Below are 56,186 nucleotides of genomic sequence, written 5' to 3'. Positions count from 1 at the left end.
ACGTCGCCATCGAACGATCCTCTTCCGTCGGCTGCGGTCCTGACCCTATCGAGCCGGTCTCAGGTCAAGACACGGCCGCACTTGCGGGACAGCCCTTAGCGAATGCCTCTGACAAGCCAACTCCCGGTTCCGAGAAGCCCACAAGAGGGAGACGTCGTGGCGGACCCTTGTGGCTTCGGTCGGTGATGCCCGCCCCGATGGGGTGCCCCCTCGACAACGACACACCTCCCGCCGAGGAGGAGCTCGTCAAGGGCAGACTGCGCTCGTCGGCAGGCGCCTGGCGGGCGTGGCGAGCGGGCAGATCGGCACAGGTGGGCGCGACGGGCGGGTGGCAGGTCGTCGGCAGTACGCCTGCGGAGTCCAACCTGGGCATGTCACGCTCCACGTATTCACTGACACGACTACACACTTTATTGAGTAACATGCGCTTCCGGGTGCGGCACGCTGTTGCCGCGGGAGAAACGGTGGGCGCATGAGCAACGGTCAGTACCTGCGATACGTCGCGCTGGGTGACAGCCAGACAGAGGGGGTCGGGGACGGCGACGACGTCACCGGGCTGCGCGGCTTCGCGGACCGACTCGCCGAAAGGATCGCGGCGGTGAGCCCCGAGGTCCGGTACGCCAACCTGGCCGTCCGGGGCCGGCTCGCCAGTCAGGTCCGCGCGGAGCAGCTCGGCCCCGCACTCGCCCTCCGCCCCGACGTCGCCACCGTGATCGCCGGGGTCAACGATCTGCTGCGACCCCGGTTCGACCCGGACGAGACCGCCGCTCATGTGGAGGCGATGTTCGCCGCGCTCACCGGCGCAGGCGCACACGTCGCCACCGTCACGTTCCCCGACATCGCCCGTATCGCGCCCATCGCCCGCCCCGTCGCGCCCCGGATCGCCGCCCTCAACGACCGCATACGGCTGGCGGCGGCCCGGCACGGCGTCGCTCTCGCCGAGACCTCTCCGCACGCCGCCGCCACCGATGCGCGCCTCTGGGCCGCGGACCGACTGCACGCGAGCCCGCTGGGGCACGACCGGATCTCCGCCGCCCTCGCGCATGCGCTCGGCCTGCCGGGCAGCGACGACTCGTGGACCCGGGAACTGGGGCCCGACACGGCCGCGACCGTCGGCACGGTACGCACGGCAGCCGCCGAACTACGCTGGGCCGCCGGGTTCCTCGGCCCCTGGCTGCTCCGCCGCCTGCGCGGCCGATCCTCCGGCGACGGCCGCGCCGCCCGACGCCCCGAGCTGCTGCCGGTGGGGAGGCCGCAGGTCAGCTCCTGAACGACAACGACAAGACTGCCGCGCGGCCGTGCCGGGACAAACACGGTCGAGCCAGGGGCGTGTTCCCTCCCGGCAGGGTGGCGCATTGCTCTTGCCCGACCCGATACGGTTGCGATGCCGACGGGATTCGAACCCGCGAGACAGACAGGGGCAAGGCCGCCCCGTCTCCGTCACTCGCCGCGGAGGGGCCCTCCACCACGGCGATCGCATTAGACCGCTCTGCCACGGCACACAACCTGCAGGACCACGCGCAGTCCCACTGCCGCTCAGGATAGAGACGTGGTTCGTCGCAGGCGAGTCCATATCCGTGACCCGCCAGCCGGCCGGCCGTCCATCCATCGAACGGACCGTTGGTTCGGCGGTGGGGGACGGGAGGATTCCGACGCTGCGTCGGCGGCGATCGCGCCCATCCCGACGCCTGCGGCAGCGTCGCCACCGCCGGACGGCACGCCCCATCGGCAGCGGACCTTCGGTTATGGGCGGGCCTGGCAGCGCCCCTCTTCCGGATCGTGTGCCTCCACGACGCCCCTCGAACCAGGCGGCAGAGGTGGGCGCCCCGGTGCCCGCAGGGACCGGGGCGCCGGCCGGGTCAGACGTTGCGCCGGTACTGGCCGCCGACCTCGAAGAAGGCGTCCGTCACCTGCTGCAGTGAGCAGACCCGGGCCGCCTCCATGAGGACGGCGAAGACGTTACGGCCCTCCATGGCCGCGCTCTTCAAGGCCGCCAGGGCCTCGTGAGCGGCCTCCTGATGGGCCGCCTGGTAGCCGTGGACACGGTCGAGCTGGGAGTGCTTCTCCTCCTCGGTGGCGCGGGCCAGTTCGATGACGCCGGGCTCGGCGCTTTCGGCGTGCGGGTTGCGGAAGGTGTTGACGCCGATGAGCGGCAGGCTGCCGTCGTGCTTGCGCTGCTCGTACAGCATCGACTCGTCCTGGATGCGGCCGCGCTGGTAGCCGGTCTCCATGGCGCCGAGGACGCCGCCGCGCTCGCTGATGCGCTCGAACTCGGTCAGGACCGCCTGCTCGACCAGGTCGGTGAGCTCGTCGATGACGAAGGATCCCTGGAGGGGGTTCTCGTTCATCGCCAGCCCCCACTCACGGTTGATGATGAGCTGGATGGCCAGGGCCCGTCGGACCGACTCCTCCGTGGGCGTGGTGACGGCCTCGTCGTAGGCGTTGGTGTGCAGGCTGTTGCAGTTGTCGTAGATGGCGATGAGGGCCTGCAGGGTGGTGCGGATGTCGTTGAAGTCCATCTCCTGGGCGTGCAGGGAGCGGCCGGAGGTCTGGACGTGGTACTTCAGCTTCTGGGAGCGCTCGTTGGCCCCGTACTTCTCCTTCATGGCGACGGCCCACACGCGGCGGGCGACGCGGCCGAGGACCGAGTACTCGGGATCCATGCCGTTGGAGAAGAAGAAGGAGAGGTTCGGGGCGAAGTCGTCGATGTGCATGCCCCGCGCGAGGTAGGCCTCGACGTAGGTGAAGCCGTTGGCCAGGGTGAAGGCGAGCTGGCTGATGGGGTTCGCGCCGGCCTCGGCGATGTGGTAGCCGGAGATGGACACGGAGTAGAAGTTGCGGACCTGGTTCTGGATGAACCACTCCTGCACGTCGGCCATCATGCGCAGGGAGAACTCGGTGGAGAAGAGGCAGGTGTTCTGGCCCTGGTCCTCCTTGAGGATGTCCGCCTGCACGGTGCCGCGCACGCTGGCCAGGGCCCTGGCCCGCAGTTCGGCGGCCTCGTCGGCGGAGGGCTCCCGGCCGTGGGCGGTGCGGAAGCCGTCGAGCTGCTGGTCGATCGCCGTGTTGAGGAAGAACGCCAGGATGGTGGGGGCGGGCCCGTTGATGGTCATGGAGACCGAGGTGGTGGGCGCGACCAGGTCGAAGCCGTCGAAGAGCGCCTTCATGTCGTCGAGGGTGGCGACGGAGACGCCGGAGGTGCCGACCTTGCCGTAGATGTCGGGGCGCTCGTCGGGGTCGCGGCCGTAGAGCGTGACGGAGTCGAAAGCGGTGGACAGGCGGGTGGCGGGCTGGCCCTCGGAGAGGAGCCGGAAGCGGCGGTTGGTGCGGAACGGGTCGCCCTCGCCCGCGAACATGCGGGCCGGGTCCTCGCCGTCCCGCTTGAAGGGGAAGACGCCGGCGGTGAAGGGGAAGTGGCCGGGCAGGTTCTCGTTGCGCCAGAAGCGCACCAGCTCGCCGTGGTCGGTGTAGCGGGGCAGGGAGACGCGGGGGATCTTGTTCCCGGAGAGGGACTCGCGCACCAGGCGGGTGCGGATCTCCTTGTCGCGTACCTTCACGACCAGCTCGTCGCCGGTGTACGAGTCGACGACGGCGGGCCAGCCCTCGATCTGGGCGGTCACGTCGTGCGGCAGCTGCCTGCGGGCCTCGTCGAGGAGGGCGTGGACGCCGGAGCCGTCGTGGCCTGCGCCGGCGAGTTCGTCGGCGACGGTGGCCAGGCGCTGCACGCGGCGGGCGGCCTCGGCGAGGGCGAGGCTCTGGGAGTGGTAGGCGCGGACCGTCTCGGTGATCTCGGCGAGGTAGCGCACCCGGTCGGAGGGCACGACCTGGCGGATGCCCGAGGAGTGGCGGACGTCGGCGGCGGGCAGGGTGCCCTCGTCCAGCGGGAGGCCGTGCTCGGCGAGCAGGGTCTTGAGGTGCTGGTAGAGCGCGGTGACGCCGTCGTCGTTGAAGGTGGCGGCCGAAGTCCCGTAGACGGGCATCTCCTCGGGGCGCTTGCCGAACGCCTCGCGGTTGCGGATCAACTGGCGGGCGACGTCGCGCAGGGCGTCGAGGGCGCCGCGCCGCTCGAACTTGTTGATGGCGACGACATCCGCGAAGTCGAGCATGTCGATCTTCTCGAGTTGGGAGGCGGCGCCGAACTCGGGCGTCATCACGTAGAGCGAGGTGTCGACGAACGGCACGATGGCCGCGTCGCCCTGTCCGATACCGGGGGTCTCGACGACGACGAGGTCGAAGCCAGCCGCCTTGACGACGTCGATCACGTCGGCCAGGTGCTCGGGCAGCTCCCGGCTGCCGCGGGTGGCGAGGCTGCGGAAGAACACCTGGCCGCCGTCGAGCGTGTTCATGCGGATGCGGTCGCCGAGCAGGGCGCCGCCGCCCCGGCGGCGCGTCGGGTCGACGGCGATCACGGCGATCCGCAGCTTGTCCTGCTGGTCGACGCGGAAGCGGCGAACCAGCTCGTCGGTGAGCGAGGACTTGCCGGAGCCGCCGGTGCCGGTGATGCCGAAGACGGGGACCGTACGCGTCGCGGAGGCGGCCCGCAGCTCCTCAAGCAAGGCGGCGGGCAGCTTGCCCAGCTCGGCTCCGGTGACCGCGCGGGCGATGGCGAAGCGGTCTCCGGCCAGGACTGCCGCGGCCTCGGTGGGCTTGGTGTCCCACAGGTCGAAGTCGCAGTCGGCGACGACGGAGTTGACCATCCCCGCGAGGCCCATGCGCTGCCCGTCCTCCGGGGAGAAGATGGTGACGCCGCTCCCCCGCAGCCGGGAGATCTCCTCGGGGACGATCACTCCCCCGCCGCCGCCGACGACCCGCACGTGGTCGGCGCCCTGGGCCCGCAGCGACTCCACGAGGTACTCGAAGTACTCCACGTGCCCGCCCTGGTACGAGGAGACCGCCACTCCGTGCGCGTCCTCCTCAAGCGCCGCGTCGACGACCTCCTTCACCGAGCGGTTGTGCCCGAGGTGGATCACCTCGACGCCCTGCGCCTGGAAGATCCTCCGCATGATGTTGATCGACGCGTCATGGCCGTCGAACAGCGCCGAGGCGGTGACGAGGCGTACGGGGTTGGCGGGGCGGTGCAGTTCGCTCATGTGGCCCTCCGGAGCGCGCGCTGGAGCTCGTACTCCAGAGATAGTAGGACGTCCTAGTATTTCACGGGGGGTGAGGATCTGTGGCGCAGGGCACATCTCGGCGCGAAGGTCGCCGCGTGGCCGGGCGGAGCAGCCCCTTCGCGAGAGCGCGAGGCGCGTAGCGGCCGGGGCGGCGTCTGCGTATCGGTCGGGTGGCGGGAGGCGGTGCTGCATCCGGGGACGGTGCCGTCCGGGAAGTACCGAGGAGAAGGCGCCCGTCAGGTTGCCCAGGACCGGACGGTGCCTGGATGCGGCGGACACGACGGCGGCTCCCCCGCATGCGCGCGAGGACCCGTCCACGAATGGTTGAGCGTGCACCTCTGGGAGGAGGGTTGATGGCCTCGTCGGAAGTCGCCTCGTCGGCAGACCGGGGCATGCGGCCGCTCGGCGGCCTCGGGCTCGCCCGCACCGCGCTACGGGACCGGGTGTCACGTGACTGAGCGCCGGTCGGTCCCGTCACTCGGTCCCGGGGAAGGGGCGGTCCACGGCCTCACCACGGGCGCCGTGGCGCGACACCTCGGGGTCTCGCCCACCACGGTGCGTACGTGGGACCAGCGGTACGGCATCGGCCCCGCGTCCCGAAAGAGTGGACGGCACCGGCGTTGGACGCCGGGGGACGTCGCGCTGCTGGAGGAGATGCGTCGGCTCACGTCGACCGGGGTGCCTCCCTCCGAGGCCGCGCGGGCGGCCCGGATCGCCCATGGTCGTGCGGGGGCACCGGTCGCGGAAGTCCGGCCGGTCGCACCGTCGCCCCAGGACGTACCGAGCCCGCCGGCACCGGAGCCACCGCCGATGGAACATCGTTCGGACCGCAGCAGCGGGCTGGCACTCCCTGATGTGAGGCCGGAGTGCCGTGAACTGGCTCACGCGGCAGTGCGGCTCGACGGCCAGGCGATGCACCTGCTGCTGGAGCAGGTGATCGAAGAATACGGTCTCGTTGCCGCGTGGGAGGAGGTGATGGCTCCCGTTCTGCACGCCGTGGGTCGTCGATGGGCTGCCTCCGACGACCGTCACGTCGAAGTGGAGCACCTGTTGTCATGGCAGGTGTCGACCGCGCTGCGTCGCGCCGCCGTCAGTGCTCCCGCCTCGGCCGACGTGGAAACCCCGGTGGTACTGGCGTGCATGCCTGCCGAGACTCACACGCTCCCCTTGGAGGCCCTTGCCGCCGGTCTGGCGGAACGGGCATTGCCCACACGGATGTTCGGAGGTGCCGTTCCTGCCGAAGTTCTGCAATGGGCTGTCCGCCGCTCGGGCCCGGGCGTGGTGGTGCTCTGGTCCCAGGCACGCCCGACCGCCTCGTACGCGCTGGCCCAGCACCTGGCCGAAACGACTTTCGGCGTGAGAGGCGCCCGCATGACACCACTCGTCGTGCTCACGGGTCCGGGATGGGCCGGGCCGCGCCGCGGTGCCGCGTTCACGAGACCGCGCAGCCTGCGCGAGGCACTCGACGTCATCTGCCGGATGCACGCGGAGCGGCTGGGCGAGACCCTTCACTGAGCACGCCTGCGGTGTCGGACCTGGTCGCGCCAAGGGCTGGTCCAGCGTACGTGCCGCCGACCGCTGCACCTGCCCGATGCGGCGAACGGCCGGAGGTCTCGTGACCTCCGGCCGGCCTTGCGTCGTGTGGGGCGTGGCGGGTCACTTCGGCATCAGGACGGTGTCGATGACGTGGACGGTGGCATTGGAGGTCTGCACGTCGCCACAGACGATCTTGGCGGTGTCGTTGACGGTGTAGGAGTCACCGGAACCCTGGGTGGTCACCGTGCCGCCCTGCAGCGTCTCGAAGGACCCGTCGGCGAGGTCGGCCTTGTCGACGGGTTCCTCTACGACGTGATACGTGAGGATCTTCGTGAGGGCAGCCTTGTCCGCGAGCACCTTGTCGAGGTCTGCCTTCGGAATCTTCGCGAAGGCAGCGTTCGTCGGAGCGAACACGGTGATGTCATCGGCGTTGTTCAGCGTGTCGACCAGACCAGCGGCCTTCACCGCGGAAACCAGCGTGGACAGCTCTGGGTTGTTCGACGCCGCGGTTGCCACCGGGTCGTCCGCCATGCCGTCCACGCTGCCCTCCCCTTCCTTGGGGACGGACGCGCAGCCGGAGCCGAACGGCTGGTTCATGCCCTCGGCCGAGGCATGCGGAGCGAGAACGCCCAGCGAGACCGGCAGGACGACTGCGGCGACGGCCGCAGCCGCACGCCGAGGGATGTGCGAGGTGTTCATGCGACTTCCTCCTCCTGGGACCGGCCCCCGCGAAGGGCGCGGCAATCGGGTGGAAATGCTTGGCATGAGACATTCGACGCCACCCCCCGTTTCGGATGTGTCCGACGAGGTAAAGAATCGCGGGCGCGGACGCCCTGTTCAGCCCGGGCTTACGGCATGACCCTCCGTGTTTGCGTGACAGCCCCTGCCGGCCGGACGCAGCGACTGAGGAGGTGCTCCGATGCCCCGCGATCTGTGCGGCCCGGGGGACGTGAGAGGCCCTGCAGTCGATCCTGCCCGTCGTACTCACTCGGTGACCGCGGCGTCGCACGCCGTGCGCGGCGACTTCCGGTGGGTGCGGGCGCGCCGGGTGCGTGCGGGGGTGCGTGCGGGGGTGCGTGCGTGCGCCCAAGGAGCCGCCGTGGGTGTCTGCACGACCTCGGTGCCTGCGTTGTCGGTACGTCGTGTGAAGCTGCGTGCATGACGTGGAGCAGCGAAACCCCCTCATGGCAGACCGTGGTACAGGCGTTGCAGGATGCCGCCCGCGCAGAGGAGAGCGTTCGGCTGGGTGAAGGGGTGAGCGACGAGGAGATGGACGGCTGGGGTGTTCCGGTGCCCGAGCCGATCCGGAAGATCTGCCGCCACACCGGAGCGCTGCACGTCGGTGCCCACGGCGAGTTCGGGGCCTCGCGCCGCTCCGTGGCCGACAGCGCCGGTGCCGCAAGGCGGTGTGGCGAGCCCGGTTCGTTCCGCATCGTCCATTCCAACGCATCGGCGGAGACCTACTACGTGGACGTCGATCCCGCGACGGGCACGTGGGGTCCTGTGTTCACCTTCTGGGAGGCTCACGGCGCCGAGCTGGTCGCACCGTCGCTCCAGCACTGGCTGGTGACCGTGGCCGGACTGGTGAGGTATGCCGTGCGGGATGCTGAGCACTTCGACGGTTTCCCGACCGCTTTCGCCAACTGGTTCTCCGGAGACTTCGCCGATGCCGGCGCGGAGTTCCCCGAGGACTCGCCCGAGGCACTGGCGCGCGCGGCCGAACCCACGACCGCGACGGTCCTCAGCGTCGAGGAAGCACGTGCCTCGGGTGACCCGACGCTCGCGAGGCTCGGGTCCCGGCTGCCCGTGGGCGCGCTCCTGGCCGATCTGCGCGGGGCGGCTGGGCCTACGGGCGTGCCGTTCGGCCGCGATCCGAGGTGGCCCGGAGGCACGCCCGTCTACGGGCGCTTCCATGGCGGCACCCTCCTGACGGCGACCAGCACCTCCTGACGGCCGCCGGCAGGCATCCACGAACGCTCGGGTCGCCGCCCAGGTGTCACGGCCCCTGCCCGTGACCCGTCGGTGTGGCGCCGACCCGGCTTGCAGGTGACCGAGCCATGACACCAAGACCTCCGACTCGGTTGCCACCCGGGTACGCGGACGCGCCGCCGCGGGGACAAGGAATGTATGCAGACGTTTCTCCCGTATGAGGGCTTCACCGACTCCGCGGCTGTGCTGGACCCGAAGCGTCTGGGTAAGCAGCGCGTCGAGGCACTCCAGGTGTTCCTGCCGCCCTGGCTCGGCGATTCCGCGTTCCATCGCAGCCACCAGTCGGCGCTGCGGCGCAAGGATCCGGCGTACTACGGCCCCCACTTCCCCGACGTATCGGACGACCTTCCTTATCTCTGGCCGGCTTCCGACCGGGAGAGCGGTGAGGGAGGGTGACGGCCGCCACGCCGTAGGTCCGCTGCGCCGGCCGTGACCGAGAAGGCCACGCGCGGGGTCGTCGGGCAGCCCGGCGGCTGGAGCCCCTGGACCGGCCCGTACGCCTCGCAGGCCGTGCCCACCACTCCCGCGAGCCCCGGATCACCCCTTCCCTGTCAGCCCCGCACACCGGGGCCCGGCTGCCCCTCGCCTCCTCCACCACCCCAGCGCAGCAGGTCCCAGCACCGGGCTCACCGAGGCCTTGTCGTCAATGATCACCGCTGCAGTGTCGTGGGCTGGCGCCAGGTCTTGTCCGACGCTGACGAATCGGCCCGCACACCGCCCTCGCAGGTGTCGCTCCCGTCGCTGGTCCAGAACTTCCCGTCCTCGGAGATCCGCACCGTCCGGGGCGTATCGCCCCCGCGGGTCTCCTTCCACTCACCGACGACCGGGTCCAGGTCGCTGCCGCCCGGCTTCGCCGAGCTGTCCGAGGTCCCGCGCGACCCGGCTCATGTCGGCGCGTACCGGATCGTGTGCCGGCCGGCTATCGGGGGGGACGCGAACCGTCCGCGCCGCCCCCGGACGTCGGACGGCGAGCGAGGCCCGGATCCACGGGTTCCGGGCCTCATGTCACGTCAGTAGCGGCGAGAGGACATGAGCGTGCGACCTCTGGGTCATCAGCCCGGCGAGCCGCCGAGCTCTGCTCCACCCCACGTCGGTGGACACACCACTACGCCACCCACAGCGCCGACCAAGACCAGGCCGCTTCCACCAGACGCGCACCACACCGCCGATGCGGGCGGCCGCGGCATTCCTCCAGCCGATGAAGCCGTCAGTCACAGGATCGCATGGAGCCGCACAGTGAGACAGGAGCGCCGTGCCGGGCGTGTTCCCCGCTTCCGTCAGAGGCCGAACTCGATGTTCCGGACGTCGAGCATGTGTACGTCCTCCAGGCTCCCGGCGCGGGTGCCGAGCTGCTGGAAGTACACCTCCTTGAGCCCGTCGGCGGCGATCTGCTGAAGGGCCGCATCGGAGTCGCCGTGGTCACGGGCGTTGAACAGACGCTCGGCGTAGCGGGGTGGCAGAGCCACGGTCAGGTGACGCTCGCGGGCTTCGTCGGTGGTGCCGACCGGAGCGCTGTAACCGAGGCGCGCCTGGACGTCGATGACGATGCCGTTGCTGGTTCCGGCGGCTTTCTTGGCTTTCGCCTTCACCTGCGGCTGCCACCGCTTGTTCACTTCGCCGGCCATACGGTCCGCGAGGTCGGGGCGGGGCTTCTTGATCTGGTTCCTCACATACCGCTCGACGGTGCGCTGGGAGATCCCGAGCGCCTGAGCGACGGCCTTGGTGCCCTTCAGCTGCCTGACCAGGAAACGCATCCGCGCACCCGCGCTCTTGGGCGCCGGGCGCGTGACCGCCTGCTCCAGTGCCTTGTCGAGTCCTTCGCCGACCGACTTCGTCATCGCCTGCCCCTACTCTCCGGTGTCGGCGGCGGTCGTCTCGCCGGTCTTGATGTAGCGGGCCAGGTTGAGCTCGGGAGCCTGGGCCCGTTCGCGAAGCTCCTCGGCCCACAGCGTCGTCTGGGTGCCTTCGTGCTTGACCATTCCCGGGGAGACGCCGAGCCGGAAGGAGCCGGGCACGGTCTTGCCTGCCTCGTCGTAGGGCAGGACGTCGAGCGGGGAAGGCCCGTCGGCCGCGTAGACGGCGCAGTCGGACAGGACCGCGACCGGGTAGCGGCCGGTGGCGGCGGCGAGCGCCACCATCTTGCGGTGCATGTTGATCCGGGCCCGGGAGATGATGACGGCCCGGATGTCGGGGCGCCATGTCGGCCGGGCCAGGGCCGGCCAGGGCCGGCCAGGGCGCCAGCCACCGCCGCGTGCTTTCTCCTGGAACTTCCCGATGCCGTTCTTCACGGTCGACTTGACCGCGTCCAGGACGATCGCCATCGCGGCATCGCGCTGCTTGTAGCCGTCCATCGCCGCCAGGAACCCGGCCGGATCCAGCTTCTCCTCGACGCCCAGATCCGCCATGGTCCTCACGTACGCGTCGCGGAGCCGCTTGTACCAGTCGTCGAGGTAGCGGCCCGATTCCGGGCGCACCCATGCCTCGAGAGGGGCTACGTCGTAGCCCAGTTCGACGGCGTAGGCGACGGTCGGGGTGGCGTACCAGGCGGGGCCGGTCGGGGTCTGGCCGGTCGGGGTGAACGGGCTCGGCAGCAGGCCTCCCTGGAGCCGGGTCCACTGCTTGCCGACCTTCACGCGGGACAGGTCGACGTGGGAAAGGTCGGTCAGCCACGCTCCGGGGACTTTCGGGTCGAAGGCGGGGTTGGAGACGTGGACGGGTGGGGAGGCGAGGCCGACGACGGCGCCGTTGGCGCCGGCGGCGAAGGCCATGTTCACGTCGAGACCCACCAGATGGCGTCGCATGCACTCGTCATCCGTGAGCGGGCGTGCCCAGTCGTAGGCCTCTTCGAACAGCTTCTCACCGGGGCCGCGAACATAGAAGCGCGGCAGGTGGGCGAGGGCGGGATGGCCGTCGGTCGCCTCGCACGGGGCCGGGTCCATCGGCTCGGTGCCGAGCGAGCCGGGGTTGTGGACGCGGTGCCGGCGGCCGGCGGCATCGGGGGCGGAGGCGCGGGTCGGCGGGTGCAGGGCGGTCATCAGTTCCAGACCGGTGACGGCGGTGGAGCCGCGTGGGGTCAGCACCCGGGTGGCGTACGTCCCGAGAACCGAGGCGAGTTCGGCCGGCGGCAGGTCCGCGGCGTGGCCCCAGCTGCGGGGGTCGAGGGCGTTCCACGACGGGATGCACAGTTGCACGCAGGCACGGCGGGCGCCCTGGGCGGGGCGGTAGATCCGCGCCCAGGGGCCCAGGCCGCGCTTCGTCAGCTGCCACTCTGCCTGCGTGAGCCGGGCGATCACCTTGTGACTGTCGGGGAGGCGTCCGGCGAGGCGCTCTTCTTCGGTCAGCTCGGCGGGCAGGCCGAAGCGCTCCAGGGCGGTTTTCGTGAGGACGAGCAGCGGGTCGGCGTCCTTGCCCGACCCGTTCAGCCGCTCCGCCCCCAGCTTCGCCTCGGTCAGCGTCCACTCCACCAGAGACGGCAGTGTTCCCGCGGGCACGTCCAGGACCAGGCCGCCGACGCAGTACGCGAGGGCCTGGCCCTCGCCGGTGACGTCGATGACCGCGAGGGGGCCGTTGTCGAACCGGGGGTCGCCCGCGGCGGTGGGCGGGGTGCTCGTCCGAGCGGCATTCCGCGCGCCCGGACGCCGTGCTGCCGTCGGACGGGGGGAGGCCTCCGGGGTGGGTGCTGCTTCCGGAGTGGGTGCTGCCTCCGGGGCGGGTGCTGTCTCCGGCCGCGGGGGCTCCCCGGCCGCCGGGACAGCAGGCACCTGAGACGGAGCCGGAGCCGGGGAGGGGGATGAAGCCGGGGCAGGGGCCGGAGCCTGGGCAGGGGCCGGAGCCTGGGCCGTGAACGCCTCCGGCACAGGGGCGGGATACTTCTGCGCCCACCCCTCCAGCAGACGCTGATACGGCGCGCGGCGCGGGGGCCGCGGCTCGCTCCGGCCCGACTCCCAGTTCTTCACCGTCTGCGTACTCGTCTCCAGAACCTGCGCGAGCCGCGCCTGCGTGATCCCGGCCGCCTCACGCAACCGCGCCCGTTCCACAGGGGGCGGCATCTCCGGCTCCCCCGCCAGCAACGCATCCACGGCGTCGAACAGCTCATCCTGGTTCGGCATACCCCGGAACCTAACAGATTTACCTACAGATTTAACCTTTACCTTACCCCCGTACGGGGGATACCGGCAGGCTCGACACCCAGGACCGCATGGCCACGCCCACACCCCATGGAGTACACCGTGCGGCTCCGGATCCCCGAGGGACCTGCAACTCCCCCGGCTCCGCGCTCGCCGCCATGCAACGCATCCGGAGCCGCCCGACGTCGAGGACGCACCCCCGCCGCGTAGGGGCCGATGTGCGTGCCGGAGCAGCGTCCAGATGCTCGTACGGCAAGGACCCAGCCTGCGTGCACGGCGAGCACGCTGAACCGAGCTGACCGGAAATCCCGGCCGGGCCGGCACCCAACGGGCAGCGGCCCAGCCAGCTCTCGTGACCTGCCTCATTCTCCGAGTGGGAACGACGCTCGCTCCTGCCACTTCGTGCCGTCGTGAACGATGAGTTCAACCGACGAGACGTGAGAGGTGAACGGGAGCCTGACGGCGAGGTCGGCCTCGATCTCCTCCAGGACGGGGCCTTCCTGACCTTGCGCGATGGTCAGGTGCGGCACGATCTCGGCGAACCGGCCGCCATAGGGCGGAGCCTCGGGCCAACGATTCGCGATCGCCTCAGTGAGCTGCCGCAACCGCGTGTCCGGCTCCGGGACGAGATGGAGCACTCCCGGGAACCGTCTGCACCTCTCGAACCGCAGGTCGAAGGCCGGGTGGCGCCCCAGCACGTTCGCGAGTGCGGCGTGGACGAGCGCATCTATCCGGCTCTCATCGAGAAACGGGAAGAGCACGGTGACGTGGGCAGGGACCCCGGCCCGGGCTGAAGGGTCGAGCCGTTCGCGCCACCCGTGGACGGCCGGCTCCGCCTCCGGGATCCGGACGATGAGTCCCGTCTGACCCGCTTGAAACGCACTCGTGCTGCTGTCATCTGCCATGGCACCGCATGCTGTCAGTTCTGCCGCGGACCGTGCGGCTCGTTTCCAGCTGAACGATCACGTCGATCTCCGGAGCAGGTCGACGCGCGGGTTGGACGAGAGGGCGACGCTGCCACTGTCTCTCGTGGACATCCACAGCGCCGATGGTCACTGGACGCATCTTGAACCCACGGAGAAATGCCGTCGGTTGAAGAGCCGAAGCCAGCCGGATCACGGTCATCGGACGCCGCGGCCGGACCAGCCGCTTCGTCGCGCCCCCTGCCCATCTCCGTAGGCAGGCTGGATGTGAAGTGCTCCGCAGAATGTGCGGTTCCGGTATCCGCAGGGCCGCCAGTTCGGCGGATCATCCGCGGTCGAGCGTCGACAGCGACGCACAGAGGCGTACGGGCAACTCCGGGAGGAGTTTACGGACACCCGCGCAACCGCGGCGCCGTTCGCGATGACCGGCCGCCGGCCCAAGGTCTCAGCCCGAGGTCTCAGCCTGGTAGCACCAGCGCTGGGAGACACCCGAGGGAGAGCAGTCGTCGCCGGCGCCCCGCCCGGGCTTCACCGTCGCTTCGACCCCCGCTGCGTCCCGGTGCGGCCGGGGGCCGGTCCAGGGAACGGGTCTCGTGGCGGAACCCACACGTACACCGTGCCGTGCTCGACGGTATCGAGTTCACCGCGCAGGTTACGCACGAGGTCGCGTGCGCCTTCAGGTACTTCGGCCTCGACGACCAGAGACCGGCCGCCTTCGGATGGACGGACACCGTCGATGCGGATCGGAGCGGCGAGCGTCCGGGCTGTGCTCGTACCTGTCGTCTCCTCCGCCGCCGTCCCGACGGTCGGAGCCGCATCCGGCGAGGATCACCGGGGCCGCACCGAGCGCGACCATCCGTATGCCCAGCGGCCACATGGCCATGCCATGCGCCCATTCGCCGGAGATCGGCAGCCTGTCGTGCCCCTGGGCACCCCTCGCAGGGCTCCTCCCCCACACAGCTTGCGACGCCGGGTCCGGCGGCAGGGCCTCCAGGCCCCCGCGGGTCGGTGCGGGTCGGTGCGGGTCAGGATTCTCCTCCGATGTGCCGCACCTTTGCCGTGCCATGGGACGGACGTGGTGTCCGGGCTGCCGGCGTGGCAGGAGTCCGCAGGAGGTCTCGCCAGTCGGCAGGCCAGTTGACCAGCGCAAGAACGCCCATGATCACAAGGTGGGCCGGCGCGGCCCAGCTCTCCACCGCCGGATCGTGGTTGACGATGTGGGTGGTGGCCGCGCCGGTAAGCACGAACATCAGCGTCGTGGCACCCAGGAAACGCGCTCGCCGGTCGGGGATCACGAGCAGGACGGCGGCGATGCCTTCCAGGGCGCCGACCACGAAGCGCATCCAGGGCGGGTAGCCCCAGTCGGCGAACTTCATGGAGTATGCCGGGCTGAGAATCGTGTCGCCGGGCCAGTATTTGGTGATGGCACCCAGGATGAACTCGAAGGCCAGGAACCAGTACAGACCGGTCATCAGTCGCTTGGACATGCGTGTCCTTTCACGGGGGAAACGGGAGCAGGGTCGGGCCTGTGCGCGGCGATCTGCGGTGCCGCGGGAGTCCTTGCTTTCGGGTCAGCCCCGCAGGCTGTCGATGGCCTTCTCGATGCGCCGGCGGCGCGTCTCGGGCCTCTTCGCGCTCTCGACGGCCCGCACATGCTCGCGCTTACGGCCATGGGGAAGGCTGTCGTATGCGGCGCGGGCGTCGGGGTCGCTGTCCAGAGCTCGCGCGAGATCCGGGGGCTCGACCACGACGCGCGGCTCGGTGTCGAGCTCCAGCACGACCTCGACCTCCTCGCCGATGCCGACCCCCGCGGACTGCCGGTTGGCGTTGCTGAGGCCCAGCAGATGGCGGCCTCGCATGAGGGCGACCCGGCTCTTCCAGGAATGCCCGTTGACCGTGATCGTCACGGGCGGTCGCGCGCCCCCGCCGAGCGCTGCCACCACCTCGGGCGGAACCTCCAGACCCCGCATGGGCTCCGGGGGCTCAACGAAGGTGCGAAACTTCATGATCTTCCTCCAATTGTTCTGCCGGCTCACAGGGCCAGGGAGTCACGACGGCGTGGGGGCGAGGGACTCGGTAGCCTCCCAGGCGAACCCGTCCAGGTCGGTGAAGCCGTCGGCGGTGCCCCCCAGGACGATGCGGTGCGAGCCCGTACCCTCGACGGGAACGCCGAGGTCCTTGGCCAGGGCACGGCGCTTGTACAGCGCCAGCTTGACCGGGCTGTGCTGCCCCGGGGCGAACTCCGCGTACTTGCCACCGAAGCTCTTCGCGACGGTCAGGCCCCGGCCGACGTAGAACTCTCTGGTGGCCTTCACGTCCTCGACGCCGATCAGCAGGACGACCTCGTCGATCTCACGGGTGGCGGGGCCGGTGTCCCTCTTCGCCGAGGTCGCGATCTTCCAGATCGTCCCGTCCGGGGCCTGGACCACGCCGCCGTAGCCCCACAGCGACTTCGTGGCGGGCTTCAGCACCGTGGCGCCGGCCTCGACGGCGGCGCCGACGAAACTGTCGACGGTCGCCGGCCCGGACACCGTCAGCGCCAGGGTGAAGCCACGGAATCCGGTGGAGTGCGCCTCGGATGCCCGCAGGCGTACGTACGTGTCCACACCGAAGGCGCTGTAGAAACGACGAGCGGCCGGCAGATCGGCCACCTCAAGCGTGACGGACACGACCGACATGTGGGCTGCGGGGGAAGCGGTGGTTGCCATGACCATCACGCTAGAGGCGACGCAGCAGCCAGAGCTTCTCGAATCCTGACCACTCTCGATGACACGCTCCCCCACACCGGCAACCCGGGGCGCCGTCCCCGCATCAGCGACATGGCAGCCCGCCGCATCCACCACCCGGCACCGGAACATCCCGAGCGTCACCCGGCGGCGCACCGACCAGCCCGGTGAAACCCGACGGCGAACACCCCCCGCGCGCGGTCACCTCGGTTGAGACATGGACGACCGCAGGGGAAACGGCAGCCGGCCCGATCGGGAGCTGATCACCGGCACGGCCCCTCGATGGGACGCCGGCAGACGCGGCTCAAGTCACCAAGAACGTCCGCCCCTTTGAGGAGCGGAGGTCTCGCATGCTGGACGGCCGACTTCGAAAGTCAGAAGCAAAACCCCCTTGACCAATGGTCAAGAAGTGTTGACCATTGGAGCATGCCTACAGATGATCTTCCCGACACGTTCCACGTCACCACGGACGAGCAGCTACGCGCCGTCTCCAATCTCACGCGCCACCGGATCATGGCCGTGCTCCGCTTCGAACCTGCGACGATCACGCAGATCGCCGAGCGAGTGGGCCTCGCGAAGGGCAGCTCCAGCTACCACGTACGGCTGCTGGAGCGGGCCGGCCTGGTGAAGGTGGTGCGGACGCGGAAGGTCCGGGGAGTCACCGAGCGGTACTACGCCATGGCCGCAAGGGCGATCGTGCTGCCGGACCCGGGCGAGGGAGGACCGGATGTGCTCATGCGGCATGCGGTGGCCGACCTGGAAGCTGCACCGGCGGACAGCGAACGGCACGTGGGGATGGCGCATCTGCGGCTCACCGAGGAGCAGTTCGCGCAGCTGGGGGCACGGCTGCAGGCACTGGCAGACGAATACCGGAAGCTGTCCGATCCGTCGCTGCCGGACGCGTCACTCGTCTTCGCACTGTTCCACCCGGCATCGCGCGAGCAGGCAGAAGGGGACGCCAAGTGACTGCAGAGACAGCGAAGCCGCCGACGGGGTTCGGACGGCTGTGGACCGCGCAGACGGTGTCCTCGCTCGGTGACGGGGTGTCGCACGCCGCGATGCCGCTGCTCGCGTTGACGTTGACGCGGGACCCGATGGCGCTCGCCGTCGTCACGGCCGCCGGGACGCTGCCGTGGCTGCTCTTCGGGGTGCTCGGCGGCGCCCTGGTGGACCGTTGGGACCGCCGGCGCACCATGTGGGTCGCGGACGCGGCGCGTGCGGTGCTGCTCGCGATACCGGCGGCGGCCGCGGCGCTCGACACACTGAGCATTTCGCTGCTCGCGGCCGTAGCCTTCCTCCTCGGCCTCGGCGGACTCTTCTTCGACACCGCGGCCACGGCCTACCTGCCGGACCTCCTCGGTCGCGACCCCCAACTCCTGGAGCGCGCCAACTCGCGCCTGCGCGGCGCCCAGACCGCGATGTCGGGCTTCGCAGGGCCGCCCGCGGGCAGTGCGCTGCTCGCGCTCGGACGTGCGGTTCCGCTGCTCGCCGACGCGGTCTCGTTCGCGCTCTCCGCACTGCTCGTACGATCGCTGCCCACCACACCCAGACCCGTACCGCAGGCCCGCGAGTCGCTGCTTCGCCAGGCGCGAGCCGGAGCCTCCTACGTTTTCCGGGACCGGCTGCTTCTCGGGCTCGCGCTGCGCCCGGCGGTCGGCAACATCGCCTTCCTCGCCGTGGAGACCGTCCTCGCCCTCTTCGCGCACGATCGTCTCGGCATCGACACCTTCGGCTTCGGCCTGCTCCTCACCGCAGAGGCCACCGGCGGTCTGCTCGGCGCGGGCATCGCCTCCTTCCTCGGCCGACGACTCGGCACCGGCACCGCACTGACCTGCACGGCAGCAGTCGAAGGACTCGCCATTCTGGGCCTTGCCGCCGCCCCGAACCCGTACGTCGCCGGCCTCGCACTCGCCGTCTGCGGCGCGGGCATGGGTGCCACGATGGTGCTCGCCCCCTCCCTCCGACAGTCGATCGTCCCCGCCCACCTGATGGGCCGGGTCGCCTCCACCTCCCGCATGCTCGCCATGTGCGCGGCGCCCCTCGGCGCCTTCCTCGGCGGCTGGCTGGCGACCACCTACGACGTACGCACCCCGCTCTACACCGCCGCCGGCCTTCTCCTGGCCATGACCACCCTCACCGCGACCATGACCAGCAACCGCCGGGTCGAAGCAGCACTCCGTGCGGCCGCCGCCCCGGCCGATGAACCACACCACCCCGAATCCAGCCACCCGGTTCAGGAACGTTCCCTTTAGCAGTCGCTTCTTACGAGGTTGTGCGCGATTGAGGTCCGGGGGTCCGTAGCCGAGGATGGCCCCATGCACGCTCATATCGATCAACCCGAAGTCCGTCGGGTCTCGCGAGGCGAGCACCCCTTGTGGGACGAGGCTCTCGCGGTTCCCAACCAGGACTTGGGCCACATCTGTGCGGCCGTGGGCGCGCTCGACAGTTTCTGAGGGCCCTGACGTGAGGGGGCTGTGCGGGTTGGATTTTGATGTGACGCAATGCCTCGGTCGCACGGCCATGGCCCCTCCCGTCTTCACCGGCCTACAGCACCGTCGACTCGGTACGCTGGTACGCGAGTTGGCTCATGCGTGGACGGCCTCTGAGGAGGGCCGACCACACAACCGCAGGGGTCGCGGCCGTCTGCGTGCAGCCGGGGCCGGCCCGAACCATCAGTTGGTGTTCACCGACCGGATCATCATCACCCCGGTCGTCCTGCGGTCACAGCTTCCGCATTCAGCTCCGGCTGTGCTCTACGGCGTGGACCGCTCCACGATCACCCGCGCCGTCCATGAGATCCGTCCGCTTTCGGCTGCCCGGGGCTTCGCTGTGCCAGGACGGCGCGCATTCGTCTCGGGGAAGATGCGGCAGAACACCAAGAAGGCCACCGTCGTCCCCGATGGCAGGGCCGCACTCTCTGGGCTGGCGTGTTCCGGCCCCGCCGCGTGCACGACCAGACGGCGGTGAAGAGCGTGGGCATCTGCGACCTGTTCAAGCGATACCCGGTGGTCATGGCTAAAGTCGATGCCGGCTACAGGGACCGGCCAAGCAGTTTCCCGACCAGGTCCAGGCCCCGCCCCTGAAGCCGAAGAAGCACGCCCCGCCGGGGGCCCTCGCGGCGTGGGATGCCGCCCGCCGCCGGCAGTCATCAGAACGCGTCTGCGTCGAGCACGCCAACGCCCGAGCACCAGCAGTGGCGGACACTCCAGCGGTACCTCGGACACCGCGAGTACTTCGACGAAAGCTACTCGGCGGTGGCCGGCCTGGTCTCCGATCGCACCGCCAAGAGGTGAGCACCCACCCGGCAACCTGCCAGGCCACACCGGCGCCCCGCGCGCGGCACCCACGCTGACCGGGAACCTTCTACCGGCATCAGATGGAAGCACCACAGTCAGGAACGGGCTCCTCGCCTCACCGACCGCGGCAGACCCCCGAAGCCCAGGGCCGACGGACACACCAACCATGGCTCATGGGCCTCTTAGCGACGGCGGTGGTGAACGTCGCTGGCCGTGGGCGCCGCGTTGTGCATGGCCACCGTACTGAAGGAGACACGGTCACGTCCCGCCTGCATGCGGGCCTGCTCCTCGATGCGAAGCCCCTCAGCAGACTCCGTCTGATTCCGGCTGCGGCGCACGAGCGTGACAATCAACAAGAGAGCCAGCCCACCCAAGACCCCGAACAGCACGATGAAAGCCACTATTTCCTCCCCCTGTCGACGTGATCCAAGTATGCGTGCGACTGTTGAAGGTGGATAGGACCTGGCAAGCCGATCATGTGACTCCACCATGACCGGATCGGGATTCCTTCATGGGCGGGGCCATCGATCAATAGGCGCCCTCGCGGACGATCTCTTCGAACAGGGAGTCGGACTCGGTGGAACCGTCGGCAGTGACCACCGCTGAGCACGCACCTGCCTTCCCGACCCACGCTGCGAACGTGGGCGGTCTACTCGGTCACCGTCACAGGTTCAGCCGGGAGGTCCTCCGCGCATTCCCCCGAGACTGACCCACAGGTCTTGAGCATTGCTCGAGCTAATCTCACGGGCACTCAGCAGGAACGGATGCGACCACTCCTCCGGTCGGCAGAGACCGCAGCAGCCGGCGCCCGACCAACGACTGGATTCCTTGCTTGGGATTTTCCACGCCTGCGGCGGCCTGAACACTCACCGTCTCGGGCCGATGTGCGCGCTCCGGCCACGGCAGTTCCGCCGAGGACCGGAAGGACCGGGACGTCCCCGCAAGCGGTTCGCGAAGGACACCGTCTTGCTCGCAGCCCGCACCCGGGTCCACGTATGGGACCGCTGCTCCGGTGCGGTGACACGGCTGTGTGTGTTGGGCGTGTCGGGGGGACCGGGAGGCCACCGTCCAAAGGATTGTGACGGCCTCAGGATCGGCCCTGGAGCAAATCACGACCGCCACAGCGAATGGGACATGGTGTGACCAGAAGACACGGGCGGCACCGGGGTTTCGGCGCTGCGGGAGTGGCGGTGGCCCTCATCTGGGGATGTGCCACTGCTGGGAATGCCCAGCCCTCCGACGCCGCACCAGGCGGCTTCGAGCAGGCGGCCGCGCAAGCGGCAGCGGAATTCGGTGTGCCGAAGGAAGTACTTCTCGGCGTCAGCCACGAGTCCTCGTGGTGGGAGGCCCATGACGGCCGCCCGAGCACCAAGGGCGGCTACGGCCCGATGCACCTGACGGATACGACGTCCGGAAGAACATACGACCATCGCCCAGGCGAAGGGCCGGTGGACGCGACGGGCACCGACGACCCGTCCGAGCACACGTTGCAGGCTGCCGCCGCGATGATCGGCGTCGCGCCCTCGACTCTCAAGCGGGACGAACTGCAGAACCTTCGAGGCGGCGCCGCACTGCTCGCCTCGTACCAACGGCAGATCACCCGTGGGCTGCCGTCGGACCCGGGTGGCTGGTACGGGGCGGTGGCGCACTATAGCCAGGCCGCCGACACCGCCGCGGCGGGACGGTTCGCCGATGGCGTGTTCGCAGTGATCCGTACCGGCAAGCAGCGGGTACGTACGGACGGCCAGAGGGTCTCTTTGGCGAAGACGCCGTCCGTCCGACCGACCAGGTCACAGCTCGCGTCACTGGGGCTGCGGACGTCGACCGCGGCGGCAGTGCCGGAGTGCCCCAGCGAGCTGAACTGCCGGTTCGTTCCCGCTGCTGCCTCGAACTACCAGGTGTCCACGCGGAACTCGAACGGAATGGACGTCGACTTCATCGTCATCCATGACCTCGAAGGGTCCTACGACGGGGGAATCAGCTGGTTCCAGGATCCCGCCAGTGGGGTTTCCGCGCACTACGTGATGAAGGCCGACGGCAGTGCGGCAACGCAGATGGTGGCCACCAAGGACATCGCTTTCCACGCCGGAAACTACTGGACCAACCTGCACGGCCTCGGTATCGAACTGGAGGGATACGCCGCCCAGGGGCCCACCTGGTTCACTCCGGCCCAGTACAAGGCGACTGCCGCGCTGGTGCTCTACCTGGCACGGCGCTTCGATGTCCCGTTGGACCGCAAGCACATCATCGGGCACGACAACGTCCTTCCGCCCAGGCCGGCCCGCGCGCCGGACGCACACTGGGATCCCGGCCCCTACTGGGACTGGGAGAAGTTCATGGCCCTCCTCGACGCCGAACACCGCCGGAAGCGCGAGGCCGAGCGAGAGGAGAGGGGCGCGGACATCGGCACCGGACAGGCGGTCACGATCGCCCCGGCGTACGGCAAGAACGCCCAGACGGTGACAGTGTGCGCTCCGACGTGCCGGTCCCAGACACAGCCTTCGAACTTCCTCTACGTGCGCACGGAGCCCCGCGCCGACGCTCCGCTCGTCTCCGACCTCGCCCTTCGGCCGGACGGGTCGCCGGGAAGCGACCGCATCGACGACTGGGGATCCACGGTGATGTGGGGGCAGGAATTCGTGATCGCCGACATGCGAGGGGACTGGACGGCCATCTGGTTCGGTGGGCAGAAGGGATGGATCCACAACCCGGCGGGTGTGAACACTCGCCCCGCCCCGAACTCGCGGATCGTCCGTCCCGCGAGTGGGGCGAAGTCGGTCTCCATCTACACAACGGCCTACCCTCGAGCAGACGAGTACCCCCGGGGAGTGCCTGCATCGGAACAGACGCGGTTCGACATGTATACGTTCGCTCAGGGGCAGGCGTACGTGGCGGCTCGCACATCTGTGGGCGCCGACGACTTCTTCCCTGCCACACCCACGCGCCCGGAAGTCGTGGTCACCGGTGACCAGAGGTACGACGTGATCCAGTACAACCGGCGCATGGCCATGGTGAACACCGCGGAGACAGGCTGATGGTCCGTGAGCCGGCCCTCGCCGCAGAGTGATGCCACGGCAGAGCCGCGGCATCACTGCCATGGCTTCCAGCCGGATACGACACCCGACGCCCCAGCGCAGGGACCGCCCCTCTTGCCCGCCGCGCCGCTGATCCTGGAGGCCAGGGGCGAGGAGGAGAGACGGTGAGGCCGCGCGGTGTGCGTCTCGGTGGCGACGTCGTGTTCGCGGCGAGTTGTGTCGCAGCGAACACGACGTCGTAGCCACCGCCGTACAGCACCGTGGCCGAGGTGAACCAGCCCGGGTCGTCCTCGTCTGACTGGACGACGGTGGGATGGTGTCCGAGTCATTGAGGTCGTCGATCAGCAGCGTTCTTGCACGGGACCTTGCTGCCGATCGACCGGCTCAAACGCTGGAAGCGAAGACACATCGGTAGCCACGCCAAAGCCCGCTGCTTCGGCCAACAGGACTTGGCCCCTGAAGGGCTGGCGCCCTCTGCGGAGACGTCGCCGCAGCACCAACCGGATCCCTGATCTCCTCAAGGCCGTCGTCATCCTTCACCAGGCGTCGATCTGAGGCTAGAAATGGCTCCATGAGTTCTGACATCTTCGTGTGCCGGTTCGAGAACGGTGAGACGACGCCGCTGGACATGCGTGCGGCGCACGAGGTCCTCGACCCCTTTGCTGTGGCACGGGACCCCCGGACGAACTTCCTGCAGGTACGCACCGCGGAGAGCGAGGAGGCGGGTGTGTTCGTCTCCAGCCCGGACAACATCACCTTCAACCGCTTCGGAGGTGGCGGAATCATGGACCTCCTGGCTGTCCTTGCGCCGGCTGGATGCCGTACTCGTCGTCCCGGGCGGACCGACCATGATTCAGCGGGACGAGGACCGCGGCCATCTGCCTGCCGCCCTCAGGGACGAGGGGCTCGTCGTCGTGGCCCGTACCGGCGCGGAGATCGATCGGGCGATCCGGGCTTCGTGAACGAACGGACGGGGACCCCTCCCTGGTGAGTGCCGCCGGGAAGGGCTTGGTGAAGACCGATCCCGCTCTTCACCACCCTCGACCTGAGGTTGGAAACGCTCCCTGTGCGGGCCTACCTCGCGGGTCCACCACGCAATCCGCGGACCGCTCCTCTTTTCCCTGACACCAGGCCGCGACCCTCCCCTATGCTCTGGCCGTGGACGGATACCGGGGCCTGACGGCATTGATCGAATCGGCCTGGAACGAGCTGAACGGCTCCGATACGGTACACAGGGACCACTGTCTCGATGTCGTCGGCGACGTCCTGGAGACGGGCCGTCTGGCACAGGCCGACGTCGAGCGCGCCGTCGAGCGTCTCGTCACCGTCGCGCTCTCCGAGCAGCGCTACACCGTGCGGGAGTCCGCGCTGCATGCGGTCTCGACGGCCTCCACTCACTACGAACTCCCCTACCGGGTGGTGGAACCGCTCGTTGCCGGCCTGGAGGGGTTTGAACCCTTGCTCCTCGCCTACGTCCTCAGCGTCCTCAGCTGCACTCACGACCAGGCGGCCCTGCCTGTGGTCGAGCGATCTCTCCACCACCCCCACGCCGAGGTGCGCTGGGAGGCGGCGGAGGCGGTGCACGAGCTGCTCTGGAGCCAGGAGTCCGCCCGGGGAGGCGCGGCTTAGGGGTGCTCCTGCTCGCCATGGCCAGGTGCGCCGCGGCAGGCTGCAGTTCTGCAGCCCAGCCGGGCATGCGACCGTGGAGTCGTCCTCCCGAGCCTGGAGACCAGGACGAGTGGGTAAGTACGCTCAGAGGTGCTGCCGGACCGTGAGCGGATGCGGCTCTCCGGCGGCTCGCGTTCCGCGCCCGTCCCGTCGCCTCGCTGAGCGGCCCGGAGTGACGCGGCCCTCCTGATGGAACGGCTGCCGAGGTCCGATCTGTCTCCTGTCTCCTCTCTCCCCTGCCTACCCCTCGACGCTGATCGCCTGAACCGGACAGGCGCGGGCGGCCTCGCGAACCAGCGGGCTTCCGCCGCCGCCTTCCTGGCCCGGAACCACCTTCCCGAACCCGTCGTCGTCCTGGGTGAAGACGTCCGGGGAGGTCAGGGCGCACTGCCCGGCGCCGATACAGAGTTCCCCGTCGATGGAGAGGTGCATCCGTGCGGTCCTTTCACCATGTGACGGGGAGCTCGAGCATCCCCTGGATCGTGTCGCCAGGCTTGAACGAGATCTCTTCGGTGGGGACGGCCAGCCGCAGCCCCGGCAGCCGGCGGAGCAGCGTCCCGAGCGCGATCTCCATCTCCGCGCGCGCCAGGTTCTGTCCCAGGCACTGATGGATGCCAAAGCCGAAGGCCAGGTGGTGCCGTGCCGAGCGCGACCAGTCAAGGGTGTCGGGGTCGGCGTAGGCGGCGGCGTCCCGGTTGATGACGGAGGTCGAGAAGACCACGCCCTCACCCGCGCGGATGATCGTGCCGTCGATCTCCACGTCCTCGCGCGCCACTCGCAGGAGCCCGTCCGCGATCGACAGGAACCGCAGCAGTTCCTCGACGGCCGCCGGTACGAGACCGGGGTCGGCCTGGAGTTCGGCCAGTCGCTCGGGATGGCGCAGCAGTGTGTACGTACCGAGGGAAATCATGTTCGCGGTGGTCTCGTGCCCCGCGATCAGCAGGATCGTGGCGAGCTGTACCAGCTCCTCGCGGTCGGGCCCGCCATCCTTCAGCTGCCGCGCCACCAGATCGTCGAGCACGCCCTCGCCGGGCTTGCGCCGTTTGCGTTCGATCAGGTCGCCCAGATAGCCCTCGAGCTGGGCGAGCGCGTCCTCGGTGTCCTCGCCCGTCGGTCCGCGGAGCAGCCGAGCAGACTGCTCCTCGAAGAAGTCGTGGTCCTCGTACGGGACTCCGAGCAGGTCGCAGATCACGATCGAGGGCACGGGCAGTGCGAACGCGCTCACCAGCTCGGCCGGCGGGCCCGCAGCCTCCATCGCGTCGAGGAGCCGGTCCACGGTCTCCTGAATGCGCGGGCGCAGCAGCTCGGCACGCTTGAGCGTGAAACTCGGGATCAGCATCCGGCGCTGGACGTTGTGTTCAGGGTCGTCCCAGCCGAGGAGCGCGGCGCGTCGGCGTCGGCGCACGGCCGAGGCCCGCTGGGTCGTGAGCGGGAAGTCGGGGTGGGTGGAGTCGGTGGACAGACGGGGGTCAGAGAGCAGCGTCCGGCCGGCTGAGTGGCCGCTGACGAGCCACACGGAGCGCCCGTCCCACAGGGTCACCCTCGACAGCGGGCGGTCCTCGCGCAACGGTTCGTAGGCGGTGGGCGGGTGGTAGGGGCAGGTCCGGTTCTGGGGGAACGCCACGGCTTCCGTCATGAGGGCCTCGCAAAGGGGCGAATCGGCGGCTTCGAGATTGGTGCCGTTCCCACTACATGCCTCAGGCACCTATCTGGTCTACGCACAGTTCGGCCAATCCACCGGAACGGGGGCATCCATTCAGCCGCAGCCCGGAAGCAGGCGGTCAGCATGCGCCATGCGTGAATGCGGCAGGTCTCGCTGCTCTCCCCGTGTACACGCGGAACCCGTGCGCCTCGTCGGCGGAGCGGGTTGTCCGCGGACCCGCTCCGGGAAGCGGCCTTGAACGCCAGGCGCCGCTCAGGAGGTCAGGAGCGCTGCAGGGGCGGGCCGGAATCGACGGGGGACATCGTGGCCAGGACGAAGGCGTGACCGCCGGGGTCGGTGTAGCGGCGCAGGTCCGTACGCCGGTCCGTCCGCGTTCCGTCGCGCTCGGCGGCGATGGGCAGAGCCCCGAGAGACACCGCCTCGCGCTCCGCCTCGTCGAGGGCGTCAGGGGCCACGAAGATCTGCAGATGAGCCTGCTGGGAGTCCTCGGGGCGCGGCCAACTCGGCGGCGCCTGCCCGAGGTCACGGCGGATCCCGAGTACCACTCCGGCGTGACCGGAGACGAGGAGCAGGTCGTGGTCGTCCCCCGCGGGTTGCACGGTGGCATCGAGCAGGGTCGCGTAGAAGCGCGCGAGGGGTTCGGGATCGGTGGAGTCGAGGACGAGGACGCTGGTCTTGAGAACAGGCATGCATCCCGTCTGCCCCGCGGATCCGTGGCCATGCTCCCCGGATCGCGTCCGGAGAGTCAGGGGGCAGCGGCAGTGGCAGGCGCGCTGACCATGGCCTGGTAACGGGTGGCTCGTTTGTCGTGGCGCTTGGCCAGGGCCGGCTTCTACTGATGCCGGATGAGGCGGCGTCCCACGGGCTGCTCCGCCTGTCGGCCGTCGGGTCGCGGCGGGGGCGGGGCGGACAGTGGCCCGGCTCCCCGCTGATGGTTCCGGAGGCTCGGGGGGGGGGGGGGGCCGGTCGGTGTGGAGGACTGCCAGACTGGTCTCGGGCTGCTCCGATGCCGACCAGAGACTCATCCACTGCCGCTCCCCCGTCGGCCATCGACGACAGCGAGGACCCGGACGAAGTCGACGGCGCGGAAGCCCCGGCCACAAAGGTGACTCCACGCAAGCGGGCCGCCCGAAACAGCTCACGCGACGGTGTCGCGCCGTGGCCCAGCTCGCCGAAGCCCCCTGGAACGGCTCGGGGGTCTCCCTCCCCGTCTGCGAGACCAGGCCCAACGCCGGTCAGCTGAGCGGCGGCGGAAGGGGGAGCCGGGCGGCGAGGAACTTCGGAGCCATCTCGCGGTAGCTGTCGGTGATCAGTTCGGCAAGTTCGGTCCAGTCGGTGTGGTCACCGAGGATGGCGGCGACGACGTTACGGCCCCAGTCGGCACGGCGGAACGGGAACCCAGCGGCGGTCAGACCGAGCAGGTCGTCGGCGGGTACCCGAAACGTCATCACGACCGGTTCCTGATCTGCGGTCACATACGAGGCGTAGACCGGGGAGCGATCCACGTCCGCCGTGTAGACGTGGGCGAACGTCCGTTTCCGGATCCGCCAGCGCACCCCGACCCAGGCCGGTTCCTCGTACGACTCGGGCAGCTGCCGGCAGATCGACCGCAACCTGTTCAGGATCTCGGGCGGCACGTCTCCAGGACTGGTCATGGGCCGACACTATCGACCGCTACTGACATCGGAAGGACCGCGTGCCCCGCACCCGCACCCGCACCCGCCGATAACTTCGTACGAAGGCCGACACGTCAAGGTCTGTACAAACGCTGTTGCCCCGTCAATCATCTTGTCATGTACCTGCAGCGCGACGGCGCGCCGCAGTCTCATGGAGGTGTGGGATGCACCAAAGACTTTCCGTCGGCCTGTCCGCCTCGGCCCTTGCCCTGCTCACCACCGTCGCCACCGCCAATGTCGCCACGGCTGCCCCCGCCGACAAGCCCCAGGTGCTCTCCAGTTGGACGCAGACCAGCGCGTCGAGCTACAACCTCTGGGCCGCGGCCCGAGCCAATCAGGGTGCATGGTCCGCCTACGCCTTCGACTGGTCGACCGACTACTGCTCCACCTCCCCGGACAACCCCCTGGGCTTCCCCTTCTCGAAGTCCTGCGCCCGACACGACTTCGGCTACCGCAACTACAAGGCCGCCGGCACCTTCAGCGCCAACAAGTCCCGCCTGGACAGCGCCCTGTACGAGGACCTCAAGCGCGTGTGCCTCAACTACAGCGGCGCCACGAAGACAACGTGCAACGGCACGGCGTGGACCTACTACCAGGCGGTCAAGGCCTTCGGCTGATCGACCGTGCCGCGCGGCACGCCACGCGCCCGCCCTCCCCCACGCCTACCTGTCACCGACTCAGGGGCTACCCCCGGCGGCGGCGTGCGACGGCCCGGCTGGAGCGAGGATGGACGACGGCGGATGTCGACAGGTTGTCCGGCTCGTTCCGCAGGCTGAAGCGCGGCGCCCAGCTCGGCGGTGAGTTCAGCAACGGGGCACCGTGCGGCCGCATCGTCGGCGTGGTCCCGCTCCGGGTGCTTGCGCCCCCCCACGCCCGCGGAAAGAGGACTGGACGTACGAGGTCCTCTCGGGGGCACACTCCAGCGGCGCGCCAGGCCGGAGCGGCTCACCACCAGTAAGCGGGGTACCTCGGTGCCGCGCGCCGGACGCGGGACGCGGCGTACGCGGTCAGGACGAGCAGGACCGTGGACCCGAACAGCAGGGGGACGAACCTGCCCGGTGCGGGCTCCTGGAGGACGATGACGACGGCGGTGGCGCAGGCAGGCGAGTGCGGGGTCCGGGCCAGCGTTGTCAGGGCGAGGGTGACACCGGCAGCGAGGGCGGCGGCCCATGCGCTGCCGTGCGCTGCGATCGCAACCACATATCCGGCGGCGGCACCGAGGAGGTGTCCGACGACCACGCTGCGCGGCTGGGCCAGCGGCAGCGCGGGGGCGCAGTGGACCAGTGCGGCGCTGGCGGCGAGCGGGGGTATGAGCACCGGCTCGTGGAGGACGGCGCCGATCGCGACGAGTGCGAGGAGGGCCGCTGTGGCAGCGCTGACGTTGTGGGCGGCGGCCGCGGGCGTCGGTCGAGCCGGAGCACGGCCGGCCATCCGGGCCAGGCGCGGGCGCCGGCTGCGGGGAACGTCGGCGGAGCCGGTCACGGCCGGGGTGGGGTCGGGATGCGGAGCGATGTCGGTACTCATGTGATGCGGGGTTTCCGGGGCAGGCGGCCGTGGGCCGGACGAGACGGAGCGGGGGCGGTCGGTCGCACGGGGACCCTGTGGTCGACAGTCGCCCCGGTCTCGCGCCCGACCCTGGTGCGGCGGCGCGGCCTCGCACCACTCTAACCAGCGGGTTCTCGGCCGCTCAGCCGGGGGCCGGCACGGCCCTGGGCGTAAAATGGGCGGAATGAGCCCACTCCGATACGAGCTGGTCTTCTCCGACGACACGGGTTCGGCCGAGGACGTCGTGATCGTCGAGCGCACCGCTGCCAAGGGGCCCGGCGGCCATCCGGTCTACGCCGACCCCACCGGCATCATCCGGGCGGAGATCAGCGACCAGGACGAACTGCGCATCCTCGCCTCGGGCGGGCACCAGACTCCAACCCAGCACGTCCTGGCCCGCCGTCTCACCGACGCCACCGACGCCGATCCGAAGGATCCCGCCGGCCCCTCCACCTCCGCAACCTGACCGGTACGCAACCCGTCGACCTGCCGGCGAGCGCGCTCCGCGTTCGGGTGGGGACGCCTCACGATCCCCGCTCGGCGACGTGGCCCCAGGGCTGACAGGGCTGGGCACAGCCGCGCGACCACCACCTCATCCGGCGTGCGGCATACGCGACGACGTAAGGGTACGGCGCGGCGAACTGGCTGACGGTCATGTCCACCAGGTGCTCGTCGGACACCTGGCAGGCCACCACGCCTCGCGCCAGGTGTCGCCAACTTCAGCATGGTCGCGCGCTGGGCCTCAGCCATGACGAGACGCCGACGCCGGCCTGGCGAGGTCGGTGAGGTCGGGACGGGGCGTTGTGCGGCCTCACGGGTCTCCTGGCGGCAGCTCGGCCATCAGGCACCTTCTGCCGCTCGGCCGCCTCTTGCTGACGTCCCCGGCACGGAGGGCCGCCCCGGGCACGGAGGGGCGCGCCGAGCCCGTACCGACGGCAGGCCCGGCAACGGGCGCAGCGTCCCAGGGGCGGGAGCGGTCACTGCTGGGGCAGGAGGTTGACCGGGCGGCAGGGGCGGTCATCGCGGCTCCAGGAGTGAAGGCCGGGCCGGGCGGCAGGATCTGGTGGGCCACACATGGCACCTGAATTCGAACACATGCTCTAATTGAAGGTATGAGGCACCACCTCTTCCCCGACGACCTCGTCACCGCCCAGGAGGCATGGACCCACACCTACGAGGAGCTGGCCCGCCCTCACCCCACAGACATCACCACCCTGCGGCGACGCCTGATCCACCTCTCCGTCAAGGTCTACTTCCACCCGTTCTGGACACGGCACGCAGAGCCGTCCGCCGGCCGCGCGGACCTCTTGCACCATGTCCGCGCGGGACAGCGCGACCGCGAGGAGGCGGCTGCATGAGCACAGACCGGGATGTATCGGTCACTGGCCCCGGATGCTGACGGTGGGGGCCGGCCTCGTCGCCTGCCCTCGTCCGGGTATGTGATTCTTCCCGACTTGCCGATTCGCATGGTCGTGGTCTTCGCTGGCGCGAGCAGGGGCGAAGGCCACCGCCCGCTGCGTTCGGGCAGACACCGCGTGGAGAAGGCACCTATGGCAGGCACGACAACATGTCCGGTTCTCGGGACCGGAAGGCTTCCCGGCCTCTCCGACGCACCGTTCGTACGCGATCCGCATCCCTTCCTTGCCGCCCTGCGGGATGCCGACCCCGTCCACTTCGACGCCGAAACCGGGTTGTGGCTGGTCAGCCGGTACGCCGATGTACGGAAGGTGCTGTTGGATCCGGTTGCCTACCTGCCGGACAACGCCCAGCACGCCGTCTCCCCGCTCTCCATGCCCACGTTGCGCGGGCTCGCCCGGTCCCGGTTCGCGCTGCCGCCCGCACTCGCCAACAACGGTGGCTCCACCCATGCCGAACTTCGCCGGCTGGTCACTCGATTCTTCAACGCCGACCGCGTGAGCGCGGCGGTACCGCTGGTCGAGGAGACGGCACGGGAGATGCTCTCCGACCTCGGGGATCTGTACGCATCCGGCCACCCGTGCGACATCGCCGCCGAGTACGCGCAGCGCCTGCCGTGCCGGGTGATGATGCGACTGCTCGGCGTCGACGGCATATCCGACACCACGCTCACGACGTGGAGCGACGCCGCCCTGGAACTGTTCTACGGCTGGCCGTCGCCCGAGCGGCAGACCCGTCTCGGGGAGCTGGTCGGGGACTTCTACCGGTGGCTGGTGGACCAGGTGGCCCGCGACGCACCTGCCGACGGCCTGATCGGCTCCCTCCGTCGCCACAGGCTGTCCAGCGGTGAGCCGCTCGATGCCGCGACCGCCGTCGCCGTGTGCTTCTTCGTCTTCATCGCCGGACAGTCCACCACGGGCCAGCTGATCTCCACGGCACTACTCCGCGCGTTGGCCGAACCCGGGGCGTGGGCGCGGGCGGCCACCGAGGACGGCTTCGCAGAGGCCTGGGTGGAGGAGATCCTCCGCCGGGAACCCCCGGTAACCACCTGGCGCCGGGTCACAGCACATGAGGTGGAACTGTCCGGGACGATGCTGCCCGCCGGCTCGCAACTCCTGCTCATGCTGATGGGGACGGGCTCGGATCCAAAGGTGTTCGAAGAGCCCGAGGTGCTGCGCCCGTTCCGGGACAACATTCGCCATCACCTCTCCTTCGGAGTGGGCCGGCACCGCTGCCCGGGAGCGTCGCTGGCGCGCACCGAGGCGGCTGTGGCACTCCGCACGGCTGCACGACTGCTGCCCGATGCGGTACTCACCGAGGACGGCGACCCTCCCATGCTGGGGTTGCTGTCCTTCCGCGCCCCCCTGCAGGTCGTGGTACGCCGCGCCTGATCCCCCTCACCACTCGACCGATGTTCGTCATCGGAGCACCGGGCATGTGACAGGGAGCCCCAGGGCGAGTGACCACCAGGTTGCGAGTGGGCCCTGGGAGCGCGACATGGCTGTGGAGGAGCGGCAGAGAAGGAGGCGACGTTACCTCTGCTCAGCCGGTCGCCGCTCACCTCCCGCAGTACTCAGGCAGCAGGCAGCAGGCAGCAGCATCGCACCCATGTTCCAACCTCTATGACGCCTTCCCTGCAGCCCGCGTACGGAGCGGGTTGGGGCAGGCTGTCGACCCGGATAGCCGCACTCCTCGCCCGCACACCAGCACAGCACGTCATTCTCGACACCGCTTGTGACGTACCCGTATTCGGCATCGGGCTGGTGGAGACTCTGAATCGCATCGGTGTCACGGAACCGATCACGGTCGTCGTCGAGCGGCTCCCGCAGGCCGACCTGTTCCCGTCGTTCCGTCAATATCGCCCGGATTCCGAGCGGTTGAATGAGTGCCGCGAACCCGACGGAAGCCCTGCCGCCGTCTGGTAATGGCGGCTACGGAGCGCGGGCGGCGCCTTCACAGCGTGCAGGCGCCGCCAGCAGCAGGAGTAGGGCTCAGCCTCGAATGATGTTCTCCGCCTGAGGGCCCTTCTGGCCCTGGGCGACGTCGAACGTCACCGTCTCGCCCTCGGTCAGTTCGCGGTATCCGTTGCCGGAGATGTTGGAGTAGTGAGCGAAGACATCCGGTCCGCCTCCGTCCTGGGCAATGAAGCCGAAGCCCTTCTCGGAGTTGAACCACTTCACGGTGCCGCTGGCCATGCTTGTCCTTCTGGTCAAATCAGCGGTAGCCCGGGGTCGGGCTACCTGGGCCTCCCCTTCGGAGGCCCGCACCAGTATTCCCCGCGCGGTCTCACATCTACACGCATTCACCAGCTCTTGTTCGTATGTCGTACCCGCGAGCAGCAAGCCGAGGAGGGATCGCACGAACTGCGTCCGGGAGGCGTGCTGCCGTCGCACACCCTCGCGCCATTGCAGAAACGCCGAGAGATTACTTGCACCGACGGACGGAAATAAGGCGCATCAACCTCTGCACACCGCACCGGAGGACGTACCCTGCACCACGAACAGTCCGTGTCCCTTCTGAACGGGCCCCACTCGCGCAAGGAGCCTTTCGTGCCTTCCTCAAGTACTGCCGTTCACAGCATCGATGCAACAACTGCGGCGCTCCAGAAAGAACTCCCTGTGCTCGAGCGGCTTCAGCAGGACCTCGAGAAGGAGCTGGCCTCGGTCTCCGAGCGCGTGCTCTCGGTCCGTACGGCACTGGCGGCCTTGCTGGCCCTGGCCGACACGCCTGCCCCGCGCGCGGCGCAGGAGGCACCGGAGTCGGCTGCGACGGAGAGCGAAGCCGCAGTTGAGACTTCCGTGACGACGCCACAGGACTCCAGTCCGGTCCCGGCACCGCGGAAGCCCACCAAGGCGCGTTCCACCGGGGGGCGTAAGACCGCTGCGTCTACCAAGGGCGAGCCCAAGGAGCGGCGTACCTCGGCAGGCAAGCCCCGTACCGCGGCCGCGGCACAGCAAGCGGCAACTGCGCCCCAGGAATCCGGCGGCCTCACCGAGCAGGTGGCAGCTGTCCTGACCCAATCGCCGGACAGCCCCATGCGTGCACGTGACGTCGCGAAGGCACTCGGCCGTGATTCCTCCACGGGCGCCGTCAACACCGTCCGCAGCACCCTCGACCGGCTCGTAGCCACCTCCCGGGCCTCCCGCGCCGGCCGAGGCCTCTACCAGGCTCCCGTCGGCTGACGCCTGTGCACGTGAGCCCGCCGAACGGGCGCCCGACCCTCCGGCACAGTAAGAGGCTGACTGTGGCTTCGCCGCGGACGAGCATGGCCTCTCTCCTGTACGGCCGGGTCACGCGGCTGCGCGCGTTCCGCTCTCGCTCGGCCGGCCGTGCGGAATGAGGACTGCCATGTCCCGCGCCCTCCCGTTGCCGATCCCGGCCTGGGGCCGCCTGTGGGCTGTCCCGGAATCCGGTGCCGGGCCGGGGCGCAACTGCCTCAGGACGGAGGTGGCAGCAACTGATCCGGTGCTTGCGTTCGACGCCCGCTCCGGGAAGAGTTCCGCGGATGCCGTTCGGGGCGACGTCGTGGGAGCAGGGGCAGTAGAGATGTGTGTGCTGGATGCGGCGGTCAAAGAGGCTGCCGTCGCTCGGTTCCTCCGCGAACATCCTGAGATGGAGCAGGCTGCATGCGACCATCCCGCGCTGCAGGGCTGCGCCGACGTCGACTGGTCACGAATTGCCGGGTGCCCTGCGGGGGTCCCGGCCCTGCTCCGCGGGCTCCTGGACGAGGCAGTCGGCCCTGAGGCCCTGCCCGTGCTGGAGAACCTTCTGATGAACAGCGTCTTCCACCTGAGCGCCGTGATGCCGGCCGCCCTGCCCTTCCTGATCCGTCTGGCAGCCGTCCCCGATATTGCTGTGCGTCCAGACCTGGTCGGCATCCTGGTCCTCGCCGCGGAGCTGTCTCCGTCCGTCGACGCCGACGACGAACGCCAGGTGCTGCTGCTCGGTAAAGACTCCGATCACCCTGAACGCGAATGGTGCAGGGCCGCCTTCGCCGCACACGCCTCCGCCCTGCGTGCGTTGCTGGAGGACGAGACCCTTGCGGCAGGGCTGATCAGCACAGACGACCGCGAATGCCTGCTCAGGGCCCTGGAACCTCAGTGATGTTCTTCCTGACTACCCGCAGGCCGGCACTGCGGCCGTGGAAAGATCTTGCAGTGTCGGGGGTGATCACGGCGTCGGAGCCTTCCTGGATAGCCCCGTTCACCGGGCTGAGTCCACGATGCATCAACCGACTCAAGCAGTGGCGCGGCCTGGCCATGCGAACGCGCAAGTTCGCCATCACCTCCGAGGACGCCTCCACCTCGCAGCCATCTTGATCTGGACGCGCCATGGGGAGACTGAGGACGGAGGTCTTGCCGCTTGCGTAGGGACGTGTTGTGCACGGTGGGGGCGGGCTCTCTGCTCTTCTCGCAGGCGGCAATGCTGCCGGATGTGCGGGCTGTGCAGAATCGGGTAGGCCGCCTACCGTTCGGCTGTGAGCAGCTCTTTTCAGACGATCGTTGACCTGGAGGCGACCGCCGAGGACGCCGTGGCGCACGGGGAGCGTGTGGCGGCGTGGCTGGTGGGTGAGGGAGTCGTGGGGCTGCCGGCCCACGGCCCTGGGGCGCGGTGGGAGCGGGCGACGGGGTTCCGGGAAGCGAGCGGGAGCGAGGGACTGACCGTCGTCACGGGGCGGACGGTGTTCTTCTCGCCGCAACGGGATGGGCCGCCGGTGTGTCCGTACTGCGCGAGGGTGTTCGGGGAGGCACACCGTGAGGTGTTCTCGCCGGTGATGGACGCATGGTGGAACACCGGCAGGGGCGAAGTGCCGTGTCCGGCGTGCGGACGGGTGGTGCCGCTGGCCTCGTGGGGGTGGGCTGGAGACGGGCTTGCCTTCGCGTACCTGGGGTTCGAGTTCTGGAACGGGCCTGCGTTGCTGCCGGAGTTCGTTACGGAGCTGGGCCGGGTACTCGGTCACCGAACCCGGTTCGTGCGAGGAAGGATCTAGGCACCCGCCTCAAGGATCATGTGCGGGACAGCCCTTGGGCCGTCTCTTTCGTGTCCTGCATGATGACCGGCATGAATACGGAAACATGCGACCTGGCCGAGCTGGCCGTTCTCCGCGAGGTCTTCGCGTCCCGTCCCGAGGCGGCAGCCCCGGCCGGCTGGGAGGCGGTGCGATCCTTCGAGGCGGAGCACGGCATCGTGCTCCCGGAGCCGTACCGTACGTTCGTGGCGGAGATCTGCGATGGACTGCGCGCCGGACCGCCCTACTACGGTCTGCTGCCCCTCGCGCAAACGCCTGCGGACTGGGGCTCGCATCGCCCTGAACGCCTGCTTGCCAAGCCCTTTCCGCTCACGGCGGCCTGGCTGTGGGAGGCGGAGGGTGACGAGGAGGAGCTGTCGCAGCAGGAGTTCGAGGCCCGGACGGACCCCGTGTTCGACGACGGCTCGCTCCTGCTGGGCACCGACGGCTGCGGCATGTACTGGCACTTGATCGTCACCGGCCCTCAGCGCGGTCACGTCTGGCAGATCGCAGGCGAGGGTGCGATGCCCTTCGGCTCCCAGTCGCCTGACGCCCTGATGCCCGGCACCCCTGGCTTCACGGGCTGGGTGACCCATTGGGCCGAGGGTCGCTCCTGGTTCGCCGACGCCTGAGGACTGTCCCGTACCTGCTGAAGTCTCCACCAGCAGCCGGTCCGAGGCGGTCAGCAGAAGATGAGCTCGACGTCCTTCTCCAGGCAGTACCTCACGACGGTCACCAGTTGGCGCACGTCGTCGACGCGTCGCTCATCGACGGGGTCTCCGTCCTCGTGTTGCTGGCCGGTGATCGCTTCGAGCCTGGGCAGCGCGGCCGCGCATTGAGCGGGCGTGAGAGAGCCTTCGTCGTCTGGATGGTCGAGTAGCGGTGCCAGCGTGGTGGAGACGCTGCTCCACATGCGGTCTCCACCGAACCCGTTCATCTCCGCAAGGGTGAACCCCTCCGTCCGGGCCAGCCACTCTCTGAACATGTTGAAGCCCGTGTAGGACCAGGAGACGTCCGGGCTGGTCACGTCGTCGTCTCCGGGGGTGAGCATGAGCCCCATCCTGTTCCTCCTTGCTTGCGCGATGCCCAGGATCAGTCGTGTGGGGACGTGTTGGCAACCGAAATGATCTGTCGTACGGCTGGTGTGTGTACGGCGTCGAAGTCCGCGTGGATGGCGCTGTTCACCGGGCTGGGTCCGCGACAGGTCGGGAGCCGGTGATCGTTCTGTGGCGCGAGGGGCGGCGCGGTTCGAAGGTGCCGGCTGTGGAGTCTGTCGCTGGAGGGCGGGCACTACGGGTCGCGGTCTCCTGGCACACGCACCTGACCGTGCGCCAGCTGGCCACGCTGTTCCCGCTCTGCTCGGCACCGCACGGGCGTACAACCTCTCCCTCGCTGCATCGACCACCCGCCGCACAGCAACCCACCATGTCCGAAGCCACTCAAGGGCCACTTGGGGACAGCGCTTGGGCAGCGTCTTACGGAGATCACCGCACAAGCGCCGGGCTGTCGGTGATGGGATGGCGTCATGCGACCTGAGCATTGTGTGACCAGGAACCACATCGAGGTGTGGCATGAACGTGTGCTGCCGTCCGGGCCGGAACGGATCAGGTTCTGGACGGTGCTGCGCGGCTCGCTCCTGCCGATCCTCGTCTGGACTGGCGTCGCGTGCATCGCGTACGTCGTCTACAACCTGGTCGTGGCCACGACGCTCGGTGGGCTCTTCGCGTTGGCGTTCACCGTGAGGTTCGGACTCCGCCGCAGGGCAAGGCACTCGGTTCGCTGCAGCGTCTACGGTGCGCTGGGCGGGGTGCTCGCCAAGTCCATGGTCTGGTAGGGGCTCGATCCTGGCCCCCTGGGTGTCGGCCGACTCGACCATGCGACAAAGGGCTCCCTCCGCCACAGCGCCTCAGCCAAGCGGCGGCGTCACCTCGCCACGCCCCGGATGGATGAGTCCGACGCACTCGCGTGATCATGAACGCGTCGCATTCCTTCGCCCGCGAGGTGGTCTTTGACGAAGGTGGCACTGCGTTCATACGCACTGGTGCCTCGGCAATACGACGAACGGAGGGTACTGGCCTCCACGATCGATCCGCGGGGCCGGACTCTCTGGCTGTGGTGCCCTGATGCCCGTTTTCCCTACAGGTGGGCCGGTCAGGATTCCGGCGCCCGCGGAACTACCCTTCGACGCCTCGTCGTCATCAGTGACCGGGGTGAGGTCCTGGAACGGACCCTGCACGGAGTGGCCGTCAATCCGAATGCCTTCGACGCCCTCCCGGGCGGCGGGTTCGTCCTCTCCGGCAGCGAGGGGCCCAAGGCACCGTCCGGCCAGATCTTCGGCCCGGACGGCCGTTCTCGGCGCCGGTTCCCGCTGGGAACCCGCCTCAAGCACCTGATCGCGGACCGTCGGGCCGGCTTCTGGACCGGGTATGCCGACGAAGGTGTGTACAGCGGTGACCGCGTCAGCGCAGGCGGGCTGGTCCGCTGGGACGGCAGGGGCAATCACGCAGGGGCTCTGCACCCCCCTGCGCCCCACCACCACGTGGCGGAGGCCGGCACCATCAACGTCTCCGGTTCCACCGTCCACGCCACGTACTGGCCAGGCGCACCGCTCGTCGAGACCGGGCCCCGTGGGATAGTCCGCATCCGCGACCTGCCGGTCGCAGATCCGTTCGCCCTCGCGATCCGCGACGACCGGATGCTCCTGCTCGGAGGGCATGAGCGGGACTCGGGCACGGCTGCCCGGGCGGATGCCGTGCACCACCTCCGGCTGACGGAGGACGGAGCGGCCGTCATCGGCCGCGAGACCCTCGTCTTCCCGAACGGTGACGCGGTGAGACGTTTCGCCCGCCCTGTCTGCCGGGGCCCGCATGTCTTCCTTGACACTCTCCGCACCCTGCGGCAGTGGTGGGTACTGACCTCGCCGTAGCCCACGGGCCCAGGTGAGGTGGTGGCCGCCTTGACACACGAGGACACGAGGACATGAGGCGGTGAGGGCCTGCTTTGGGTGGCGACCCGGCTTTGAAGTGGCGCCCCGGCGCCACTCGGTGGCGGAGGCGGTCCTGCGCTGACCTGCCCTGCCGTCGGGGGTGCGCGGCGCCGGGACGGCTGTGCCCGGGCAGACCGCGCGTGCGGTCTGCCCGGGCACATGTCCGATGAGAGCCAAGCCGGTCGCGAGCAGGTCGCAAGGGGCGGCATGGCCGTTCACAGACGGAATCAGAAAGCGGTGGCGCCTTCCAGCGCCCACCAGGAACGGTTGTCGTTGTCGACCTTGCGCAGGCCGCCGGTGGCGAGCCCCTGGTACTGGTAGAGGCCGACGCCGTCCGCCGCCTCCAGGTCGGGTCGTCCGTCACCGGAGGTGTCGCCTGCGCCGATGATGTGGTTCATCGAGTTCCAGCCGCCGGTGCCGATGAGCTTGCGGGCACCGAGAGTCCGGGTCGAGGTACCGAGGTAGAGCCACAGCTTCCCCGTGGCCTTCTCCCGGGCAACGAGGTCGGCCCGGCCGTCGCCCGTCATGTCACCGGCGCCGACGAGGGCGTTCATGCCGTTCCAGCCGCCGGTACCGATGAGCTTGCGCGCGCCCAGGCCCCCGCTGCCGGTGCCCGGGTAGAGCCAGAGCTTGCCGGTGGCCTTCTCCACGCCGAGGAGGTCGGAGCGGCCGTCGCCGGACAGGTCGCCGAACGCGGCCAGCCGGCCCATGGAGTTCCAGCCGCCGGTGCCGATGAGCTTGCGCGCGCCGAGGCCCCCGCTACCGGTGCCCGGGTAGAGCCAGAGCTTGCCGGTGGCCTTCTCACGGGCGATCACGTCCTCGCGACCGTCGCCGCTGAAGTCACCGTGCCGTGTGAGTGCGTCGAACGCCTTCCAGCCGCCGGAGCCGATGAGGCGACCGCTGCCGCTGCCCGACAGGAACCACAGACGCCCGGCCTCGTCACTCAGAACGGCGTCCGCCCTCCGGTCGCCGTTCATGTCGCCGAACCCGCCAGCCCTCGGGGACGTCGCCGTCGCCCAATAGGGATACGGATCCGACTCACAGTCGCGCAGCGTGGGCGCGATCTTGATGGAGCTGATCTCTGCGTTGCCGCCGTTGATCGGATAGGACTCGGCGGGGGTGTCCCATGAGTACCCGCCTGCGTAGTTCTGCTCGTCGAAGAGACAGACGTTCAAGCCCGTGCGGTTGTACCGCGTCAGGATCTTGTTGTCCCAGCTCCCCAGGGTGGGCATGCTCGTCTTCGTCTTGAACATCGGACCGGTGCCGTCGCCGTTGGCCCAGGCGCACAAGTAGCCCTTGGGGCAGTCGCTGGTCGCCGCCTGTGCGGGAGCCGCGCCGGCCCCGAGAAGCCCCAGCGAGGTGAGCCCCAGCGTCGTGGCCACCGCGGCCGCGCGCTGAAACAGAGTGGTGCGCATGGATTCCCTCCCTCAAGCGCCACGGAGAAGGGTCTCGACGTGCCGTGCCAGGAAGATATCCCAGCCCGCGGACAGCCCAGGAAGCGCCCCGGATGTGGTCACCGGTTTGTGACCGCGCTCTCCACCGGCCGGCGACCGGGTCGGCCCGGGGCATCTGCCGAGGCCGAGGACGACGTCGCCCCGGAGGATCGTCTCCCTCGAACCAGGCGTCGCCCTGGCAGGTCGCTCCCCGCCCCGCGATGGCTGTGCCCTGCCAGTGAGGGCGGTCCTTCGCCGGGGCAAAGATCAGATGAGAGCGTCATGCCGGTTCCGAGTGGTGAACGCGCCTCTCGGCACGCTCCCGACCTGGCTTGCTCCTCCACTGTGAAACACCATGCGCCCGTTCGATTCCTGTAGCTGGTGCACTGATCGGGACCGGGACGGTTCACCGGGTCCGTTGGTACACGTGTGGTTCGCCTACCATCGCGTTCATGTCCGGACCCGAGCACGTCCTTGAGTGGTTGCAGAGCTGGTATTCCTCACAGTGCGACGGAGACTGGGAACACGAATGGGGCGTGACGGTCGAGACGACCGACAATCCGGGGTGGTTCGTCAAGATCAATCTTGACGAGACGGAACTGGCTGACCGGGAGTATCCCGATCAGCGCATTACTCGAGACGAGCACGACTGGGTCACGGCGTGGACGTCGGAGCAGACGTTTCACATCGCCTGCGGGCCCGGCAATCTGACCGAGGGACTCTCGCTGTTCCGGATCTGGGCGTCCGAGGACGTCACGGATTAGCTCCGAGCATGGCTCCTCACGCCGCAAGCGCGGCCCTGCCGCCTCAAGCGGATGCCCTTCTTGCTGTGTACACGAGCCGCAACGGCCCGAAGGGGGCCTCGATCAGGTTGGACAAAGACGCGTAGGTCGGGGTGAAGCACAGCTCGACCGGCTCTTTCCGGATCGGCGCCGAGGAACCCGGTCGCCCACTGCGGGGCCTTGCCCCCGCTGTCCGCGACCAACTGCACGTCGGTGGCGAGCAGCTCTCGCAGCCCGTCGACGTCTCCTTCGGTCAAGGCGTCGAAGAACCGCGCTGCGAGTCTCTCGCATGCACCGCGGTCGGCCTCGAACCGCGGGCGGCCCTCGGTCATGTGGCGGCGCGCCCTGACCGCCAGTTGGCGGCATGCGGCCTCCGGGCGACCGACCGCGGTGGCGATCTCCTGGAAACCGAAGTCGAACACCTCTCGCAGGACGAACACCGCGCGTTCCAGCGGGGTGAGTCGTTCCAGCAGCAGAAGCGCCGCCGTCGACACCGAGTCGGCCAACTCGGCCGTGCGCTCCGGGTCCTGGTAGGGGTCGGTCAGCAGCGGCTCGGGAAACCACGGTCCGACGTACTCCTCGCGCCGGACGCGGGCGGAATTCAGCACGTTGATCGAGATCCGGGTGACCACGGTCGCCAGGTAGGCCCTGGCGGAGTCAGGTGGAGTCGGCAAGGCCTCGTAGCGGAGCCAGGTCTCCTGAACGGCGTCCTCCGCCTCGGTCACACTTCCCAGGATCCGGTAGGCGATCGAGGACAGCAGTGGCCGCAGCCCCTGGAACTCCTCGGCCCGCGTCATGCCGGCCCCGGCGCGGAACGCTGTCGCCGGGACGTACGACGCGACTGCCGGCCAGGCTCCCGCTCGACCGGCGCACCGGCGAAGCCGTACCCCTCGGCCTCGCCCGCCCGCGGCGCACCCTGCCGAGGCACCGACTGTCGCCTCAGACCCGAGCTCCCGCCCGCTATCAACACCCGCATGCCCACCATCCGCCTGAGTCAGTGCCTGTCTTCACTCTCCGGACAAGACAGCGCGGCGTTCTGTGACATGGCCCCGAGGCACTCGCCCACTCGGATGGTCACTCCGCCGAGGCCTGTCGGCGCAGTCAAGCCCCGTCGGCGATGTCCCCCTGCCATATGTGGTCCTGTTCGCGCCCCGTGCGCCGCTGCCTCAGGCGGATGACACCGGCTGGGTACGACGGGACTGCGGCGGGCTCCGGTCGACGGGTGCCGGGACACGTGCCTGGACGGCGGCAGGCGTACGCGGATGACCAGGAGGCCTCCATCAGCCCGGTCGCGGTCACTGCGCGGTCGGATCGAGCGAGGTCGGATCGGGGTCCGGCGGAGTGGAAGTCGCCGCTGCCGGAGGCGCACTGCGTGTGCATCGGTGCGCCGAGTGCGGTGGGCGGTGGGCGGTGGAGCAGGAGTTCAGCGCCTGGTTCTCGCCGCCGGCGTTTTCCGGCGACGCCGGCCGGGCGTCGCCGCGGCTGACGATCCGGACGCAATGGTTCGGAGGACCGCTTGCCTCACGGCGTTCGGAGTCAGAGACCTGTCGGGTCGGTGTCGCAGGTGGCGCGGCGCCGGCCGATCGTGACCAGGGCCTCCCAGAGGGCGTCGGCCTCCCCGCGGCGGATCTCGTGGATCGCTCCGTCCAGGGGTTCGGCGCCCGGTCCCAGCGGCCGATCCGATTCGCCTGCGTCCCTGCGGAGGATGATCCCGGTGGGCGGGTCGAGGGCACGCAGATCCCGTAGGAGTCGGTAGCGGGCGAGGTCGGCCTCGGGGTTGGGCAGGTGGCGGGTGATCACCGCGATGTCGGGCAGCAGCACACGGGCCTGGGCCAGGGCGATCCGGGGCTCGTAGGCGTGGGCGACGATGCGGAAGTGCGGGCCGGAGTGGACGCGGGCGCGCACCGATTCCAACTCGGCGCCCTCGGGCAGGCCTGCTATCAGCACGGTCATCATCGAAGTCATTGTCTCTCCGTCCGGCCGCCCGTGCCTCGCCGTGGCGGAAGTGGAGGCCGACGGGAGAAGGCCGCCGTCGGTCGACGTCTCTCGGTCGCTCAGCGCGTTCCCCGCTGCCCGAGGAGGCCGCCGGTGTGCCCTGACGGCCCGGTGCCGGCTCCGGTGCCGCCGCCCCGGACGCGGCCCGGGTCGCGGCGCCCTCAGGAGGGTTCGGGAGATCCTCCCGAAGGCCTTCCCCGGCATCCGCGGCGCCGTCGAGGAGCGGTCGACGGGCAGGTACCGGGACCCGTCGGCCACCGGCCGGGTCCCGGTACACCGCGCTCCGGGTGGGGCGAGGCCGCCTCAGTCCAGCAGCACCCCCGGGTTGAGGACGCCGTGCGGGTCGAGGGCGCCCTTGGCGGCGCGCAGGGCGAGGGCGAAGGGCTCCGGCCGCTGGCGGTCGTAGCCCGGCCGGTGGTCGCGGCCGACGGCGTGGTGGTGGGTGATGGTGGCCCGGTGGCGGTGGAGCACCTCGTTCGCCACCGCCTTCAGCTCGTCCCAGAAGGCGACCTCCTCCCCCGGGCGGCCCGCGGCGAGCACAGTGAAGTAGGGCGCCGCCCCGTCCGGATAGACGTGTGTGAGACGGCAGTTGACGGTGGCGGGGTGGCCGGAGATCTTGAGTGCCGCCTCGCTGACCGTCCTGCGGACGTCCTCGACGAGGGCGGGGACACGGCCCCAGGTGGCCGCCGTCTCGAAGGTCTCCGCGACGGCGCCCATCCGCGCCAGGCCGTCCCGGAGGTAGGGCATCCGCAGGAACGCCGACCGCCATGCGTTCACCGCCTCGTCGGCGGGAGCACCATCCGTACCGGCCTCGGACGGCTCCCGTCGGCCCCCGTGGGAGCGGGCCAGGTCGACGGCCTGTGCGAGGCGGCCGTCGACCGGGGCGTCGGCGGACTCGAAGCCCAGGACGAGCACGGCCGAGCCGTCCCGTGCGGCACCGGCCAGCGCGGCCTCGCCGGAGTCGAGCAGCCGGCAGTTGGCAGGGGCGAGGTCGGACTGCGCGAGGGCGCGGACCGCCCCGAGCGCGGCGCCGAAGTCGTCGAAGGCGAGCGAGGCGGACGCCTTGTGGACCGGGCGGGCCTGGAGCCGTACCCACGCCTCGGTGATGATGCCGAGCGCGCCCTCCGAGCCGAGGAACATCCGGTCGGGCGAGGGACCCGCGCCCGAGGCGGGCAGCCGCCACGACTCCGCCGTGCCGGCCGGGGTGACCACCCGCAGCGACTGGACGAAGTCGTCGATGTGCGTACGGCCGGTGGCGTAGTGGCCGCCGGCCCGGGTCGCGAGCCAGCCGCCGAGGGTGGAGAACTCGAAGCTCTGCGGGAAGTGCCGGAGCGTCAGGCCGTGCGGACGCAGCTGGTTCTCCAGGCTCGGTCCGAGCGTCCCCGCCTGGATGCGGGCGGCCCTGCCCTCGGAGTCGACCTCCAGCACCCGGTCCATCCTGGTCAGGTCGAGGGAGAGCACCGCGCGATGGCGGTCGCCCCGGTACTCGACTCCGCCCACCACCGAGGACCCGCCGCCGAAGGGCACGACGGCGACCCGGTGTTCGCCGGCCCAGTCCAGGAGGTCGACCACCTCCCGCTCCTCCGTCGGGAACGCGACCAGGTCGGGGATCCGGCCCGGACGGCCGCGCAGGGCGCGGGCGATGTCCCGGTACGCCTTGCCCATCGCGTGGGCCGCGCGGTCGCCGGGGTCGGTGCTGATCAGCCGCGCCAGGCTCGCCGAGGGCTGGACGGCGGGTGCCCCGATGCCCAGATCGGCGATGCGCGGTACGGGGAGCGGGCGGGCCAGGGTTCCGGGCAGCAGGGAGCCCATCGCCACGCACTCGGCGTCGTCGGGGTGGGCGCTCTCCCACCCCCAGCCCCACCAGGACCGGAGGGGGGCGGACGGGTTGGGCTGCGTCGTCGTGCCGGACATGGGCGCTCCAGAGGCCGCGAGTGAATTTACCAAGAGGTAAATTACTTACTGATAATATCTGCGCATGGCAACCCCCCGTTCGAAGGCCGGCACCAAGGGCGTCCCCCGACACCTGCGTCGGCAGCAGATGCTGGAAGCCGCCACGGAGGAGTTCGGAGGCCGCGGCTTTGCCGCCGCCTCCCTGGCCGCCGTCGCCGAGCGCGTCGGGGTCACCAAGACGCTGCTGCACCAGTACCTCGGCACGAAGGAAGACCTGTACGTCGCCTGCTTGACGCCCGTCGGGGACGACCTGCTCGACGCGATCCGGACAGCCATGGGCGAGGAGGGAACGACCTCTCGCACCCCCCTGCGGGTCCTCCGCGGCATCTTCGAAGCGTTGGAGGAACGCCGGGAGGCGTGGTTCGTCCTCTACGACCGCTCCCTGCCGCCCGGCGGTGAGGCCGCCCGCGCGGCGTCGATCTACCGGGCGGCCATCGACGCGCTCGCGGCCGACGGCACCACCGAGCTGCTGCGCACCGCCGGATCCACCGACCCCCTGGACGCCGACGCGCTCCGCCACGTCTGGACCGACCTGGTCGGCACACTCGTCCGCTGGTGGGTCAAGCATCCCGGGGAGACACCGGAGGCCATGACCCGGCGCTGCGCCCGACTCTTCGCCGTCGCCGCCGCGCTCGCGGGCGACCCCGTGCCACCGGGCCGGCCGGAGGACCGGACGGCGGGAAGACCGGGGGAGCAGGAGGCCGGAGGAGCAGAAGGCCGGACGACCGGAACGCCGGAGCACCGGAGCGGCTGACGGCGGGAAGCATCGAACCGACGTCAGGCAGCCTGCGGAATCATGATCACTCTCGTATCATTCATCCCTTATGAGAGGCTGCCCGTACCGGCAGCCGGGAGGGGGACGCCCATGCCGATGCCCGCACCACCGAAGCGCGCCTGCAGCCGGTACAGCGCCACGGGCACCCTGTGCACCACGCCCACCGCGCGCGCCGACGGCTGGTGCGGGGTCTGCGACGGTTACACCGTCCGGGCCCCGCGTGAGGAGACGGAGCGCAGGCAGCGCTGGCACTGGGGCCCCGGTCCCTGGCACCCGGCCCCTCTCGGGCTGGAGACCGACGAGGCGTACGAGATCGAGATCCACCCGCATGTCGTTCGCGACTACAGCAGCCATCACACCGTCCCGCCGAAGACGGCCGTCGTCCAGATCCGCTCGCTCCTGGAGGACCTCATCACCTCCGGTGCGCCCACCGAGGCCGACGTCCGCGGACGGCGGCGGATCTACCTGCCGCAGGGCGGCTACGGCCTGATGCTCAGCCAGGACCGCGGAACGGTGGTGCGGTACTGCACCCGGCACGCGGAACGCACCTGGGCTCAGTACCGCGGCGGTGTCCATTCCCGTATCTCCACCCCGAACAGGGGCACCGCCTGGCAGCGTGCGGCACTGGCGGAACACCTGCCGGTGAAGGTGACCGCGACGGCGCTGCACGGCTACACCCGGCACGTCCTCGGCACGAAGATCACCCGGGGCAACATCGACGACATCGCCCGGCGGCTCGCCGCCCATCTGAACGAGTACGTGCTGCCGAAGTGGGACCGCACCGCCGATGTGACCTTGGCCGACGGACAGGGCAGCACATGGGTGCTGGCGGTGGACGACCGGTCGCCCGAGGGCGTCGTGGTCGCGAACTACGCGACCGGCGTGCGGACCGAGGAGTAGCGGCGGCTCGTCCGGAGCGCCCCGCCCCACGCCGCGGACGGCGCCCACACCTTCGCGCGCGGCGCGGAAGGGGCGGTCCGCGCCGTGCGGCTCCCCTCATCGGTCACATGCCGGTGACGTCCCTGGCTCGCTGGAGCACGGAGTCGAGCGCGGCCACCCTGCCGTCGCTCCGCCTCGCGCGCGCCGCCCGGTCCTCCGGAACCAGCCGTGCGGCGGTCTGCACGGCGTAGGCGTCCGGGTCGCCGAAGGCGGCCCTCGGGTGCTCACCCGTCTCCGCGCAGTGCGTCGTGACCTCCTTGACCGCCCGGAGCACGACCGCCCGGTCCACGCCCGGCTGCATGGCGAGCCGCACCTGGAAACGCGCCATCCATTTCTCGCGGTCCTTCTCTGCCGCCGCGTCCGTCGTCCGGTCCTTCTTCGCCACGTGTTCTCTCCCGTGTGATCGACAGCCGTCCGTCATGCAGTGGGACGTCGAGCCGTTCCGGCGGGTTGCCCGAGCAAAGACGCCGTCCGGCCGTCGACGACACCCTGCCCCGGCCCGGGGCCCTGAACCCCACCTGATCCCACCCGGAAGGACGACCCGGCGTTCTTCGACTGCGGCCGGTCGCCTCGGGGCTCGTCTCCGTGCTGCTCCGACGCGCACGAAGCCCACACGGCGTCGAGGTTCGTCGCCCGGCCTGAGCCAGGCCCTCCCTTCCGCGTGCGTCTGAGCTCGGCCGGAACGGGCCCGGCAGCCGACGCCGGGCGGGTGACTCCACAGCACGCAATGCGTTCACCACGCAGTCAGGATGCTTGTTCTTGTTCGTAAGCAGGCGCTAATGAGCATCTATTGACATGCCCGTGGTCATCCCGCCAGAGTCTTGACCGTCAGTGATGCCGATCACGCACCGATACGGACGAGGAGCGTTCCCGCATGCCTGAAATCCCCGCAGTATCACGCCGCTTGCTTCTGGGAGGAGCTCTGGCCACCGGGGCGCTCGCAGCCGGTGTCGGCACCGCCCAAGCGGCCCCCGTGATGCAGGCCGGTGCCGTGCCGGCCCCCATGCCGCGGCGCAGGCCGGGCCAGAAGTCCATGATCGACGTGCCGTACGAGTCGCACGGGACCGTCCGCGTCGGTGTCATCGGTCTCGGCAACCGGGGTTCGGGCATGACCGAGGGATGGTCCGTCGTCCCCGGTTGCACGGTCACCGCCGTCTGTGACATCAGGGCGGACCGTGCCCGGCGCACCGCGGACCGCCTCGTCGCGACGGGCAAGCCCCGCCCCGCGGAGTACGGCGGCTCTGACGAGTCGTTCGCGCAGATGCTGGAGCGGGACGACATCGACCTCGTCTACATCGCCACCCCCTGGGAGTTCCACTACCCCCAGGGCAAGGCCGCGATGCTGGCGGGCAAGCACGTCATCGTCGAACTGCCCATCGCCACCGAGATCGACGAGCTGTGGGACCTCGTCGACACCTCGGAGCGCACGCGCCGGCATCTGATGCTGGCCGAGAACTGCAGCTACGGCCGCAACGAGCTCGCCATGCTCAAGATGGCGCACGAAGGCCTTTTCGGCGACATCACCAACGGCCACGGCGGCTACCTGCACGACCTGCGTGAGCTGCTCTTCTCGGACACGTACTACACGGACGCCTGGCGCCGCCTCTGGCACACCCGCAGCACCGCGTCCTTCTACGCCATGCACGGGCTGGCTCCGGTCGCCGCCGCGATGGACATCAACCGCGGCGACCGGATGGCGGTGCTGCGGGCCACCGCCACCGAGCCGAAGGGCCTCGCCGACTACCGCGAGCGCTTCATGCCCAGGTCGCACCCGTCGTGGAAGGAGACCTACGTCAACGGTGACCTCGTCACCTGCCTGATCGACACCGCCAAGGGCCGGGTCATCCGTGCCGAGCACGACGTCAGCTCGCCGCGCCCCTACAGCCGGATCAACAGCCTCGCGGGCAGCCGCGGCATCTTCGAGGACTACGCGGGCGTCATGTCGACGAGCGGCGGCCGTATCTACGTCGAGCCCGACCACGGCGGTCACTCCTGGCGTGCCTTCGACGCCTACCGCAAGGAGTTCGACCACTGGCTGTGGAGGAAGATCGGTGACGACGCGGCCAACAACGGCGGTCACGGCGGCATGGACTACGTCCTCCAGTGGCGCACCGTCCAGCTGATGCGCGCCGGACTCGTCCCGGACATCGACGTCTACGACTCGGCCGCCTGGTGCTCCCCCGTGCCGCTGAGCGTCAAGTCCCTCGCCGCGGGCGGTCGGCCGGTCGAGATTCCCGACTTCACCCGGGGCTCCTGGGTCAACCTGCGGATGGGCCTGGACTCACGTGCGTCCGAGATGCCCCCGGTCGCCTGACAACCCGCACTCTCGCGAAGGAGACAGACCGTGCGATCAGCCCGAGTGATCACCCTGCTCAGAGCCACGGCCGCGGCAGGGGCCGTACTTCTCGTCCCCATGCCGGCGGTCGCGGCCGGCCCTCAACCGGCGTCCGCCGCAGCGAAGACGGAGGTGTCCATATCACCGGTCGACCTCCAGGGGCCGGCCATCTCGGCGGTGAAGGTGACCGTCAGGAACGCGGGGCCCGACCGCATGCGGTCGTTGAAGGTGTCGTTCGCAGGGCCGGTGGGCTGGGCGGTGCAGCCGGCCGAACGCAGCGTGAACGACGCCCTGGCCACGGGCCAGGCCGTCCAGACCGAGTTCAGGATCCAGGTGCCGGAGCAGCGCCCGGGGTTCACCGTCCGGACGTTCACCGCTGCCGTGACGTACAAGGGCGGTGACGGAGCCGGGTCCGCCACCGGCACCCTGTCCCAGGCCACGGGCGAGCCCGTGGCGAACCTCAAGGCCGCCTACAACAGTGTCGCGATCACCGACGAGAGCAACACCGCCCCCGGCGACTACGACGGTGAGGGCAACAGCTTCTCCGCACAGAAGCTCGCGGCGGTCGGCCTCACCCGCGGCGCGTCCGTGAGCGCCCTGGGTGCGAAGCTGACCTGGCCGGACGTGCCGAGCGGGACCGAGGACAACGTGTCGAGTGCCGGACAGGCCGTCGCTCTGAGCGGCCAGGGCAGCAGACTCGTCTTCCTGGGTTCGGGCATCGGCAGCGCAGCGACGGGAAGTGCCACCGTGTACTACAAGGACGGCACCTCCACCAGGGGTTCGTTCGGCTTCCCCAACTGGTCGTTCGACCCCGCCGATGCCCACGGCGCGACACTGGTCGCGTCGTCCGACGGTCGCAACCGCCCGAGCGGATACGGGAACGCGGGCATCGCCTACCGCGTGTTCGCCCACTCGATTCCGCTCGACGCGGCCAAGCCGGTCGACTTCGTCGTCCTGCCGAGCAACGGCGGCATCCACGTTTTCGACATGGCCGTCGCCCCCTGATGCAGGCCGCCACCACGGCCGGTCACCTTCCGCCGGCGCCGTCTGGAGCGTTCCGCGCTCCTCTGTGCCGCCTCAGGGAGAGACCGGAGTATCGGCGGGCCTGGCAGGCTCGTCCTGGGGCTGGAGGGTTCCGGCCGTGGTGACGACGATGAGGGTGTCCTCGTGCGACCAACGGCGCGTTCCGGTCTTCGGCGGGTTGAGGAGCGGGATCCGGGAGTCGCCTGGGCGGTAGCCGAGGGCGGTGGCGCCCTGCCGTCCGGCGGCCTCGACGAGTGTGGCGAAGGGCGCCTCGGTCCCGTCGGGGACGTAGTCGGTGGCGGGGCGCAGGCGGACCGCGTTGCCCTCCGGGGAGAAGAGCTCGTCGAAGGCCGCCGCCAGTTCGACGGTCTGCGAGACCTGGGCCATGAGCAGGCCGACGAGCCGTCCGCCGACCACGAGGTCCGTGTGCGGACCGGCCGGGGCGAGGGGGCGGTGCTGGGCGTCCGTCAGTTCGGCGACGGTGGAGCTCCGGTGGCCCGACTCTCGCTCGGCGGCGCGGAGCCGGAGGAGGGTGACGAGGGTGTGCTCGTCGGGGTCGGGGTGGCCGTCGGGGCCGCCGAGGACGAGGACGTGGGGGGCCGGGTCAGGGGCGGGGAGGTTCTTCTCCCGGACCGCTTCCCAGCCGTTGCGGGCGAGGCCGTCGACGATCTCCGGGCCGCGCCGGTTCCAGCCGAGGACGAGGACACGGCCGGGGGCGGTGCTGGTGTCGGCGGCGTTCGCGGCCTTCCCCACCTTCGCGGCCATCGCGAACGAGGGCGTCGGGAGCGGTGTCGCCGGGGTCGTGGTCCAGGTCGGTGGGGTCTCGTCCTCGGCCAGGACGACGACGGCGCCGCCGGGGCCGAGGGCTGTCTTCGGCGGCGGGTTGAGGAGCGGCGAGCCGTCCGGGCGTACGAGACCCACCACGCACGCGTCCACGCAGGCCGCCCTCAGGTCGGCGAAGGTCCGGCCGTCGAGCCCGGGGACACGGTGGACGTGCAGCTCGGCACCGGCGAAGTCGAGCAGGTCCTCCAGGACGCTCGACAGTCCGGGTTCGAGGACGCACTGGACGAGGGTCCTGGCCGCGATGCCGTCGACGTCGAGGACGACCGCGCCGGGCCCGGCGGCGAGCCGGGCGGTGGCGACGTGCCGGGTCTGCCGGACCGCCGCCACGACGCGTACCGGGCTCGTGTCGCCGACCACGGCCCGCAGCGCGAGCAGCGTCTTGACGACCTGGGTGTCGGCCTCGGGGGTGTCCGGTGGCAGGACCACGACCGCCCCGGCGGCGGCCGGGCTGACGCGGGCGAGAGCCGCCGGGTCGGCGGGGCGGCCCCGGCGACAGAGCAGCCGGACGCGTCGGACGCCGGCGGCGGTGAGAACCGCCCGCAACTCCCGCTCCATGTCGAGCTTGTCACGGTCGGCGAGGACCACGACCGCGCTGTTCCGCCGCTGGGCATGAGCGGCGAGCAGCTCGGCGACGAGCGTCGGGGTCTGCTCGGACCAGCCGAGAACGAGTGAGTGACCGCGCTCCACGACCGTCGACTGGCCGCGCTGAAGCTCGGTCAGCCGGTCGGTGATCGCGGTGGTGACGAGGCCGACGAGGGTCGAGACGTAGAGCAGGGAGACGAGGGCCAGCAGGACGGAGAGGACGATCCGCAGGGGCGGGCCGACCTCGCCGCCGAGCCGGAGGGTCTGGCCGACGGTCCGCCAGACGGTCGCCACCTTGCCCTGGACGGTGTCGGGCGAGCGGCTGTCGGTCCAGACGAGGAGGGCGCTCGCCGGTGCCACCACAGCCAGGCAGACCAGCGCGAGCCAGCCCGCGACCGTGGTCATGCCCTTCACCACGGTCCGGTCCACCCAGTACCGCGTCCGGTCCCGCAGCGACGGCGCGGGCCGGTGACGGGGCGTGCCGGGGGTGGGCGGGGCCGGGACGGCTGCGGGACAGGACGGCCGCGGGGGCGGGACCGTGGATTCGAGCTCCTTGCGCACGTCAGCAGGGTGACGGTGACACCGGGGCGAAACGCCGTCGACGGGCGCCGTTCATCCTTTCGGGCAGGCGGCCGGGAGTCAGGCGTTCGACCCGCAGGCGCCACCGCGCTCCTCCGTGCGCCCGGGCGCCGGGCCGGGCCGTGGTTCCTCGGACGCGGAGGTACGAGACTACGGCGAGGCCGAGGCCGAGGCCGGTGCCGAGGCCGGTGCCGGTGCCGAGGCCGGTGCCGGTGCCGAGGCCGGTGCCGGTGCCGAGGCCCGTGCCGAGGCCCGTGCCGCGGCCCGTTCGGCGGCGGCAGTGGGGTGTTGCGTCACGGCGGGCCGCGCATGCGCGGCGCCTGTGGTCAGGGCACCTGCTGTTCGGTCCAGATGATCTTCCCCGTCTCCGTGTACCTCGTCCCCCAGCGCTGGGCGATCTGCCCGACCAGGAACAGACCCCGCCCGCCCTCATCGGTGTCCGCGGCCAGCCGCAATCGCGGTGAGGTACTGCTGGTGTCGGCGACCTGGCAGATCAGCGTCCGCGCATACACCAGACGCACGCCGATCGGGCTGCCACCGTGCCGGATGGCATTGGTGACCAGTTCGCTCAGGATCAGCTCCGTGCCGAGGACCAGGTCCTCCAGGCCCCAGCGGCGCAGCTGGGCCGTGGCAGCGGCCCGGCTGGCGGCCACCGCCGAAGGATCGGGCGGGACGTTCCACTCGGCGATCCTTTCTCCGGGCAATGCGCGGGTACGCGCGACCAGCAGGGCGATGTCGTCGGCCGAGTCCGCCGGAAGCATGCTCCTGAGCACGGCCTGGCAGGTCTCCTCCGGACTGCGCCCGGGGTGGGACAGGGCCGTGCGCAGCCGCTCCAGGCCCACGTCGATGTCATGGGTCCTGGACTCCACCAGTCCGTCGGTGTAGAGGACGAGCTGGCTGCCCTCGGGGACGTCGAACTCGATCGTGGTGAAGGGCAGCCCGCGCAGCCCCAGGGGCGGGCCGACGGGGGTGTCGGGGATGTCGGTGGTGCCGTCGGGGCTCACCAGCATGGCCGGCAGGTGGCCGGCGCGGGCGAGCTGACAGCGGCAGGTGACCGGGTCGTAGACGGCGTAGAGGCAGGTGGCGCCGATGACAGCGTCCTCGCGGCCTCCGACCGTCTGCTCGTCGTCGATGCGGGCGACGACCTCGTCGAGGTGGGTGAGGAGTTCGTCAGGCGGCAGATCGAGCATGGCGAGGTTGTGCACGGCGGTGCGCAGTCGTCCCATGGTGGCGGCGGCGTGCAGGCCGTGTCCGACGACGTCACCCACCACGAGGGCGACGCGGGCGCCGGACAGCGGGATCACGTCGAACCAGTCTCCGCCGACCCCCGAGTGTGCGGGAAGGTACCGGTGGGCGGCCTCGACGGCGTCCTGCGCCGGCAGCCCGCGCGGGAGCAGGCTCTGCTGGAGAGTGACCGCGAGCGGATGACCGCCGCTGATGGCGGCGGCGAGCTGCTCCTGGCTGGTGTACCGGGCTTCGAACTCGCCTCCGTTGCAGCCCAGCCGGAGCACGGCGATGCGATCAGCGACAGCTTGCACGTCGTCGAGGTTGTGGCTGACCATGATCACCGCGTGGCCTTGGTCCCGCAGCCTGCGGATCAGTTCGAGCATCCGCGAGGTCTGTTCCACGGTGAGCGTGGCGGTCGGCTCGTCGAGGACGACCAGCTGAGGCCTGCCCAGCAGCGCCCGTGCGATGGCGACCGTTTGACGCTGGCCCAGGGTGAGTGCCTTCACCGGGGTTCGGATACCGGGAAGGCTGATGGCGAGTCGTTCGAGCAGTGCAATGGACCGCTTCTCTATCTCGATCTGCCGCAGAACTCCGAACCTGCGCAGTTCGCGGCCGAGGTAGAGATTGGCTACCACGTCCAGGCGGTCGACCAGGGACGGGTCCTGGTAGACGGTGGCGATGCCGAGCCGTTGGGCGTCCGCGGGCCGGCGTAGGTCGACGCGGACGCCCTGCCACTCGATGGTCCCCCCGTCCGGCGGGGCCACCCCGGAGACCGCCTTGACCAGTGTGCTCTTGCCGGCTCCGCTGTCACCCACCAGACCGAGCACCTGCCCCCGGTCCACCCGGAGGTCGACCGAGTCGAGAGCGACGACCCCGCCGAAGTGCTTGGTGATCCCGCGCAGGGACAAGAGCGGCCCCCTGGGCACTCGCCCACCTCCACCCTCTCTGCAGCCCGTCCGACGGCACCCGGTCCGCTGCCCGACCGGGCGAGCCTTCCGAGGACCCTGCAGCAAGGGTTGTCCACCCCGGTGCCTGCCCGGTGAACGGTGGTGACGGGACACGCGAGAACGCCCCGTTCGGCGGCACGTTCTTTCCGACGCGTCCCCTGTCGAAAGACGTCCTCGCCGTTCCTGTCCCCCGTCCGGCTCATCGCGCCGCGACCGTGCGGCGGTCGCGGTGGGCCATCCGGCAACCGGGTCGGGTGAGCAACCGGGACCGTCTCCCCCGTCGCCACCGTGTCTCCGATGTGCTGCCGGGGACACGGTCCTTGGCACGCGTTCCATGGCCGAGTGGGCCAGGTGCTCACGGGTGGTGATCGAAGGGATTCGCGAGGTGAGAAATTAGATGAATCCTTCACTGAATTCGCGTCAATAACCGTCCGCGTTTATTTCAATCGCATAACGGGATCACCGAAAAGGCCTGGACCAAGACTTCACGATGCGACCAACTCCCCTTATTGCAAAGGTAATTGAGTGTTCATCAGAAACGGAACCGTAGGTAACGGAATGGATTCTTTGAACGCTCTCCCCTTTGTCCGAATTCTTCACCGGAAGGTTCTGACAGGCTTCCGCGCACCCAGTCTTCTGACCAAAGAGTTGAGGTGTGCATGCCTAGACATAGGAAGCCGAAGGAGAGTCAGGTACGCGGGGCACGGCCTCGCAGACCCTTCATAGGCATGACTGCCGCGATGGCCATCGCGGCAGTCATAGCCGGCGGGATCGCCTACGGGGCGGGACGCGCGGACTCGGGAGAGACTCCGCTCGCCCGCCTCGAGACCCCCGTCACCGACATCGTCGACATCGCCGGCACCGCCGTCCCCGCCACTGCGCCGGCGAGGAGCGTGGAGCCCGAGCCGATCCAGAAGAAGCCGACCAACGAGCCGGCCAGGGGCCTGGTGTACGACGGGCTCAAGGTGGCCCCTGAGGGAGACCGCTGCGCAGGCGTCTACGCCACAGCCACCGGTTTGTGCACCCACGGCCCCGACGCGCCGCCCAAGGGTGTCGACATCAAGAAGGACACTCCGCCCGCGGTCAAGTCCGTGGCGCCCGCGGCCGATCCCGCCAGGACGGCAGCGCCGCGTCCCGCGCCCCGTAAGAACCAGGGACCCTCGCAGGACACACCCGCCGTCGACGCGCAGGCCCCTCGGACCACGGCCGTCGCCGCGTCGCCGAGCCCCTCCACCGCCACCGCTCCGGCCTCCACCGGAACCACCACGACCGCCGCGGGGCCGGCCGGGCAGACCGTCCAGTGCGACAGCGACGGCACCACCGGCAACCGGGTGCAGGTCGTGTACGTCCACGGCCCGGGACGCGACCGGTACTCCGAGTACCTCGCCTCCTTCCGCAAGTGGGCCGCCGACGCCGACCTCATCTACTCGGCCAGCGCCGAGGAGACCGGCGGCGTCCGCCACATCCGGTACGTGACGGCCGCGGACTGCACGCCCACGGTCCTCAACATCGAACTTTCCGACTCCGCACTGTCCGAGTTCAGCGCCACCAACCGCGCGCTCGCCGCCAAGGGCCTCGACCGACGCGACCGCAAGTACATGATCTTCGCCGAAGCGCAGGTGTACTGCGGCATCGGCACCTTCGCCGGGGACGAGCGGCCGGGCCAGTCCAACCAGAGCAACTTCGGCCCCTCGTACGGACGTACCGACAGCGGCTGCTGGGGCGGGCACACCGCGGCCCACGAACTCGGCCACAACCTGGGCGCGGTCAACAACAGCGCGCCCAACACCAGCCGGGGCGCGCACTGTACGGACGAGTGGGACGTGATGTGCTACTCGGACAGCCCGCACTACCCGCAGATGCGCAACGTCTGCACCAACCGGGCTTCCGAGAACATCCTCGACTGCAACCACGACGACTACTTCCACACCAGCCCACGGCCCGGCAGTTATCTCGCCACGCACTGGAACATCGCCGACAACCAGTTCCTCATGCGGACGAAGGGCGGCGGTACCGGACCTGACCCGACACCCAGCCCCACCCCGAGCCCGACATCCACCCCCACCCC

General features: G+C 70.1%; 48 protein-coding genes, 1 tRNA gene and 5 pseudogenes. 29 read left to right on the top strand and 25 right to left on the bottom strand.

What is annotated here, in order from left to right; translation table 11 throughout:
* Window positions 1-472: 472 nt before the first annotated feature.
* Complete coding sequence (locus IF00_RS0137180; protein WP_030325972.1) at window positions 473-1,270, top strand: SGNH/GDSL hydrolase family protein; 798 nt, start codon at window positions 473-475, stop codon at window positions 1,268-1,270.
* Between the two features lie 112 nt (window positions 1,271-1,382).
* Here the strand turns inward: IF00_RS0137180 and IF00_RS45875 are convergent.
* Window positions 1,383-1,501: transfer RNA gene (locus IF00_RS45875), tRNA-OTHER, on the bottom strand.
* Window positions 1,502-1,859: 358 nt separating this feature from the next.
* On the bottom strand, window positions 1,860-5,090 hold the full coding sequence (icmF, locus tag IF00_RS0137175; RefSeq protein ID WP_030325970.1) for a fused isobutyryl-CoA mutase/GTPase IcmF: 3,231 nt from the start codon (window positions 5,088-5,090) through the stop codon (window positions 1,860-1,862).
* A gap of 471 nt (window positions 5,091-5,561) precedes the next feature.
* Between icmF and IF00_RS47900 the strand changes: the two are divergent.
* Both IF00_RS47900 and IF00_RS0137170 read left to right on the top strand, forming a co-directional pair.
* Window positions 5,562-5,756 (top strand): annotated as a pseudogene (locus IF00_RS47900) (MerR family DNA-binding transcriptional regulator); the annotation flags it as partial.
* 165 nt (window positions 5,757-5,921) lie between these two features.
* Window positions 5,922-6,626 (top strand): B12-binding domain-containing protein, encoded by a 705-nt coding sequence (locus IF00_RS0137170; RefSeq protein WP_342451067.1) that lies wholly within the window; start codon window positions 5,922-5,924, stop codon window positions 6,624-6,626.
* A 141-nt stretch (window positions 6,627-6,767) separates the two neighbouring features.
* On the opposite strand, the gene IF00_RS0137165 is transcribed toward IF00_RS0137170, so the two are convergent.
* Entirely contained in the window at window positions 6,768-7,346 is a 579-nt protein-coding gene (locus IF00_RS0137165) for a fasciclin domain-containing protein (protein ID WP_030325968.1), read from the bottom strand.
* Window positions 7,347-7,901: 555 nt separating this feature from the next.
* On the opposite strand from IF00_RS0137165, the gene IF00_RS0137160 reads away from it, so the two are divergent.
* Both IF00_RS0137160 and IF00_RS0137155 read left to right on the top strand, forming a co-directional pair.
* Complete coding sequence (locus IF00_RS0137160; RefSeq protein ID WP_030325967.1) at window positions 7,902-8,597, top strand: hypothetical protein; 696 nt, start codon at window positions 7,902-7,904, stop codon at window positions 8,595-8,597.
* 177 nt (window positions 8,598-8,774) lie between these two features.
* Entirely contained in the window at window positions 8,775-9,032 is a 258-nt protein-coding gene (locus IF00_RS0137155; RefSeq protein WP_030325966.1) for a pyrimidine dimer DNA glycosylase/endonuclease V, read from the top strand.
* Between the two features lie 881 nt (window positions 9,033-9,913).
* Here IF00_RS0137155 and tpg read toward each other — a convergent pair.
* The 6 genes from tpg to IF00_RS0137120 all read right to left on the bottom strand — a co-directional run bounded on the left by tpg (window position 9,914) and on the right by IF00_RS0137120 (window position 16,400).
* Window positions 9,914-10,474: a telomere-protecting terminal protein Tpg gene (gene tpg / locus IF00_RS0137145; protein ID WP_030325965.1), complete on the bottom strand. Its 561-nt coding sequence runs from the start codon at window positions 10,472-10,474 to the stop codon at window positions 9,914-9,916.
* 9 nt (window positions 10,475-10,483) lie between these two features.
* Window positions 10,484-12,745, bottom strand: coding sequence for a telomere-associated protein Tap (gene tap, locus IF00_RS0137140; RefSeq protein ID WP_030325964.1), 2,262 nt, complete (start codon window positions 12,743-12,745; stop codon window positions 10,484-10,486).
* A gap of 380 nt (window positions 12,746-13,125) precedes the next feature.
* Window positions 13,126-13,668: a 2'-5' RNA ligase family protein gene (locus tag IF00_RS0137135; RefSeq protein ID WP_030325962.1), complete on the bottom strand. Its 543-nt coding sequence runs from the start codon at window positions 13,666-13,668 to the stop codon at window positions 13,126-13,128.
* 1,043 nt (window positions 13,669-14,711) lie between these two features.
* Window positions 14,712-15,173, bottom strand: coding sequence for a DoxX family protein (locus tag IF00_RS0137130; protein ID WP_209439838.1), 462 nt, complete (start codon window positions 15,171-15,173; stop codon window positions 14,712-14,714).
* Window positions 15,174-15,257: 84 nt separating this feature from the next.
* The gene (locus IF00_RS0137125; protein WP_030325958.1) at window positions 15,258-15,692 is read right to left on the bottom strand and encodes a YdeI/OmpD-associated family protein; all 435 of its coding nucleotides are present in this window, start codon (window positions 15,690-15,692) and stop codon (window positions 15,258-15,260) included.
* 42 nt (window positions 15,693-15,734) lie between these two features.
* Window positions 15,735-16,400 carry a VOC family protein gene (locus tag IF00_RS0137120; RefSeq protein WP_078945008.1) on the bottom strand — a complete coding sequence of 222 codons (666 nt, stop codon included), beginning with the start codon at window positions 16,398-16,400 and terminating at the stop codon, window positions 15,735-15,737.
* 438 nt (window positions 16,401-16,838) lie between these two features.
* Here IF00_RS0137120 and IF00_RS0137115 point away from each other — a divergent pair, with 438 nt between their 5' ends.
* The 3 genes from IF00_RS0137115 to IF00_RS47895 all read left to right on the top strand — a co-directional run bounded on the left by IF00_RS0137115 (window position 16,839) and on the right by IF00_RS47895 (window position 19,379).
* A complete protein-coding gene (locus IF00_RS0137115; RefSeq protein WP_030325950.1) occupies window positions 16,839-17,378 on the top strand; it encodes an ArsR/SmtB family transcription factor in 540 nt (179 codons plus the stop codon).
* On the top strand, window positions 17,375-18,664 hold the full coding sequence (locus IF00_RS0137110) for an MFS transporter (protein WP_030325948.1): 1,290 nt from the start codon (window positions 17,375-17,377) through the stop codon (window positions 18,662-18,664). Before IF00_RS0137115 ends, IF00_RS0137110 begins: the two co-directional genes overlap by 4 nt.
* Before the next feature lie 427 nt (window positions 18,665-19,091).
* A complete protein-coding gene (locus tag IF00_RS47895; RefSeq protein ID WP_342451066.1) occupies window positions 19,092-19,379 on the top strand; it encodes a hypothetical protein in 288 nt (95 codons plus the stop codon).
* A gap of 511 nt (window positions 19,380-19,890) precedes the next feature.
* Here IF00_RS47895 and IF00_RS0137100 read toward each other — a convergent pair.
* A complete protein-coding gene (locus IF00_RS0137100; protein ID WP_245234734.1) occupies window positions 19,891-20,109 on the bottom strand; it encodes a hypothetical protein in 219 nt (72 codons plus the stop codon).
* Between the two features lie 789 nt (window positions 20,110-20,898).
* Between IF00_RS0137100 and IF00_RS0137095 the strand changes: the two genes are divergently transcribed.
* Both IF00_RS0137095 and IF00_RS41840 read left to right on the top strand, forming a co-directional pair.
* Window positions 20,899-22,743: an N-acetylmuramoyl-L-alanine amidase gene (locus IF00_RS0137095; RefSeq protein ID WP_245234733.1), complete on the top strand. Its 1,845-nt coding sequence runs from the start codon at window positions 20,899-20,901 to the stop codon at window positions 22,741-22,743.
* Between the two features lie 1,158 nt (window positions 22,744-23,901).
* Window positions 23,902-24,372: a HEAT repeat domain-containing protein gene (locus IF00_RS41840; RefSeq protein WP_158710562.1), complete on the top strand. Its 471-nt coding sequence runs from the start codon at window positions 23,902-23,904 to the stop codon at window positions 24,370-24,372.
* Window positions 24,373-24,651: 279 nt separating this feature from the next.
* Here the strand turns inward: IF00_RS41840 and IF00_RS0137080 are convergent, their stop codons facing one another.
* From IF00_RS0137080 to IF00_RS0137065, 4 genes are all read right to left on the bottom strand, one after another.
* Window positions 24,652-24,843: a ferredoxin gene (locus tag IF00_RS0137080; protein ID WP_030325938.1), complete on the bottom strand. Its 192-nt coding sequence runs from the start codon at window positions 24,841-24,843 to the stop codon at window positions 24,652-24,654.
* Window positions 24,844-24,856: 13 nt separating this feature from the next.
* A complete protein-coding gene (locus tag IF00_RS0137075) occupies window positions 24,857-26,047 on the bottom strand; it encodes a cytochrome P450 (protein WP_030325936.1) in 1,191 nt (396 codons plus the stop codon).
* Window positions 26,048-26,334: 287 nt separating this feature from the next.
* Window positions 26,335-26,763: a VOC family protein gene (locus IF00_RS0137070; protein ID WP_030325934.1), complete on the bottom strand. Its 429-nt coding sequence runs from the start codon at window positions 26,761-26,763 to the stop codon at window positions 26,335-26,337.
* 546 nt (window positions 26,764-27,309) lie between these two features.
* Window positions 27,310-27,729, bottom strand: a complete 420-nt coding sequence (locus IF00_RS0137065; RefSeq protein ID WP_030325929.1) for an MmcQ/YjbR family DNA-binding protein — start codon at window positions 27,727-27,729, stop codon at window positions 27,310-27,312.
* Between the two features lie 185 nt (window positions 27,730-27,914).
* Between IF00_RS0137065 and IF00_RS0137060 the strand changes: the two genes are divergently transcribed.
* Window positions 27,915-28,367, top strand: coding sequence for a phospholipase (locus IF00_RS0137060; protein WP_030325928.1), 453 nt, complete (start codon window positions 27,915-27,917; stop codon window positions 28,365-28,367).
* Window positions 28,368-28,695: 328 nt separating this feature from the next.
* Here IF00_RS0137060 and IF00_RS0137055 read toward each other — a convergent pair whose 3' ends face one another.
* Window positions 28,696-29,274, bottom strand: a complete 579-nt coding sequence (locus tag IF00_RS0137055; protein ID WP_030325927.1) for an HPP family protein — start codon at window positions 29,272-29,274, stop codon at window positions 28,696-28,698.
* 205 nt (window positions 29,275-29,479) lie between these two features.
* Between IF00_RS0137055 and IF00_RS0137050 the strand changes: the two genes are divergently transcribed.
* From IF00_RS0137050 to IF00_RS0137030, 4 genes are all read left to right on the top strand, one after another.
* The gene (locus IF00_RS0137050; RefSeq protein ID WP_051820811.1) at window positions 29,480-29,761 is read left to right on the top strand and encodes a DUF6296 family protein; all 282 of its coding nucleotides are present in this window, start codon (window positions 29,480-29,482) and stop codon (window positions 29,759-29,761) included.
* Between the two features lie 646 nt (window positions 29,762-30,407).
* The gene (locus tag IF00_RS0137040) at window positions 30,408-30,653 is read left to right on the top strand and encodes a hypothetical protein (protein WP_030325923.1); all 246 of its coding nucleotides are present in this window, start codon (window positions 30,408-30,410) and stop codon (window positions 30,651-30,653) included.
* A gap of 192 nt (window positions 30,654-30,845) precedes the next feature.
* On the top strand, window positions 30,846-32,102 hold the full coding sequence (locus IF00_RS0137035; RefSeq protein ID WP_051820810.1) for a cytochrome P450: 1,257 nt from the start codon (window positions 30,846-30,848) through the stop codon (window positions 32,100-32,102).
* A 231-nt stretch (window positions 32,103-32,333) separates the two neighbouring features.
* Window positions 32,334-32,636, top strand: a complete 303-nt coding sequence (locus tag IF00_RS0137030) for a hypothetical protein (RefSeq protein ID WP_030325921.1) — start codon at window positions 32,334-32,336, stop codon at window positions 32,634-32,636.
* 66 nt (window positions 32,637-32,702) lie between these two features.
* Here the strand turns inward: IF00_RS0137030 and IF00_RS0137025 are convergent, their stop codons facing one another.
* Window positions 32,703-32,906: a cold-shock protein gene (locus IF00_RS0137025; protein ID WP_030325920.1), complete on the bottom strand. Its 204-nt coding sequence runs from the start codon at window positions 32,904-32,906 to the stop codon at window positions 32,703-32,705.
* Between the two features lie 312 nt (window positions 32,907-33,218).
* Here IF00_RS0137025 and IF00_RS0137020 point away from each other — a divergent pair, with 312 nt between their 5' ends.
* From IF00_RS0137020 to IF00_RS0137005, 6 genes and pseudogenes are all read left to right on the top strand, one after another.
* A complete protein-coding gene (locus tag IF00_RS0137020; RefSeq protein WP_245234732.1) occupies window positions 33,219-33,893 on the top strand; it encodes a hypothetical protein in 675 nt (224 codons plus the stop codon).
* Between the two features lie 166 nt (window positions 33,894-34,059).
* Window positions 34,060-34,815 carry a hypothetical protein gene (locus tag IF00_RS0137015; protein ID WP_051820808.1) on the top strand — a complete coding sequence of 252 codons (756 nt, stop codon included), beginning with the start codon at window positions 34,060-34,062 and terminating at the stop codon, window positions 34,813-34,815.
* 53 nt (window positions 34,816-34,868) lie between these two features.
* Window positions 34,869-34,949: pseudogene (locus tag IF00_RS45870) on the top strand (IS5/IS1182 family transposase); the annotation flags it as partial.
* Window positions 34,932-35,059 (top strand): annotated as a pseudogene (locus tag IF00_RS46555) (IS5/IS1182 family transposase); the annotation flags it as partial. The pseudogenes IF00_RS45870 and IF00_RS46555, both read left to right, overlap by 18 nt.
* 129 nt (window positions 35,060-35,188) lie before the next feature.
* Window positions 35,189-35,701, top strand: coding sequence for a hypothetical protein (locus IF00_RS0137010; RefSeq protein WP_030325907.1), 513 nt, complete (start codon window positions 35,189-35,191; stop codon window positions 35,699-35,701).
* 59 nt (window positions 35,702-35,760) lie between these two features.
* Complete coding sequence (locus IF00_RS0137005) at window positions 35,761-36,351, top strand: SMI1/KNR4 family protein (protein WP_030325905.1); 591 nt, start codon at window positions 35,761-35,763, stop codon at window positions 36,349-36,351.
* A 50-nt stretch (window positions 36,352-36,401) separates the two neighbouring features.
* On the opposite strand, the gene IF00_RS0137000 is transcribed toward IF00_RS0137005, so the two are convergent.
* A complete protein-coding gene (locus tag IF00_RS0137000) occupies window positions 36,402-36,779 on the bottom strand; it encodes a hypothetical protein (protein ID WP_030325903.1) in 378 nt (125 codons plus the stop codon).
* A gap of 504 nt (window positions 36,780-37,283) precedes the next feature.
* Between IF00_RS0137000 and IF00_RS0136995 the strand changes: the two genes are divergently transcribed.
* Window positions 37,284-37,553 (top strand): hypothetical protein, encoded by a 270-nt coding sequence (locus IF00_RS0136995; protein WP_245234731.1) that lies wholly within the window; start codon window positions 37,284-37,286, stop codon window positions 37,551-37,553.
* A gap of 405 nt (window positions 37,554-37,958) precedes the next feature.
* A complete protein-coding gene (locus tag IF00_RS0136990) occupies window positions 37,959-38,645 on the top strand; it encodes a hypothetical protein (RefSeq protein ID WP_051820807.1) in 687 nt (228 codons plus the stop codon).
* Between the two features lie 287 nt (window positions 38,646-38,932).
* Here the strand turns inward: IF00_RS0136990 and IF00_RS0136985 are convergent, their stop codons facing one another.
* Entirely contained in the window at window positions 38,933-40,120 is a 1,188-nt protein-coding gene (locus tag IF00_RS0136985; RefSeq protein WP_030325894.1) for an FG-GAP-like repeat-containing protein, read from the bottom strand.
* Between the two features lie 470 nt (window positions 40,121-40,590).
* Here IF00_RS0136985 and IF00_RS0136980 point away from each other — a divergent pair, with 470 nt between their 5' ends.
* The gene (locus tag IF00_RS0136980) at window positions 40,591-40,902 is read left to right on the top strand and encodes an immunity 53 family protein (RefSeq protein ID WP_030325892.1); all 312 of its coding nucleotides are present in this window, start codon (window positions 40,591-40,593) and stop codon (window positions 40,900-40,902) included.
* On the opposite strand, the gene IF00_RS0136975 is transcribed toward IF00_RS0136980, so the two are convergent.
* The 3 genes from IF00_RS0136975 to IF00_RS0136965 all read right to left on the bottom strand — a co-directional run bounded on the left by IF00_RS0136975 (window position 40,899) and on the right by IF00_RS0136965 (window position 44,829).
* Window positions 40,899-41,717 (bottom strand): sigma-70 family RNA polymerase sigma factor, encoded by an 819-nt coding sequence (locus tag IF00_RS0136975; RefSeq protein ID WP_078945004.1) that lies wholly within the window; start codon window positions 41,715-41,717, stop codon window positions 40,899-40,901. The genes IF00_RS0136980 and IF00_RS0136975 overlap by 4 nt on opposite strands.
* Before the next feature lie 739 nt (window positions 41,718-42,456).
* Window positions 42,457-42,876 carry a hypothetical protein gene (locus IF00_RS0136970; protein WP_158710561.1) on the bottom strand — a complete coding sequence of 140 codons (420 nt, stop codon included), beginning with the start codon at window positions 42,874-42,876 and terminating at the stop codon, window positions 42,457-42,459.
* 342 nt (window positions 42,877-43,218) lie between these two features.
* Window positions 43,219-44,829: an FAD-binding oxidoreductase gene (locus IF00_RS0136965; RefSeq protein WP_030325888.1), complete on the bottom strand. Its 1,611-nt coding sequence runs from the start codon at window positions 44,827-44,829 to the stop codon at window positions 43,219-43,221.
* 64 nt (window positions 44,830-44,893) lie between these two features.
* Between IF00_RS0136965 and IF00_RS0136960 the strand changes: the two genes are divergently transcribed.
* Both IF00_RS0136960 and IF00_RS0136955 read left to right on the top strand, forming a co-directional pair.
* Window positions 44,894-45,622, top strand: a complete 729-nt coding sequence (locus IF00_RS0136960; RefSeq protein WP_078945003.1) for a TetR family transcriptional regulator — start codon at window positions 44,894-44,896, stop codon at window positions 45,620-45,622.
* Window positions 45,623-45,733: 111 nt separating this feature from the next.
* Window positions 45,734-46,543, top strand: coding sequence for a hypothetical protein (locus IF00_RS0136955; protein ID WP_030325884.1), 810 nt, complete (start codon window positions 45,734-45,736; stop codon window positions 46,541-46,543).
* 103 nt (window positions 46,544-46,646) lie between these two features.
* On the opposite strand, the gene IF00_RS0136950 is transcribed toward IF00_RS0136955, so the two are convergent.
* Window positions 46,647-46,967, bottom strand: coding sequence for a hypothetical protein (locus tag IF00_RS0136950; RefSeq protein WP_030325882.1), 321 nt, complete (start codon window positions 46,965-46,967; stop codon window positions 46,647-46,649).
* 489 nt (window positions 46,968-47,456) lie between these two features.
* Here IF00_RS0136950 and IF00_RS0136945 point away from each other — a divergent pair, with 489 nt between their 5' ends.
* Window positions 47,457-48,896, top strand: coding sequence for a Gfo/Idh/MocA family protein (locus IF00_RS0136945; RefSeq protein WP_030325881.1), 1,440 nt, complete (start codon window positions 47,457-47,459; stop codon window positions 48,894-48,896).
* A gap of 30 nt (window positions 48,897-48,926) precedes the next feature.
* On the top strand, window positions 48,927-49,922 hold the full coding sequence (locus IF00_RS0136940) for an NEW3 domain-containing protein (protein WP_030325880.1): 996 nt from the start codon (window positions 48,927-48,929) through the stop codon (window positions 49,920-49,922).
* Between the two features lie 72 nt (window positions 49,923-49,994).
* Here the strand turns inward: IF00_RS0136940 and IF00_RS0136935 are convergent, their stop codons facing one another.
* The 3 genes and pseudogenes from IF00_RS0136935 to IF00_RS47295 all read right to left on the bottom strand — a co-directional run.
* Window positions 49,995-51,926 (bottom strand): CASTOR/POLLUX-related putative ion channel, encoded by a 1,932-nt coding sequence (locus tag IF00_RS0136935; protein ID WP_051820806.1) that lies wholly within the window; start codon window positions 51,924-51,926, stop codon window positions 49,995-49,997.
* Between the two features lie 344 nt (window positions 51,927-52,270).
* A pseudogene (locus IF00_RS47300) lies at window positions 52,271-53,371 on the bottom strand (SpoIIE family protein phosphatase); the annotation flags it as partial.
* A gap of 222 nt (window positions 53,372-53,593) precedes the next feature.
* Window positions 53,594-54,454: pseudogene (locus tag IF00_RS47295) on the bottom strand (ATP-binding cassette domain-containing protein); the annotation flags it as partial.
* 392 nt (window positions 54,455-54,846) lie between these two features.
* Between IF00_RS47295 and IF00_RS0136925 the strand changes: the two are divergent.
* Window positions 54,847-56,186: zinc-dependent metalloprotease family protein (locus IF00_RS0136925; RefSeq protein WP_280922639.1), on the top strand; the 1,340-nt coding region annotated here is incomplete at its 3' end.

This window comes from Streptomyces flavochromogenes (assembly GCF_000717595.1).
Lineage (GTDB): Bacteria > Actinomycetota > Actinomycetes > Streptomycetales > Streptomycetaceae > Streptomyces > Streptomyces flavochromogenes.
This window is presented reverse-complemented; position numbering and strand designations above follow the sequence as displayed.

What these genes read in the sequence shown, in the direction of transcription:
- IF00_RS0136945 (WP_030325881.1), top strand. Translation starts at nt 47,457, where the DNA reads ATGCCTGAAATCCCCGCAGTATCACGCCGCTTGCTTCTGGGAGGAGCT.
- IF00_RS0137025 (WP_030325920.1), bottom strand. Translation starts at nt 32,906, where the DNA reads ATGGCCAGCGGCACCGTGAAGTGGTTCAACTCCGAGAAGGGCTTCGGC.
- IF00_RS0136970 (WP_158710561.1), bottom strand. Translation starts at nt 42,876, where the DNA reads ATGATGACCGTGCTGATAGCAGGCCTGCCCGAGGGCGCCGAGTTGGAA.
- IF00_RS0136955 (WP_030325884.1), top strand. Translation starts at nt 45,734, where the DNA reads ATGCCGATGCCCGCACCACCGAAGCGCGCCTGCAGCCGGTACAGCGCC.
- IF00_RS0137115 (WP_030325950.1), top strand. Translation starts at nt 16,839, where the DNA reads ATGCCTACAGATGATCTTCCCGACACGTTCCACGTCACCACGGACGAG.
- IF00_RS0137005 (WP_030325905.1), top strand. Translation starts at nt 35,761, where the DNA reads ATGATGACCGGCATGAATACGGAAACATGCGACCTGGCCGAGCTGGCC.
- tpg (WP_030325965.1), bottom strand. Translation starts at nt 10,474, where the DNA reads ATGACGAAGTCGGTCGGCGAAGGACTCGACAAGGCACTGGAGCAGGCG.
- IF00_RS0136965 (WP_030325888.1), bottom strand. Translation starts at nt 44,829, where the DNA reads ATGTCCGGCACGACGACGCAGCCCAACCCGTCCGCCCCCCTCCGGTCC.
- IF00_RS0136960 (WP_078945003.1), top strand. Translation starts at nt 44,894, where the DNA reads ATGGCAACCCCCCGTTCGAAGGCCGGCACCAAGGGCGTCCCCCGACAC.
- IF00_RS0137000 (WP_030325903.1), bottom strand. Translation starts at nt 36,779, where the DNA reads ATGGGGCTCATGCTCACCCCCGGAGACGACGACGTGACCAGCCCGGAC.
- IF00_RS0137120 (WP_078945008.1), bottom strand. Translation starts at nt 16,400, where the DNA reads ATGGTCATGGCAACCACCGCTTCCCCCGCAGCCCACATGTCGGTCGTG.
- IF00_RS0136980 (WP_030325892.1), top strand. Translation starts at nt 40,591, where the DNA reads ATGTCCGGACCCGAGCACGTCCTTGAGTGGTTGCAGAGCTGGTATTCC.
- IF00_RS0136985 (WP_030325894.1), bottom strand. Translation starts at nt 40,120, where the DNA reads ATGCGCACCACTCTGTTTCAGCGCGCGGCCGCGGTGGCCACGACGCTG.
- IF00_RS0137040 (WP_030325923.1), top strand. Translation starts at nt 30,408, where the DNA reads ATGAGGCACCACCTCTTCCCCGACGACCTCGTCACCGCCCAGGAGGCA.
- IF00_RS0137125 (WP_030325958.1), bottom strand. Translation starts at nt 15,692, where the DNA reads ATGAAGTTTCGCACCTTCGTTGAGCCCCCGGAGCCCATGCGGGGTCTG.
- IF00_RS0137070 (WP_030325934.1), bottom strand. Translation starts at nt 26,763, where the DNA reads ATGCCTGTTCTCAAGACCAGCGTCCTCGTCCTCGACTCCACCGATCCC.
- IF00_RS0137165 (WP_030325968.1), bottom strand. Translation starts at nt 7,346, where the DNA reads ATGAACACCTCGCACATCCCTCGGCGTGCGGCTGCGGCCGTCGCCGCA.
- tap (WP_030325964.1), bottom strand. Translation starts at nt 12,745, where the DNA reads ATGCCGAACCAGGATGAGCTGTTCGACGCCGTGGATGCGTTGCTGGCG.
- IF00_RS0137170 (WP_342451067.1), top strand. Translation starts at nt 5,922, where the DNA reads ATGGAACATCGTTCGGACCGCAGCAGCGGGCTGGCACTCCCTGATGTG.
- IF00_RS0137030 (WP_030325921.1), top strand. Translation starts at nt 32,334, where the DNA reads ATGACGCCTTCCCTGCAGCCCGCGTACGGAGCGGGTTGGGGCAGGCTG.
- IF00_RS0137035 (WP_051820810.1), top strand. Translation starts at nt 30,846, where the DNA reads ATGGCAGGCACGACAACATGTCCGGTTCTCGGGACCGGAAGGCTTCCC.
- IF00_RS0137065 (WP_030325929.1), bottom strand. Translation starts at nt 27,729, where the DNA reads ATGACCAGTCCTGGAGACGTGCCGCCCGAGATCCTGAACAGGTTGCGG.
- IF00_RS0137080 (WP_030325938.1), bottom strand. Translation starts at nt 24,843, where the DNA reads ATGCACCTCTCCATCGACGGGGAACTCTGTATCGGCGCCGGGCAGTGC.
- IF00_RS0136975 (WP_078945004.1), bottom strand. Translation starts at nt 41,717, where the DNA reads ATGACGCGGGCCGAGGAGTTCCAGGGGCTGCGGCCACTGCTGTCCTCG.
- IF00_RS0137130 (WP_209439838.1), bottom strand. Translation starts at nt 15,173, where the DNA reads ATGTCCAAGCGACTGATGACCGGTCTGTACTGGTTCCTGGCCTTCGAG.
- IF00_RS0137180 (WP_030325972.1), top strand. Translation starts at nt 473, where the DNA reads ATGAGCAACGGTCAGTACCTGCGATACGTCGCGCTGGGTGACAGCCAG.
- IF00_RS0137135 (WP_030325962.1), bottom strand. Translation starts at nt 13,668, where the DNA reads ATGGCAGATGACAGCAGCACGAGTGCGTTTCAAGCGGGTCAGACGGGA.
- IF00_RS0137075 (WP_030325936.1), bottom strand. Translation starts at nt 26,047, where the DNA reads ATGACGGAAGCCGTGGCGTTCCCCCAGAACCGGACCTGCCCCTACCAC.
- IF00_RS0137015 (WP_051820808.1), top strand. Translation starts at nt 34,060, where the DNA reads ATGTCCCGCGCCCTCCCGTTGCCGATCCCGGCCTGGGGCCGCCTGTGG.
- icmF (WP_030325970.1), bottom strand. Translation starts at nt 5,090, where the DNA reads ATGAGCGAACTGCACCGCCCCGCCAACCCCGTACGCCTCGTCACCGCC.
- IF00_RS0137060 (WP_030325928.1), top strand. Translation starts at nt 27,915, where the DNA reads ATGCACCAAAGACTTTCCGTCGGCCTGTCCGCCTCGGCCCTTGCCCTG.
- IF00_RS0137050 (WP_051820811.1), top strand. Translation starts at nt 29,480, where the DNA reads ATGAGCCCACTCCGATACGAGCTGGTCTTCTCCGACGACACGGGTTCG.
- IF00_RS0137055 (WP_030325927.1), bottom strand. Translation starts at nt 29,274, where the DNA reads ATGAGTACCGACATCGCTCCGCATCCCGACCCCACCCCGGCCGTGACC.
- IF00_RS0137155 (WP_030325966.1), top strand. Translation starts at nt 8,775, where the DNA reads ATGCAGACGTTTCTCCCGTATGAGGGCTTCACCGACTCCGCGGCTGTG.